Genomic DNA, 57,671 nt, shown 5'->3' with positions numbered 1-57,671 from the left:
TAAGCTGCTGCTTGGCATCGGACAAGGGGTTGGGGGCCTGTACCAGTACCGCCTTGGAGCGGTAGATCACCTCTACTTCTTTCAGGCCATTGGCTTCCAGGGTTGCACCGGTGGAGACCAGATCGCAGATGGCATCGGCGAGACCCGCGCGGGGCGCCACTTCCACCGAACCGCCCAGCATCACGCTCTTGAAATTGAGCCCTTTTTCGTCAAAGAAGCGCTTGAGCAGCCCGGGATAGGAGGTGGCGATGCGTTTGCCGGCAAGGCTCTCTGGCCCTGTGTAGGTTACATCTTCCGGCACCGCCAGCGAGAGGCGGCAGCCGCCAAAATCGAGCTGCTTGAGAGTCTTGACCGCAAAGGGCTGACCCTGAGAAGCGCGGATCAGCTGCACCTCTTCCAGCACGTTCTCGCCGATGATGCCAAGATCGACCACCCCTTCCATTACCAGCCCCGGGATGTCGTCATCGCGCACCCGCAGGATATCGATGGGCATGTTCTCGACATGGGCGATAAGGCGCTGCTCGCGCAGGTTGATTTTCAGGCCACAGCTCTTGAACAGAGCTTGGGAGTCCTGGCTCAGACGACCGGACTTTTGCATGGCGATACGCAGACGTTGTGTTTCCATTGCTCGATTTCCTTCTAGTCAAAAACGAAAAAACCCTCGGAAGTGGGTGCTTCCGAGGGTTTATGAATCTTGCGGTCCTTTTGGAAGTCACCAGTTAAGTGTCTTCCAGCAGTCAACCTCCTGAAAGACTAGTCGGGATGATGATGGTGGTGATGAGTCTTCAGGGTGGTGAACTTCATGTAATCAATCCTTTACAAAATAATATGTCGTAATTGACGCCTGATTTACACTACCTGCCTTGACAGAAAATGCAACCCGAAATTGTGATTTGATCGATTAAAGTGGCGAAAACGGTTTTCTGGCCGATAACTAGACAATAACCCCTTGCAGGAGTCGCCATCATGCCCAGCCAGGACCTGTTGTTTCCCATTTTGCCCAGGGCACCCGCTGCGCCCGGCAGCGAAGAGATCAAGCGGGAAGTGAACCAGATCAGCAAAAAGCACCAGCTGCGCAAGACCGGCACTGACAACAGTGACTCCCAGCAGCGCCAGCAGGCGTATAGCACGCCCGCCAAGCGTGATCAGCCCAAGGCGGAGGAGGGCGATCACAAGCCGGACCACGAGCATCAGATCGATCTGTTCGTCTAGGCAGATTATCTGTCCCGCTTTTGCCGCGCTTTTGGCATAATGGCCGCTTTTGCTGCGGGACGCCCTTTTGACCATCCAGACCCTGTTCAAGCCAGATGGCCCTCTGGCCAGCCATATCGACGGTTTCAAAGCCCGCGCACCCCAACTGGAGATGGCCGAAGCGGTCGCGCGCGCCATCAAGAGTGGTGGCCGTCTGCTGGTTGAGGCAGGAACCGGTACCGGCAAGACCTACGCCTATCTGGTCCCTGCGCTGGAATCCGGCAAGCGGGTGGTGATCAGCACCGGCTCCAAAAATCTGCAGGAACAGCTCTTCTATCGGGATCTCCCGACCATTACCGGCGCGCTCTCCTACACCCCGCCGGTGGCCTTGCTCAAGGGGCGCAGCAACTATCTCTGCATCGAGCGGATGAACCGGCTCTTGAGCGAATCCCATCTGCAAAAGCCTGAAATCCTGAACGATCTGGTGAAGGTCAAATCCTGGTCCACTGCTACCGATAACGGCGATGTGGGGGATATTCCGGGATTGCAGGAGAACGCCGAGATCCTCGCCCACGTCACCAGCACCAACGACAACTGCCTCGGTCGCGACTGCCCCTATTACGACGACTGCCATCTGGTGGTGGCCCGACGCCGCGCCATGGATGCCCAGGTGGTGGTGATCAACCACCACCTCTTCTTCGCCGATATGGCGGTGAAAGACACCGGATTTGGTGAGTTGGTGCCGGAGGCGCAAGTCTACGTTTTTGACGAGGCGCACCAGCTGCCGGAGATCGCCACCAACTACTTCGGCAAGTCGGTAGGCAGCCGAACGATTCAGGATCTGGCGCAGGATATCCAGCTGGCCTATCGGGCAGAGGCCCACGATATGGCCCAGCTCGGCAAGGCGGCGGACCGGCTCGCTATCGCCAGTCAGGATCTGCGTCTCGCCTTCGGGGTGGATGGCGGTCGCGGTAATACCCGCGACATGTTGCGCCAGCCGCTTTGGGGGCAGGCTTTGGCTCGTCTTAACGATGCCATTGGGCTCTGCTACGAGGTGCTCAAACTGGCTCTTGGCCGGGGCGAGCAGCTGGATCACGCCTTCGAGCGCATCAGTGAACTGCGCGCCCGCCTGGGTGAAGTGCTGGCGGTCAACCAGACCGGTTTCTCCTACTGGTACGACTGCTCACGGCTTCATTTCACCCTCAATCTGACGCCGCTGTCGGTGGCCGAGCGATTCAGTGCCGAGGTGCAAAGACCGGAAGTGGCCTGGGTCTTCACCTCCGCCACCCTGACGGTGGATATGCGTTTTGACCACTTCAAGGCCGAGTTGGGGCTGGCGGGCAGCGCCGAGCTGATCCTCGACAGTCCGTTCGACTATGGCGAGCAGGCGCGGCTCTGTGTGCCCCGCTATCTGCCGGAGCCCAACGCCTTTGGTCGTGGCGAGCAACTGGCTAATCTGATGATCCCCCTCATCAACAAGACGCCGGGGGGCTGTTTCTTCCTCTGCACCAGCCATCAGGTGATGCGTCAGGTAGCCGAGGTGCTGCGCCGGGAGATTGGCCGTACCGTCTTGTTGCAGGGGGAGGACAACAAGCAGCGGCTGCTCAAGGAGTTTGTCGAGAATGGCCGCGCCGTGCTGGTGGCGACCAGCAGTTTCTGGGAGGGGATCGACGTGCGAGGGGCGGCGTTGTCGTGTGTTATCATCGACAAACTGCCGTTTGCCAGCCCCGATGATCCGCTGCTCAAGGCGCGGGTGGATGATTGCAAGCTCAAGGGGGGGGATCCCTTCGCCGAGCTGCAGTTGCCCAAGGCGGTGATTGCCCTTAAGCAGGGGGTGGGGCGGCTTATTCGTGATCGCAGTGATCACGGGGTACTGGTGATCTGTGATCCACGCATGGTCAACAAGCCTTACGGTGCCACCTTTATCAAGAGTCTGCCCGCCATCCCTCGCACTCGGGAGTTGGGAACGCTGGGGAGTTTTTTCGATCGAACTGAACGCGGTGAATAAATGTGTCGCCAGCTAACAGATTTGAACAACGGGTGAGCATATCTCGCTTGCCGGTTATGTAATTGACTGATTTTATAGAGATTGGAAAGCATGAACGAGTTGAAGATCCTGGCCGTTGATACCGCCACCGAAGCCTGCTCCGCCGCCTTGCTGGTGGGTGACAAGCTGTTCTCCCGCTGGGAGGAGGCGCCACGGGATCACACCCGAAAAATCCTGCCCATGGTTCAGGCTGTGTTAGAGGATGCCGGGATAAGTTTGAGTGACCTCGATGCCATCGCGTTCGGTCGCGGCCCGGGCTCCTTTACCGGCGTGCGGATCGGCATCAGTGTGGCGCAAGGTCTGGCGTTTGGTGCGGGTGTCCCGCTGATCGGTATCTCGACGCTGGCCGCCATGGCGCAAGGCGCCTATCGACTGGATGGCGCCCTGCAGGTGCTGACCGCCATAGATGCGCGGATGAACGAGGTCTATTTCGGCCGCTATGAGCTAATTGATGGCCGCATGCAGCTGGTGGGTGACGAGGTGGTGAGCGATCCCGCGGCGCTGGTTGACTCCCGTGGCAAGCTGGCGGGTAGGGTGACCTGCGTCGGCACCGGTTTTGAAACCTATGGCGAGACCCTGAGTGGTCTGGCCGATGAGCTGGCGGTGAGCCAGGTGCGTTTCCCGGCGGCAGAGGACATGCTGCCGCTGGCCCGCGCTGCTTGGCTGGCGGGGGAGGCGGTACCGGTTGAACAAGCAACGCCGGTCTATTTACGTGACAAGGTGACCTGGAAAAAACTGCCGGGTCGCGAATAAGGGCAGGAGCACTGACAGCATGTCGCTCTTGCCGCTCATCAGCTGCAACACAAGCGGATGGCCAGACGGGCCACGCCGGCAACAGGAGAGTGACATGATGCGTAATAGCAGAAGCGACATGATGAAACGCGGGATGGTGGTCGGGGTGCTGGCTCTGTTGCTCGGGGCCTGCAGTTCGGTCCCCAAGGAGCTAGCCTATGAGCCAGAAAACCAGCTGGTGGCCTATCAGCCCGCCCTTGGCGGAATGGAGGGCAAACCGGCCCGCTGGAGCGGCGTTATCTCGGCGGTGCACAACAAGGCGGATAAGAGCGTTATTGAAGTGGTTTATCTGCCGCTTAAATCCAACGGTGTGCCGGAGCAGACCGAGCAGAGCCCGGGCCGTTTTCTGGCCATCATGAAGGGATTTGTCGACCCGACCCTCTACGCCAAGGGGCGTAGCCTGACGGTGCTTGGCACCATAGGCAAACCGGTTGATAGCCAGATTGGCGAGCACAAGTACCGCTTCTCTGTGCTCAATGTGACGGGCAGCAAGCTGTGGCCGCCAGTCAAGGAGGTGGAGGTGCGCTATATGGACCCCTACTTCTACGACCCCTTCTATGATCCTTTCTGGCCGAGACGGCCGCTGCGTCGCTAAGGCTTGCCATGATTAACGCTATGATGAGCACCACACACGAGCGGCTGCTGACCCTGGCGGATGGGCGGCGGGTAGCCCTGCTGGATAACCAGTCTGCGGAGCATGATCAGCAGGGCAAACCCCTGCTGATTGCCCTGCACGGCTGGCTCGACAACAGTGCCAGCTTCTTGCCGCTGGCGCCGCATCTGGGGGATTTTCACCTCATCTGTGTCGATCTGCCGGGACATGGTCACTCCGATCACAAAACCACCCCTTATGTCTTTGTCGACTGGCTGGACGATCTCTACCAGATCGTGCAGGCGGCAGGGTGGTCGAGTTTCACTCTGCTCGGTCACTCCCTCGGGGCGTTGATCGCCTCCGCCTATGCCGGGGTGTTCCCCGAACAGGTGGAGCGGTTGATCATGCTGGAGGGGCTGGGGCCGCTGAGCCAGCCCGATGAGGAGGCTCCTACCCAGCTGCGACGTGCAATTTTAAACCGCAGTCGCACTCGGGAACGCAGTGCCAACGGCTTTGCCTCCATCGATGAGGCTGTCGCCGCTCGTTGCAAAGTGGCGGATATCACGCCGCAGTCGGCGCGTCTTATCTGTGAGCGGCAGCTTGAGATGAGGGCAGGACGCTGGCATTGGCGCAGCGATCCCCGTTTGCGGGATCTTTCACCCCTGAGAATGAGCGAAGGGCAAGCCCGGGCGCTGATGGCGGCTATCCGCTGTCCTGTGCTGTTGATTCAGGGGGAGCAGGGCTTTGCTGCGCTTGAAGCCCAATGGCAGGCCCGTCAGGATGCCTTCCAGCAGATCGAACGGGTCATATTGGGTGGAAACCACCATTTTCATATGGAAAATTCGGTTGATACGGCCGTTTGTATCGTAAAGTTTTGTCAAGTTCGGTAGAATCGCCAGCTTTCAATAATTCCAGGTTTGTTTTCTCCCTCACATTTTTCTGTTGTTAATTTGCTGTTAATTGATGTTGCGCTGTGTAAATATGTGCGGCATTAGAGCATCAGCTTAAAACAACCGATTAAAATGGATGTGAACCGGGACGGAGGCAACACAGTGAGCGCACAGGTGCTAGTTATGCAGGAGAAGTTTGTGGAAAAAGTCTGGCTGAAACGTTATCCGGAAGGGGTCCCCGCCGAGATCAATCCAGACCAATACAGCTCCCTGGTCGAGATGTTCGAATCCTCGGTGACCCAGTTTGCCGATCAGCCCGCCTTCGTCAACATGGGCCAAACCATCACCTACCGCCGTCTGGAAGAGCAGTCCCGCGCCTTTGCTGCCTACCTGCAAAACGAGCTGAAGCTGGAGAAAGGGGATCGGGTTGCGGTGATGATGCCTAACCTGCTGCAATACCCCATCGCCGTGTTCGGCATCCTGCGCGCCGGCATGATCGTGGTCAACGTCAACCCGCTCTATACCCCGCGCGAGCTGGAGCATCAGCTCAAAGATTCCGGTGCCAAAGCCATCGTCATCGTCTCCAACTTCGCCCATACCCTGGAAAAGGTGGTCTACGACACCCCGATCAAGCACGTTATCCTGACCCGGATGGGGGATAACCTGGGGCTGGCCAAGGGTACCCTGGTCAACTTCGTGGTCAAGTACGTCAAGAAGCTGGTGCCGAAATACAATCTGCCTCACGCCACCACCATGCGCCAGGCCCTCTCCAAGGGGCGTTTCCTGCAGTACATCAAGCCGGAGATCACCAACGACGATCTCGCCTTCCTGCAGTACACCGGTGGCACCACCGGCCTCTCCAAAGGGGCCATGCTGACTCATCGCAACATGATTGCCAACGTCGAGCAGTGCCTCGGCGTCTACGGCCCCATGCTGGAGCGTGGCAAGGAGTTCGTGGTCACCGCGCTGCCGCTCTACCACGTCTTTGCCCTGACCGTGAACTGCCTGCTCTTTATGCGTATCGGCGGTTACAACCTGCTGATCAGCAACCCGCGCGACATCCCGGGTTTTGTCAAAGAGATCAAGAAGTACCCCTTCACCTGCATTACCGGGGTCAACACCCTGTTCAATGCGCTGGTCAACAATGAAGAGTTTCAGGGGATCGCCTTTGACAAGCTCAAGCTGACCATCGGTGGCGGCATGGCGGTGCAGCGCGCGGTCGCGGAGAAGTGGAAGACGCTGACCGATACCCCGCTGCTGGAAGGCTATGGCCTGACCGAGTGTTCGCCACTGGTGAGCGTCTGTCCCTACGACCTCACTGATTACAACGGCTCTATCGGTCTGCCGGTCTGCTCTACCGAGATCCGTCTGGTAGATGACAACGGTCAGGTGATCCACGCCCTCGGCACCCCCGGCGAAATGCAGGTTCGTGGCCCGCAGGTGATGGTGGGCTACTGGCAGCGTCCCGAGGCGACCGCCGAAGTGATGCAGGATGGCTGGCTCTGTACCGGTGATATCGCCGTGTGCGACGAACAGGGCTTCTTCAAGATCGTTGACCGCAAGAAGGACATGATCCTGGTCTCCGGTTTCAACGTCTATCCGAACGAGATCGAAGATGTCGTTGCCCTGCACCCGAAAGTGCTGGAAGTGGCCGCGGTCGGTGTGCCACACAAGGTCTCCGGCGAGCTGGTGAAGATCTTTGTGGTCAAGAAAGATGCAAAATTGCAGGAGGACGAGATTATTGCCCACTGCCGCAAACATCTGACTGCCTATAAGGTGCCGAAACTGGTAGAATTTCGTGACGAACTTCCCAAGACCAATGTGGGCAAGATCCTGCGCCGCGTACTGCGCGACGAGGAGATTGCCAAGCAATAACCGGACTGCGGCTGCAGAATCTTCTGCGAACCAGCACCGTCGTTATGCAAAACCGTGGGTCATCCCACGGTTTTTTCTTTTTGGCCCTGATCAACCGCGCAGGCACAGATGCACTATCAACTTATCACTCAGCAAGACGAACTTGAGCAGTATCTCGCTTCTCTGGCCGACGTTCCCCTGGCTATCGATACTGAATTCGTTCGCACCCGTACCTACTACCCCCAGCTTGGCCTGTTCCAGATCTATGACGGCGAGCATCTGGCGCTGCTGGATCCGCTGACCCTGGATCTCTCCGCCCTCTGGCAGCGACTGGGCAGGGAAGGGCAGATCGCCATCCTGCACGCCTCTGGCGAAGATCTGGAGCTTATCCAGCATCAGGCTGGCCACCTGCCCAACCAAATGCACGACACCCAGCTGGCTACCGCCTTTCTCGGTTACGGCGTCTCGGTCGGTTTTGGTGCGCTGGTGAATGAATTCCTCGGGGTCGAGCTGGAAAAAGATCAGGCGCGCACCGACTGGCTGGCCCGCCCGCTTACACCGCGTCAGCTCGAATACGCGGCGGCGGATGTCTTCTACCTGATGCCGCTCTACGAGAAGGTGATGGCCAAACTGCGGGAAAGCGGCAAGTTTGCCTGGTTCGAGCAGGAGTGCCACAGCCACTCCGCCCGCAAGACTCAGGGCAGCGATCCCCGTCAGGCCTATCTCGATATCGTCAACGCTTGGCAACTGGGGCGCCGCGAGCTGGCCATCCTGCGTGAACTGGCCGCCTGGCGCCAGCAGGAGGCGGTGCGCCGCGATCTGGCTCTGAACTTTGTGGTCAAAGAGCTGCACCTGTTCAAGGTAGCGGAGCGCCGTGCCGCTTCCCTGCGCGATCTCAACGAGCTCGGCCTCTCTCCCATTGAGATCAAGATCCACGGCAAGCGGATGCTCGATATCGTTACCAAGGCGCAGCAGAGCGATCCCGACAGCTGGCCCGAGCCCATTCGCCGGCTGGTGGACTATCCCCAGTACAAGGGCGAGCTCAAGCGGATCAAGGCGCTGGTGGAGGAGAAGGCCAAAGCGAGCAACATTCCGCCCGAGCTGATTGCCAGCAAGAAGATCATCCACCAGTACTTCACCTGGAGCTGGCGGATGGGAGATGTGGAGCGTGCTCGTGCCGACAAACCCATGCTGCTGCAAGGGTGGCGCCATGAGCTGGTCGGTCACCTTTTGGAACAATAAGAGTGCTTATTGTTGCACCTATGAATCAATCCTCACCCTCGGGTGGGGATTTTTTATTGGACGACATTCAGAGAGAGGCAATGATGGGGTGGCCGATCTGGCCAAGCGATCAATTTGGCATGTATCAGCGGGAATAGGGGAAGAGTGAAAAAGGCAGCGGAAACCGCTGCCTTTTTTGATCACCAGATAGGCTGGGTCAGGTAGGGGTTGCTCGCCTTCTCTCGGCCGAAGGTGGAGCTGGGGCCATGGCCCGGGATAAAGACGATCTCATCGCCAAGGGGCAGCAGGGTTTCGGTGATCGACTTAATCAGGGTCGCGTGATCGCCACGGGGGAAGTCGGTGCGGCCGATGCTGCCGGCAAAGAGCACGTCGCCCACCCAGGCGAGCTGCTCGGCTTGGGAGAGCAGCACGATATGGCCCGGGGTGTGGCCGGGGCAGAAGTAGACATCCAGCTCGCACTGGCCAAGCTGCACCTTGTCACCCTGCTCAAGCCAGCGATCCGGCGTGAACGCGGGGGTATGGGCGAAGCCGAACATCTGGCTCTGCTGGGGCAGCATGTCGAGCCAGAAGGCGTCCTCCTTATGGGGGCCGGTGATGGCAACGCCGGTTTTTTCCCGCAGCTCGGCGGCGGCACCCACATGATCCAGATGACCGTGGGTCAGCAGGATGTGGGTCAGGGTCAGGCCGCGCTTGGCGATGGCGGCCAGCAGTTTGTCCGCTTCGCCGCCCGGATCGATCAGGGCCGCCTGATGGGTCTCGTCACACCAGATGAGGGAGCAGTTCTGGGCGAACTGGGTGACCGGGATCACCTCGAATTTCAACATGGAGTTCCTCTCTTGGGATGGGTCAGCCGCGCAGTGCGCTGGCATGCTGCTCGGCGAAATAGTCGAGGCAGGCCTGCTTGTCACCGCGAAACACGATGCGCTCCTGCTTGTTGCCAAGCTGGTAGAGATACATGGGGTCGTAGTAGCGGGTCAGCAGCAAGGTGATCCAGGCCAGATGCCGCGCGGTATCGCCGCTCTTTTCCTGCTCGGTGAGGGCGGTTTGCATCAGGGCATCCAGCTCTCGGTGGGCCTGATCGCCAAGACGGCGCTTGAGGCGGGCCAGCGCATCGGTGAGGTAGGCAGCAAACAGTGGCCATCCCTCTTCTTGGCCATACATGGCTTGATAGCGCAGCCAGAGATCGTGCACGTAATCTTCACGGATCTGCTCGGCCCGATCGATTTGCGGTACATCCACCACCACCAGCGGTGCCTGACTCATGGCCTCATGGAGGGAGAGGGGCAGGCAGCAGCGGCCGATCAGGCGGCTCTCGTCCTCGACCACAAAGGCATGCTCGCCACGATGGCGGCGTTTGAGCAGCTCGATGGCGAGGTTGTTTTCAAAATTGATGTTGCTGGGCTGGCCGCCGGGCAGCTGACCGAAGGAGGAGCCCCTGTGATGGGCATGCCCCTCCAGATCCACCGCCTGGGTCACCTGATCGAGCATGTGGGTCTTGCCGGAGCCGGTCATGCCGGTCAGCACGCTCCAGTGACACTCGGCAGAGGCCTTGTCCTGGGTGTCGATCAGAAAACGGCGCAGCTCCTTGTAGCCACCGGCGACGCGGGGGCGAGTCACTCCCGCTTCAGCCAGCCACTGTTGCACGGTTTGCGAGCGCAGGCCGCCGCGAAAGCAGTAGAGCACGGCATCGGGCTGCTGGCGCAACTGCGCCAGCCAGCCTTCGAGTCGCTCGGCACGTACTGCTCCCCCCACCAGCTTGTGTCCAAGCTCAATGGCGGCGGCCTGACCCTGCTTCTTGAAGCAGGTCCCCACCTGGGCGCGCTCATCGTCTGTCATCAAGGGCAGATTGGTCGAGCAGGGGAAGGCCCCCTCCTTGAACTCGATGGGGGCGCGCACATCAATCAACGGCACATCGTCCAAAAAGAGTTGGGCGTAGTCCGTGGCCAGTGGCAATTCACTCATTGGACAATCTCGATAAAGCGGGAGCCCTCAAGGGGCTTGATCTGGCCGATGGGCGAGAGCGCAAGGCCAGCTTCGCGCGCGATGGCGAGCAGCTCGGCTTCGCTCTCTTTCCCCACTGCGACCAGCAGGCCGCCGCTGGTTTGCGGGTCGCACATGATGTTGCGGGTGCGATCGTCCATGGTATCGAGCTTGTGGCCGTAGGAGTCGTGATTGCGTAGGGTACCGCCCGGGACGCAGCCCTCGGCGAGGTAGTAATCCACCTCGTCCAGCAGCGGCAGCGCCTTGAAGTCGAGGCGGGCGCTGACATTGGATCCCTCGCACATCTCCAGCAGATGGCCCGCCAGACCAAAACCGGTGACGTCGGTCATGGCGTGGACACCCGGTAGCTCGGCAAAGCGCTGGCCAATCTTGTTGAGAGTGCACATGGCGTTGGGGGCCAGTTGCTCGTGTTCAGGCTTCAGCTTGCCCTTCTTCTGGGCGGTGGTGAGGATACCGATACCGAGGGGCTTGGTCAGATAGAGGGTGTCACCCACTTTGGCGGTGTCGTTCTGCTTGATGGCGTCAAGGGGCACGATACCGGTGACTGCGAGGCCGAAGATGGGCTCGGGGGCATCGATACTGTGACCACCGGCCAGCGAAATCCCCGCTTCGTGGCACACCTGACGGCCGCCGTCGATCACCTGCTGGGCCACTTCCGGCGCCAGGGTATTGATGGGCCAGCCGAGGATGGCGATGGCAACGATGGGCTTGCCGCCCATGGCGTAGATATCGCTGATGGCATTGGTGGCGGCGATGCGGCCAAAGGTGAAGGGGTCATCGACGATGGGCATGAAGAAGTCGGTGGTGGAGACAATGCCCTGACCGTTGCCGATATCGACCACGGCCGCGTCATCCTTGCTGCTGTTGCCAACGATCAGGGTCGGGTCGTTGAAGCCCGGGATCTGGCTCTTGAGAATGGTGTCGAGCACCTTGGGAGAGATTTTGCAGCCACAGCCAGCGCCGTGGCTGTATTGGGTCAGACGAATGGAAGACATACTTACCCCTTGTTTGTGCACCGTGTGCAGAGGCTCTGCGGGAGCCATCTTGGTCAATGCGCGGCCATCTACCGTCATGTAAAGAGCCGCAAAAATAGGTGGCCTTGGCTGCTTCTGGAAGCAGTGATGTCAGGCAGTCACGCAGGGCTGCCGGGTAGGACGGGGAAGAAGAGGCGACAGATGCGCCAACACAGCCCCGCCAAGGGCCACAGGACAGGGCATTATGCCACAAATGCCCCTTCCGGTTCGAACAGGAATTCACACAAAGCGAAGGGGATTGGCGGGTGGAGGGTTAGGGAGGAGGGCGCTGGCGTGAGCCGCTCAGTTATCGGCAGGGGTGAAGAGAACTCGTGGAGTTGCCCCGCTGAGGTCGGTTTAACCTCAGCGGGGTTATCAGTTGGCGAAAACGGGTTAGCCGGCTTGCTCCAGCACCGGCTGGCGAGCCTTGCCCCAGCGGCGCAGGCGCCGTTGCAGTGGCCGCTCCAGCAGGTTGTAGCTCAACGCCGAGAGCCCGATCAGCACCGCCAGCATCAGCAAGGTGGCCACTACCCCCAGCAGCGGGTTGGTTTGGCCATACCACCATTCGGTGATCCCCGGCGCCAGATAGTGGATGAGCTCGCAACCGGTGAGCAGCACCAGCGCATGGAGCAGGTAGATAGAGTAGGAGAGATCCCCCAGCCAGTTGGTGAAGCGGTTATCCAGGAGGCGCAGCAGCGGGCTTTGGCGATCGCCTTGGCAGGCGGCAATCCAGATCAGCAGCACGTAGGAGGCGATCAGCAGCAGTGTCAGCTGCGGCGTCATGGTGAACTGCATCAGCGCAAAGGGCAGCACAAAGGCGACCAGCAGCGGCAGATCTCGCTGCATCATGGGCAAGCCTTTTGCGGCCTTGACCCTCGGCAGCAGCCAGAGGCCGAGCACAAATTCACTCACCCCGCGCCCCACCGCCAGCGCGCCGCTGGTGACATCCAGGGTGCCGCGACTGTGCACGATAAAGGCCAGCACTGTCAGCGCCAGCAGGGGGGCGAGATGGCTCCAGCGACTGCGGGTGACCGCCAGCGGAATCAGCAGCGGGAACAGCAGGTAGCTGATCCACTCCACGCTGAGCGACCAGGCTGCGAAGTTCCAGGTCAGCCCGTGATCGGTCGCCACCTGCAGCAGCAGGAAGGCGCTCGGCAACGCCTCGGCCGGGGTGAAGGGGGAGCCGAAGGGGGGCATCCCTTCCCACTCCCACATCTTGAACAAGGGGCCGGCATAGAAGCCCACCCCGTGCTGCGCCTTGTAAAGCTCCCAGCCGACCAGCAGCAGCAGGGTCACCAGATAGAGGGGGTAGACGCGGGTCAGCCGCAGCCAGAGAAAACGGCCATAGCTCACGCTGCGGGGCGTATGGGTGAAGGCCTCGCCATAGACATGGGCCAGCACCACGCCGCTCAAAATAAAGAACAGATCGACCCAGAGGTAGCCATTCTCGATGAGTTGGGTGTGGCCTGCGATCGACTCCATCCACTGGGGAAAGAGCAGCAAGCGGGCATGGAACAGCACCACCATCAGGGCAGCGATGCCCCGCAGCGGCGTTAACAGCGGCAATGATTGATTCATAACGGGATCCCTTGTGATGTTCAGCTTGGCCTGACATCGATTTTTGTTGTTGTACCGTCCATCAATCCTGATGGGACGGTTGCCCCGGCTTGGCTGCCGCAGGCGGGATCACACTACGGAAAAGAGAGTCATACGGGTGTGACTTAAATCATAAATGTGCAGTTATTGTGCAAAAAAATTTAAACAGATAAAGACGTGGGACACAGGCAGGGAAAGAGGAGGAGAGAGAACACCCATAAAGCAGAGAGGGTGGTCAACGGGGCGAGGGGCAGGTCTGTAGGCGTAAAGCAAAACAATCAGGCCCGCAAGGGGCCTGATTGATCACAAGGGGAGGGTGGTTGCCGATCAGCGAGCGCGTACCACCAGACCCTTGAGGTAGAAGCCTTCCGGATAGGCGGTACCGATGGGATGATCAGAAGCCTGGGAGAGCAGCTCCAGGATCTGGGCATCGCGACCGGCATCGAGCGCTGCATCGGCAACGATCTTCTGGAACAGGCTCTGCTCCATCAGGCCGGAGCAGGAGTAGGTCAAGAGCACGCCACCCGGCGCCAACAGCTGGAACGCCAGCATGTTGATGTCCTTGTAGCCACGGCAGGCACCCAGCAGCTGGGCCTTGCTCTCGGCAAATTTAGGCGGATCCAGCACGATGACATCGAACTTCTCGCCTTTCTCGCGATATTCACGCAGCAGCTTGAACACGTCGTGACGGACAAACTGGGTGTTGCTGGTATCCAGCCCATTCAGCTCGGCATTCTGGCGGGCGATATCCAGCGCATTCTGGGAGAGATCGACGTTGACCACTTCCTTGGCGCCGCCCTTGAGGGCATAAACGCCAAAACCGCCGGTGTAGCAGAAGCAGTTGAGCACCCGCTTGCCTTCGGTGTACTTGGCGGCAGCCTGACGGTTATCCCGCTGATCCAGATAGAAACCGGTTTTGTGGCCGTTGCGAATATCCACCAGGATCTTGACGCCACCGTTCTCTTCGATGACTACCGGTTCGTTCGGGGTTTCGCCATAAATGACGCCAGTGCGCTCTTTCAGCCCTTCCTTCTTGCGTACCGCCACATCGGAGCGCTCATAGATGCTGCACTCTGGATAGAGGGTACGCAGTGCTTGCGTTATCAGCTCACGCTGGAATTCGGCACCGGCGGAGAGAATTTGGCACACCAGAAAATCGGCGTAGCGGTCGATGGTCAGACCCGGCAGACCATCGGATTCGGCGGCGCAGAGGCGGTAACCGGTGAGGCCCTGACGCTTGATGAGCCCGTCACGGGACTCTTGCGCATATTTGAGACGACGGATGAAGAAGTCGAGATCGACGGTCTCATCCTTGTCGAAGGTCCAGACCCGGGCACGGATTTGGGAACTGCCCGACCAGGCGCCACGAGCGAGCCATTTGCCGTCATGGGTAAGGATCTCGACGGTATCGCCGTCAATGGGGTTGCCCTGAACCCGCTCGATCCCCTTGGAGAAGATCCAGGGATGGCGACGCAGCAGGGATTTTTCGCGGCCTTTGACGAGATAGATGGAAGCGCTCATGGATGTTTGCCAGATGGTCAAAAGAAAAGGGGCCACATTCTATGTGCAATAGTGCGGCTAAGCCAGCCTTTGCTGGTATATGGCAGAGTGACGAATTGTACGTCTGGACAACGCCCGAGTGTTGCATATTCAAGATTTGCAGAATCTCAATGTTGGCGTTTCACGCTGTTTATCTTATATGTCACAGTTGGTTGTGCTTGTTTTTTGTTCAGCGCTGGTCGCTATGTGTGCACAATGTAGTCAATAAAGCGTTTTAACCTTACTTTATAGTGATTTTCGCTAAAGAGTCATTTGATGATGTCGATAGTGGGGAAGACCATTTTGAATCTTTCCTGTATCGAGCTGTCCATGTCCCTCTCCATCGCTACCAATATTTCTGCCCTCAATGCTTCTCGCCATCTTGGTCAATCATCCAACATGCTGGATTCGGTATATCGACGACTCTCATCCGGCTTGCGCATCAACAGTGCCGCTGATGATGCAGCAGGCTTGCAGATTAGTAATCGCCTCACCAGTGAAGTGAACGGGACCAACACCGCTATTCGCAACGCCAATGATGGGATCTCGGTGATCAACGTCGCCGATGGGGCGCTTGATGAGTCGGTGAACCTGATGCAGCGGATGCGCACCCTGGCACTGCAGTCGGGAAGCGGTGCCAATACGGCAGAGGATCGCGTAGCTCTGAATGCTGAGTTCAAGCAACTGCAGTTGGAGATGGACCGGATTGCCACAGGTACCCGGTTTGCCGGACAGGATCTGCTGGCGGGGAGTTACGAAGGTATCTTCTTGGTCGGTGCCTATGCAGGACAGAATACCGTCATTACCGATCTCAATGCCCAGACCAAAAATCTGGGGGAGATGGAGTGGCGAGCGCGCAGTCCGGCAGGAAGCAAGCCAGGGGCGTATGACATTGCTGATCTCAAGCTTTCATCTCAGCCTATCACCCTTAATGGCGTCACTTTTGACAAGGACTATTCAACTCTGGAAGCGTTCGTGGCAGATATTAATGGCACCACCTTTCCCAATAATCAGGGGCCGGTACAAGCGCAACAACTGCCATTTTCAGTCGCCTCCGCGGTCGATTTATCCGCATTACCCTCCTATATCGATGTGGCGGGTCACTCTGTGGATTTGACCACAGGCATTGATATGACCGGATGGGATCCGGTCAATCCGACAGCAAAAAATAGTGCCATCATGGCAACCGTGGTTCAACGCATCAACAGTACTGCGCAATCGGCAGGTCTGGGTTTTTATGTGAGTGCCTCCAACAACAGTAATCCCGCCAGCAATTCATTGACCATGCATAGCGCTCAGGGGAACAGCCTTGCGCTGGCGAATGGCACAACCCCCCCTCCGCAGCCAGCACCACCGGCGCCTCCGGTGATCAGTAGTTCCTCTCTGAGCTCTCTGTTACCCGATGTTACATCGACGACGTATATCGGTCAGATGGAGCTGCGCTCATCAGGCGACAAGTATTCCAATATTGATATGCAGGGATCCAGCATGCATGCGCTTGGCTTTTATCAAGAGGACAAGAAGAAATATACCGTTGATAATATGGATGTTCTTAGTGAAGACAACGCCAGCAGGGCCATCAAAACCCTGGATGTGGGTATGAAACAGCTGGGTGTTCAGCGCGCTCGGCTCGGTGCCCAAGCCAACGCGCTGGATTCACGGGTACGCAATCTGGCCAATGCCAATGAGAACCTCAGCGCTGCCCGCTCAAGGATCCGGGATGCCGACATGGCTGTGGAATCGGCTCGCTTGGTCAGCACCCAAATCTTGCAGCAGGCGAGTGCTTCGATTTTGAGTCAGGCAAACAGTCGCCCCAATGCGGCCCTGAGTTTGCTGCAATCCTGAGCGGGACTGCCAGCTGGCATAGCAATTGGTCGCTATCATTCATGGTCACTATCCATAAAGACAAAGAGGCCACCCAATGGGTGGCCTCTTTTCTTATTGCTTCTTGTTGCCGGATGCTATTCGGCAGCGTCAGAGAGTGATCCCCTTGAGTGCCTGGGCCAGTTCGCTGGCGGTGGCTTTAAGCCCCTGCGTACCGGCTACCGAGGCGCTGGCAGACTCTTCCACCTGGGCCGCTTCATGGCGTACCTGATCCAGATTGTGGGTGATCTCGGCGGCGACCGAGCTTTGCTCTTCGCTGGAGGTGGCTATCTGGGTACTCATCTCTAGCACCGCATCGCTGTGGTTGCTCAGCTTCTCGATATCGAGCCCCACCTCGCTGATGAGCTGCTGGCTGCTGGCGGCACGCCCCACGGTTTTCTCCATGATCTCGTTCAGCGCGCCGGTACCGGTCTGCAGCTCTTCGATCATCTGCTGGATCTCCACCGTCGCCTGCTGGGTACGGCTGGCGAGGGTACGCACCTCATCCGCTACCACCGCAAAGCCGCGACCCTGCTCACCGGCACGGGCCGCCTCGATGGCGGCGTTGAGGGCAAGCAAGTTGGTCTGCTGGGAGATGGCGTTGATGACGTTGACCACCTCGTTGATCCGGTTGGCGTTGTGGGTCAGGCGCTCGACCGCGCCGGAGGCGTTGCCAATCTCGTCGGCCAGGGTGCGGATCGCCTCGATGGTGCGGGCTACCCGGTTGGCGCCATTGGCTGCCTCTTCGCTCGACTGGCGGGTCTGCTGCAGGGTGTCGTTGGCATTGCGCGCCACTTCGCGGATCGCTGCCGACATCTGTTCCATGGCGGTGGCCAGTGAATCCATGTGCTGGCGCTGGGACCGCGCCATGCTTTCGCCTTCGCGGGCATGGTCACGAAACTCATCGGCTGCCATGGTCAACGCTTCTGCAGACTCCTCCACCAGTTTGACGATCTGGTGCTGGCGGTCGGTAAAGCGGTCGATGCTGCCCGCCAGGGTGGAGAACTCGTCCCGCACTGGAAAGAAGTTGAGACGGAAGGTGAGATCCCCATCCGCCACGGTTTGCAGCGCCTTGTTGGTGGAGTACAGGGCGCCGGAGACAAAGGTCATCATGTAGTGGATCACCAGCGCCATCAGGGCGGCCAGCGCGCCGATGAGGAGCAGGGTCGAGCCCTGACCCTCCCACATGGAGAGGTTGCCGGTATCGAGATCACCGGTGACGTAGCCTGCCTGACCCGCTGGCGCTGTAAAGAGGTAGTGATCTCCTTGCTGCTGCAACCCGCTGCTGCCTTGCCGGGTCAGACGCAGATTAGCAGGCAACACCAAAGTGGGCTGCTGGCTGACCAGTTGCGCCGTGGTCTCGACCCGTTGCTGCAACTGCGCTACCCGCAGGGAGATCTCCTGCTGATGGCTGGCCGCCAGCATATACCAGCTGAGAAAGGCGATGATGAAGAGAGGTAACCAGAACGCGATATGGAATTTTTCACTGATGGTGAGGTGAATGAGATAGCGGTCAACCCACCGGAATTTAACTTCTTTCATAATGGAGCTGCATCCTGCAGAGATAGAGTGTCGGGCACATTATCGTCTCGGGAAATTTTTTCTTAAGCGGAAGGTGTGAGAAATGGGAGAGCAATCGTTTGTCATTCGGGTGTGGGGGCAGGTGCAGGGGGTGGGATTTCGCTATTTCACCCGTGAGCGGGCGCTGCAACTGGGTTTGCGGGGCCATGCCTACAACCTAGAGGATGGCTCGGTGGAGATCCTGATCAGCGGCCCCGCACAGGGGGTGCAGATGATGCTGGGGTGGCTGGAGCATGGCCCGCGCACCGCTAGGGTGACCCGGATGGAGTATGAAGAGGCGCTGCCGCCCACCGGTCAGGGCTTTCACACCAACTGAAGGGGCGGAGACGAGATGGACGCTGACAAGGAAGGTCTGTTGCTGACTCAGGCAACAAGCTGGGTCGCCCGTTATCAGGAGGCGGCGCGAGCGGTGCGCGAAGAGGCCAGCGAACCGGCCGTGCATGGCTACCGTATCGCGGCGCGCCGCTTGCTGGCACTGCTCGCCCTGTGGCGACCACTCACCTATCATCCCGAGCTGGAGCGGCGTCTGCTGCGCTCGGTCGGGCGGCTCTCTGCACTACGGGATGCTCAGGTCTACGCCGAGCGTTTTGGCAAGCTGCCTGCCAGCACTGGCAATACCCACAAATCGGCCTGTCGCGTGCCCCTGTTGTCGCGGCGATTGGCCCGCTGGCTTGCGGTGGTGGCGCAGGTGCAGGATGCGCGGGCATTGGCGTTCCTCTATCTGCAGCATCTGGCCCTGCGCCTTGATGAGGCGCAGAGCGCTCTCGATGAACCTATTCCCTGCGTTGGGAAATCTGTCAGCTCCCGTCAGCAACAGTTGCGCCGCTGGCATCGGCTGCGCCTCGAGATCAAGCAGGCCCGTTATGGCGTGGAACTGTTGCTGGATCTGGGGAGTGGAGATCCCGGCTGGTTGAGTACCCTGACTCACTGGCAGGAACGACTCGGCCAGTTGCAGGATTGGCGTCAATGGCGGCGGAGGTTGCGAGCAGAGCAGGGGGGCACCCACAAGCAGACGAAACTGCGGCAGCAGTTGAAGCAAAAGATCACTGTCCGTTTGCGTCAACTGGACTGCCAGCAGGCGGAGCTGGTAGCGCTCAAACTGGCGATGCAGGCAGGTCACAACATGGAAGACATGGCAAGTCGGCTGGTCAGGTATTCAGAACAAAATGTATCGTCCACCAAGTCAAGCGGTAGATAGCCTCGAGGCCGCAATCTACGAAAGTAATCCGCGACCAGCATCTACAAAAACTAACCAAGCCAAACAGGTGAGACAAAAAAAGAGAGACCGTTTGGCCTCTCTTCTCTATCTGGCTGTGATCACAGTCAGCGATGTGCTTACTTGACGCGCATCCCTGGCTGGGCGCCTTCCTGCGGCTCCAGGATCCAGAGATCCTTGCCGCCCGGGCCTGCGGCCAGCACCATCCCTTCGGACATGCCGAAACGCATCTTGCGCGGAGCCAGGTTGGCCACCATCACGGTCAGCTTGCCTTCCAGATCTTCCGGGTTGTAGGCGGACTTGATACCGGCAAACACCTGACGGGTTTCACCGCCGATATCCAGTTGCAGCTTGAGCAGCTTCTCGGCTTCCGGTACCGCTTCGGCCTTCTTGATCAGCGCGACGCGCAGGTCAATCTTGACAAAATCGTCATAGGTGATGGTTTCGCTGATGGGGTCATCAGCCAGCGGACCGCTCACTTTCGGCGCCTGCTCCTTGGCCAGGTCTTCCTTGGAGGCCTCGATCATGGCTTCAATCTTCGCCGGCTCGATGCGGGAGAAGAGGGCCTTGAACGGTGCAACGGTATGATCGACCAGCGGCATTTCGATGCCATCCCAGCTGAGGGTTTCGGCCAGGAAGGCTTCGGCACGCTCGGCCAGCAGCGGCATGACGGGCTTGAGGTAGGCCATCAGCACGCGGAACAGGTTGATGCCAACAGAGCAAACCGCCTGCAGCTCGGCGTCAGCCCCTTCCTGCTTGGCGATAACCCAAGGAGCCTTGTCGTCCACATAGCGGTTGGCCTTGTCGGCCAGCGCCATGATTTCGCGGATGGCGCGGCTGAACTCGCGGCTCTCATACGCTTCAGCAATGGCGGTGCGGGCGTTGGCGAATTCGGCGTAGAGCTCGGGTTCGGCGCAGGTTGCCGCCAGCTTGCCGCCAAAGCGCTTGGCAATAAAGCCGGCGTTGCGGGAGGCGAGGTTGACCAGCTTGTTGACCACGTCAGCGTTGACGCGCTGCACGAAATCTTCGAGGTTCAGGTCCAGATCGTCGATGCGGCTGTTGAGCTTGGCGGCGTAGTAGTAACGCAGGCACTCCGGATCCAGGTGGTTCAGGTAGGTGGATGCCTTGATGAAGGTGCCCTTGGACTTGGACATCTTGGCGCCGTTGACGGTCACGTAACCGTGCACGTTGACCTTGGTCGGCTTGCGGAAGTTGGCACCTTCCAGCATGGACGGCCAGAACAGGCAGTGGAAGTAGGCGATGTCCTTGCCGATGAAGTGGTAGAGCTCGGCGTCGGAGTCCGCTTTCCAGTAGCTGTCAAAGTCGATGTCACCGCGCTTGTTGCACAGGTTCTTGAAGGAAGCCATGTAACCGATGGGCGCATCCAGCCAGACGTAGAAGTACTTGCCCGGGGCACCGGGAATTTCGAAACCGAAGTAGGGGGCGTCACGGGTGATGTCCCACTGCTGCAGGCCGCTCTCGAACCACTCCTGCATCTTGTTGGCCATCTCTTCCTGAATGGCGCCGGAGCCGCGTACCCACTCAGAGAGCCATTTTTCAAACTGCGGCAGGTCGAAGAAGAAGTGTTCGGAGTCCTTCATTACCGGAGTGGCGCCGGAGACGGCGGATTTCGGATCGATCAGCTCGGTCGGGCTGTAGGTGGCGCCGCAGCTGTCACAGTTGTCGCCATACTGCTCCGGAGACTTGCACTTGGGGCAGGTGCCCTTGACGAAACGATCCGGCAGGAACATGGATTTTTCCGGATCGAACAGCTGGGAGATGGTGCGGCTCTTGATAAAGCCACCATTTTTCAGGCGGCCATAGATCAGCTCCGCCAGCTCGCGGTTCTCGTCGCTGTGGGTGGAGTGATAGTTGTCAAAGCTGATGTTGAACCCGGCGAAATCGGCCTGGTGCTCCTTGGAGACCGCAGCAATCATCTCTTCCGGGGTGATCCCCATCTGCTGTGCCTTGAGCATGATCGGGGTGCCGTGGGCATCATCGGCACAGATGAAGTGCACCTGATGACCGCGCATTCGCTGATAACGAACCCAGATATCGGCCTGGATATGTTCCAGCATGTGGCCAAGGTGAATGGAGCCATTGGCATAGGGGAGGGCGCAGGTTACCAGCATTTTACGAGGATCAGTTGCCATATTACGTTCTTGATGTGCTTGTTGGGATGATAGAGTGCCGTGCATGTTACCCGAATTGGGGGTAGCCTGCCTAGGGTTGTGGCTATGCCAACCTTGGCAGCACCTGCTGTTACGATGGCAGGCAAGCCACTGATTTGTGTGCGGTAACCGTTCACCTCAAGATAATGACAAGATAATGAGGAGTTAATGGTGATTGATTCAGTAAAACAGATCCTCGCCGAATTTAAGCCAGCAGGCTGGCACAAGGATCTGGTGGATGCCGGATTCGTTCGCGAGATCATCAATCAGAGTCAGGGGCTTACTATCCGGCTGGTATTGCCGTTTGCCGGTCTCTCGCTGCTCGATCAGCTTAAAGAGAACTACGATGCCAGACTGCGCAGCGCCACCGGCGCCTCCCGCATCGACTGGGCACTGGAGATTGACGTCGCCAGCATGCCGCGGGCGCAGGGCCTCAATGCCGTGCAGGGCATTCGCAACATCATCGTGGTCGCTTCCGGCAAGGGCGGGGTAGGCAAGTCTACCACCGCGGTCAATCTGGCGCTGGCCCTGCAAAAAGAGGGTGTGCGGGTCGCTATTCTCGATGCCGATATCTATGGCCCTTCCATTCCTACCATGATGGGCACCCTCACAGAGCGCCCGGTCAGCCATGACGGCAAGCTGATGGAGCCGGTGATGGCCTGCGGCCTCAAGAGCAACAGCATCGGCTATCTGGTCTCCGAGCAGGATGCCACCATCTGGCGTGGCCCGATGGCGAGCAAGGCGCTGGCGCAGATCCTCCATGAGACCCGCTGGGGCGAGGTGGATTATCTGGTGGTAGACATGCCGCCGGGCACTGGCGACATCCAGCTCACCATGGCCCAGCAGGTGCCGACGTCGGCGGCAGTGATCGTCACCACCCCGCAAGATGTGGCGCTGGCCGATGCCCGCAAGGGGATCGCTATGTTCAACAAGGTCAATGTGCCGGTGCTCGGTATTATCGAGAACATGAGCTACCACGTCTGCAGCGCCTGCGGTCATCATGAGCCGCTGTTCGGTACCGGTGGCGGCCAGAAGATGGCTGAGCAGTATCAAGTGGCGCTGCTTGGCCAGTTGCCGCTGCACATCGACATCCGCCAACACATGGATGATGGCTGCCCGACGGTGTTCGGCGCACCGGAAGGGAGCCTGGCTCAGGCCTATTTGAAGCTGGCGCGCAGGGTAGGGGCTGAACTCTTTTTCAGCGCAAAACCGATTGCGACCCCCCTCTATGCCATGGCGCTGGATGAATAATCGGCGGTCGGTCACTTGAAAGGGAATTGAGGGTGGGCATGACCCACCCTTTTTTATATAATGGATCGGTTTAAACCATCCCCACTGCTCTTCTCTTTTAGGTATTTGTCATGTCTGATACTCAACATTCGTGTGTGATCATCGGTATTGCGGGCGCATCTGCGTCTGGCAAAAGTCTTATAGCCCAGACCATTTATGAAGAGCTGGTGGCCGAACTGGGCGCAGGTCAGATTGGTGTGATCACCGAAGATTGCTACTACCGTGATCAGACCCACCTGACCATGGAAGAGCGGGTCAAGACCAACTATGACCACCCCAACGCGCTGGATCACGACCTGCTGGTACAGCACCTTAGCCAGCTGGTCAAAGGTGACGCGGTTGCCATTCCCCAGTACTCCTACACCGAACACACCCGGATGAGCGAAGTGACCCCGTTTGCGCCGCGCCGAGTGATCATTCTGGAAGGGATTCTGCTGCTGACCGACAGCCGTCTGCGGGATCTGATGGATGCCTCCATCTTTATGGATACCCCGCTCGATATCTGCCTGCTGCGCCGTCTGGTGCGTGATGTGCAGGAGCGGGGCCGTACCATGGACTCCGTGCTCAAGCAGTACCAGAAGACGGTGCGTCCGATGTTCCTGCAGTTTATCGAGCCGTCCAAACAGTATGCCGATGTGATCGTGCCCCGTGGTGGCAAGAACCGCATCGCCATCGACATGCTCAAAGCGCGTATCCGCCACATGTTGATTGGTTAAGATGAAACAAGCCGGGTGATGCCCGGCTTTTTTAAAAGCACAATTTGTCAGGAGAGTTGCCCAATGCGTCTGTGTGATACCGATATTGAACGCCATCTGGATGAAGGCAAGATCGTCATTGAGCCACGGCCCGGGGTAGAGCGGATCAGTGGTGTCAGTGTCGATGTGCTGCTGGGTAACGAGTTTCGGGTGTTTCGCGATCATACCGCGCCCTATATCGACCTGAGCGGCCCGAGCAGCGAGATGGCCGATGCCATCGATCGGGTGATGAGTGACGAGATCCACATCCCCGATGGCGAAGCCTTCTACCTTCACCCGGGTCAGCTGGCGCTGGCAGTGACCTATGAATCCGTCACCCTGCCTGCCGATATCGTCGGCTGGCTGGATGGCCGCTCTTCATTGGCGCGCCTGGGTTTGATGGTGCACGTGACGGCGCACCGGATCGATCCGGGTTGGTCCGGTCGCATCGTGCTGGAGTTCTACAACGGCGGTAAACTGCCGCTGGCACTGCGCCCGAAGATGAAAATTGGCGCCTTGAACTTCGAGATGCTCTCCGGCGTCGCGGCCCGTCCCTACAACAAGCGGGAAAATGCCAAGTACAAGAGCCAGCAGGGCGCCGTTGCCAGCCGTATCAATCAGGACTGATAACTGGCAACACGGCAACGATTCAAGGGAGCACAAGGTGCTCCCTTTTTGCATCTGGAATCAAACGGATATGGGGCTGATGGTGCTGGTCGGATGAGATTGGCGGGGCAGGGACGTTTTATCACCACTTTCGCCCGTTTTTCTGTCATAAAAACGTCATAAAAATGAAATTATTGGCTTAATTGTCAGCTATTTTTGCCCTTTCCCGCAATCATTGGCGGCTTTAATTAATCGATGGCAAGCCGCATGATGACTGGCTCTAGGATATTTTTTTCCAAAAAGCTCTTTTTTTTTATGGCTGAAATATTTCAATGGTGGCTATGGTGTTGGCCGCCATCTGGCATAATCCGCCGCAACTCATAAACAGGCTTTTTTTTATGTTTGAAATGTTTAGTGGTTTGGGTTTGTGGTGGTCAATCGGTTTGGTATTGGCCGTTTTTTTTGTGCTTGCCTATGAATTTATCAACGGCTTTCACGATACCGCCAACGCGGTAGCAACGGTTATCTATACCAAGGCGATGCCAGCTCACCTAGCGGTCGTTGCATCGGGGATCTTCAACTTTTTCGGCGTCATGTTTGGTGGACTGGGTGTGGCCTATGCCATTGTCCATCTGCTGCCTATCGACCTGCTGCTTGGGATGGACTCCACCCAAGGGTTGATCATGGTCTTCTCCTTGCTGTTTTCCGCCATCGTGTGGAACCTGGGCACCTGGTTCTTCGGGATCCCGGCCTCCAGTTCACATACCTTGATCGGTTCCATTCTGGGGGTAGGCGGCGCCTATGCCTGGATCACCCATAAACCGGTGACAGAAGGGATCAACGTGGGCAAAGCGATCGACATCATGCTTTCCCTCATCATCTCTCCCACCATAGGTTTCATCATCGCGGCGCTGCTGCTGCTGGCAATGAAACGCATCTGGACCAGCAACAAGATCCACAAAACACCGGAAGAGCGTCAGCTGGTGGATGGCAAGAAGCACCCGCCGTTTTGGGCGCGTCTGACCCTGGTGGCATCGGCCATGGGCGTCAGCTTCGTGCACGGCTCCAACGATGGCCAGAAGGGTATCGGTCTGGTGATGCTGGTGCTGATCTGCATGGCACCCGCCTATTTCGCGCTGGACATGAACAGCCGCTCTTATGACCTGGATCGGACCCAGGATGCCAACCAGCGCATCATGGAGATCTACCAGCGCAACCAGTCCGCCCTCTCTGGTGTTATCAACTTCTCTGCACCGGCAACGGCTCAGGAAGAGCTGATGACTCACTGCTCCGCCGATGGCGTGCTGCAGGCGATGGCCACCCTGGATGCCCGTCTGGGGGCTGTGCGTACTTATGATCAGATGAGCCTGACCGACCGTCGCGAAGTGCGTCGTCTGCTGCTCTGTATCGATGACACTGCCCGCAAGGTTGCCAAGCTGCCGCTGCCCGCCAAGGAGCTGACCGACCTGGCCAAATGGCGCAAGGATCTGACCGCCACCGCTGAATACGCACCGACCTGGGTGATCGTCTCCATCGCACTGGCGCTTGGTTGCGGTACCATGGTGGGCTGGCGTCGTATCGTTCATACCGTGGGCGAGAAGATCGGCACCACCGGCATGACCTACAGCCAGGGCATTGCGGCCCAGATCACGGCTGCAACCTCCATCGGGGTCGCCAGTCTGACCGGTATGCCGGTGTCCACCACCCACATCCTCTCTTCTGCGGTGGCGGGTACCATGATTGCCAACAAATCCGGCCTGCAGAGCCAGACCATCAAGACCATCCTGATGGCCTGGGTATTGACTCTGCCGCTGACCATGTTGCTCTCCGGCGGCCTGTTCATCGTCAGCCACCATCTGTTTGGTTGATCTGCCGCGCTCATAACGCGCATCAGAATAACAATGCCGCCCGGTCGAAAGATCGGGCGGCATTTTTTATATGCTGGATAGGTCGTATCTCGTGAGCGCAGGAATATGGCTTGCAGGGATGTTAGGAGCGGGTCAGAAATCCCAGCCAGATTGCGGTATTGGTTCGGATTGATCGCCTTTGCGAGCCTTGCGCCGCGCAGCCTCGACCCGGCGTTTGCGATCCCGGCACAGGCGCATCACCTCTTGTTGCTGGGCAGGGGTCATGGTGAGCCAGTTGAAACGCTCTTCGCGATTGCGCAGGCACCCCTTGCAGTAGCCTTTGTTGTTCACTTCGCAGACCCCGATGCAGGGGCTCTGCAGCGGGAATATTTCGAGCTGTTCCATTTATCACCTCGCACATCCTGTCACCTTGTTATAACCCAGCGGATCCCCTTTGGAGAAATCCTGCTTCAAGTGATTGATGTCGTTTGCTTTCCCCCTGCAAATTTGGCATCTTCCCCGCCGAGCATGGCTCTTGGCGTTATATGAGGACATATGAACAAACACGCGTACTGGCTGACCGCCGCAGTGCTGGGACTAGCCGGTTGTGCGGGCAACTCTGACAAAGCAGAAATGCCCAAAAAGCAGACCGACAACAGATGCTTTCTTAACTGCGAGGTGCCGGAAAATCTGGGCAAGCAGTATCTGGACGGGACCCTGCCAGAGGATCTGGTGAGGGTGGAGCGGGTCAATAGCCGTGCGCGTGCCGACTACAGCAAATTTGGCCCGCAAAGCAGACTGGTATTGGAGCGCTCCGGCAAGATGACCCGCCGTTATGGCGAGCTCTATCATCAGCTCTCCCGCTGGGTGGCGGGCGGTGGCAATCCTGCCGATATTACCCGTTACGGTATCAGCCTGGCTCAGCTGGGCGGTGCCGATCGCATGGGCAACGTGCTCTTTACCGGTTACTACTCGCCGGTGCTGGAAGTGCGCCACCGCCCGGATGCCAAGTACAAATATCCCATCTATGCCATGCCCAAATGTGGTGGCCGTTGTCCTACCCGGGCCGAGATCCATCAGGGAGCGCTGGCCAACCGAGGGCTGGAGCTGGGTTACAGCAAATCCCTTATCGACAACTTCCTGATGGATGTGCAGGGCTCGGGCTTTGTCCATTACGGGGATGACGATCGGCTGCAATATCTGGGCTACAGCGGCAAGAACGGTCACGGTTACGTGAGTATCGGCCGAGTGTTAATCGATCGCGGTGAAGTGCCCAAAGAGCAGATGTCGATGAAGGCCATCAAGGAGTGGGCCAACCGTCAACCGGAGGAGAGCGTCAAGGAGCTGGTGGAGCAGAACCCCTCCTATGTCTTCTTCGAGCGTCGACCCACCAATGATGTGATCGGCGCCGCCGGTATCCCGCTGCTGCCGTTGGCGGCCGTCGCTGCCGACAAGACCCTGCTGCCGATGGGGACCCCGATCCTCGCTGAAGTCCCCTTGCTCGACACAGAGGGCAACTGGACCGGCAAGCACCAGCTGCGGCTGTTGATTGCGCTGGATGTGGGAGGGGCGGTGAAGAAGGGCCACCTCGATCTCTACCACGGCATGGGCGAGAAGGCTGGCGTCGCAGCCGGTCACTACAAGCACTTTGGCCGGGTCTGGAAGCTGGGTTTGCACCACGGGCCGACTGCCGCCCCCTGGTTGTAATCCTCTGATGGGTTGGGCGTCTGTCATCGGGCGCCCGAGCAATGTGAAGAGACAAAAAAAGCCGCCGGATTGCTCCGGCGGCTTTCTATTTTGTGCGAGTTGCCAGTCTGTGGCTGCGTCAGCTCTTCTGGATATCCAGCCGGATAGCGCCGACCGGTTTGCAGCAGCAGGGGAGGCACTCCCCCTGGGCGACGAATGCCAGCGGCACATTGGGGTAGTGCACCTTGCCAGCCATCAGCGGAGTGCGGCAGGCGCCGCAATAGCCGCTGCGACACTGGAATTCCACATGATGACCGTGGCGCTCCAGGGTCTCCAACACGCTTTCGCCGGGATGGGCGTGCAGCACGGCACCATCCCGGGTATGCACCCGTGGTGCCACGTCCGCATGCTGTTCGGCAGGCGCGTGCGGGGCAGGGGTCAGCGTGTTGGTGGCGTCACTCACAGCTCGAAATCACCCAGGTCGTCGGCATTGACCTCGCTGTCGATCTGACCGACCAGATAGGAGCTGACCTCTACCTCTTGCGGGGCGACCTGCACGTTGTCGGATGACAGCCAGGTGTTGATCCAGGGGATCGGGTTTTGCTTGGTGCCGGCAAAGGCTGGCTGCAGGCCGACTGCGCTCATGCGCAGGTTGGTGATGTACTCCACATACTGGCAGAGGATGTCCTTGTTCAAGCCGATCATGGAGCCGTCCTGGAACAGGTACTCGGCCCACTCTTTCTCCTGAATGGCCGCTTCTTTGAAGATCTCGAAGCAGGCCTGTTCGCACTCGGCGGCGATCTCGGCCATCTCCGGGTCATCCTGGCCGGTGCGCATCAGGTTCAGCATGTGCTGGGTGCCGGTGAGGTGCAGCGCTTCGTCGCGGGCGATCATCTTGATGATCTTGGCGTTGCCTTCCATCAGTTCACGCTCGGCGAAGGCAAAGGAGCAGGCGAAGCTGACGTAGAAACGGATTGCCTCCAGCGCGTTGACGCTCATCAGGCACAGATAGAGCTTCTTCTTGAGCTCGCGCAATGTGATGGTCACTTCGCGGCCCGCGACGGTGTGGGTCCCTTCACCATGCAGGTTGTAGAGGGCGGTCGCTTCGATCAGGTCGTCGTAGAAGTGGCTGATGGAGCCGGCGCGCTTCAAGATCTGCTCATTGGTCACGATGTCGTCGAACACCTGGGCGGGGGTGTTGACGATATTGCGGATGATGTGGGTGTAGGAGCGAGAGTGGATGGTCTCGGAGAAGGCCCAAGTCTCAATCCAGGTTTCCAGCTCCGGAATGGAGACCAGCGGCAGCAGGGCCACGTTGGGGCTGCGGCCCTGAATGGAGTCCAGCAGGGTCTGGTACTTCAGGTTGGAGATGAAAATGTGCTGCTCGTGGGGCGGCAGGGCCTGATAGTCGATGCGATCACGGGAGACATCCACCTCTTCCGGGCGCCAGAAGAAGGAGAGCTGCTTCTCGATCAGCCGCTCGAACACTTCGTGCTTTTGTTGATCATAACGGGCTACGTTGACCGATTGGCCAAAAAACATCGGCTCTTTGAGCTGGTCGTTTTGGGTTTGGCAGAAAGTTGAATAGGCCATGGTTACCAGAATATGTGAATAGAGAAAACAGGAGAGCGGGAGCTTCATGCTCCCGCCCGGTTATCAGTTCTTGCCGTGACTTAGATTTTGCAAGCCCCGCCAGCGCAACCGTCATCTTGCAGATCGGTCTGGGCATCGTCTGCACCATCACGGGTGTTGTGATAGTACAGGGTCTTGAGGCCGTATTTGTAGGCGGTCAGCAAGTCCTTGAGCAGCTGTTTCATCGGCACCTTGTTGCCTTCGAAACGGGCAGGGTCGTAGTTGGTGTTGGCGGAGATCGCCTGATCCACAAACTTCTGCATGATACCGACCAGCTGCAGGTAGCCGTCAACGCTCGGTTGCTTCCAGAGCAATTCGTATTGATCTTTCAGGCGATCATACTCGGGCACCACCTGTTTGAGAATGCCGTCTTTGGAGGCCTTGACCGAGACCAGGCCGCGTGGCGGCTCGATGCCGTTGGTGGCGTTGGAGATCTGGCTGGAGGTCTCGCTCGGCATCAGGGCTGTCAGGGTGGAGTTGCGCAAGCCCACTGACTTGATCTCTTCACGCAGACTTTCCCAATCCAGATGCAGCGGCTCGTTGCACAGCGCATCCAGATCCTTCTTGTAGGTGTCGATGGGCAGGATGCCCTGGGCATAGGTGGTCTCGCCAAACAGCGGGCAGGGGCCGAACTCGCGGGCCAGCTGCACGGAGGCTTTCAGCAGATAGTACTGAATGGCCTCAAAGGTACGGTGAGTCAGGGCCAGACCGGAGCCGTCGGAGTAACGGGCACCGTTTTTGGCCAGGTAGTAGGCGTAGTTGATGACGCCGATCCCCAAGGTACGACGACCCATGCTGCCCTTCTTGGCGGCGGCAATCGGGTAGTCCTGATAGTCGAGCAGGGCATCGAGGGCCCGCACGGCCAGATCGGCCATCTCTTCCAGATCTTCCAGCTTCTCGATGGCTCCGAGGTTGAAGGCGGAGAGGGTGCACAGGGCGATTTCGCCACTCTCGTCGTCGATGTTGTTGAGCGGCTTGGTCGGCAGCGCAATCTCGAGGCAGAGGTTGGACTGGCGTACCGGCGCCACGCTCGGGTCGAACGGGCTGTGGGTGTTGCAGTGATCCACGTTCTGGATGTAGATGCGACCGGTACCGGCACGCTCCTGCATCATCAGGGAGAAGAGGTCTACCGCTTTCAGGGTCTTCTTGCGAATGGCCGGATCCTGCTCGTACTTGACGTAGAGCTCTTCGAACTTGTCCTGATCGGCAAAGAAGGCGTCGTACAGACCCGGCGCATCGGACGGGGAGAACAGGGTGATGTCACCGCCCTTGATCAGGCGCTGGTACATCAGCTTGTTGATCTGCACGCCGTAGTCCATGTGACGAACACGGTTCTCTTCCACGCCGCGGTTGTTCTTCAGCACCAGCAGGCTTTCCACTTCGGTGTGCCACAGCGGGTAGAACAGGGTGGCCGCACCGCCGCGCACGCCGCCCTGGGAGCAGCACTTCACGGCAGTCTGGAAGTATTTGTAGAAGGGGATGCAACCAGTGTGGAACGCTTCGCCGCCACGGATGGGGCTGCCCAGACCGCGGATGCGACCAGCGTTGATGCCGATACCGGCGCGCTGGGAAACATAACGCACGATGGAGCTGGCGGTGGCGTTGATGGAGTCCAGGCTGTCGTCGCACTCGATCAGTACGCAGGAGCTGAACTGACGGGTCGGGGTGCGCACGCCGCTCATGATCGGGGTCGGCAGGGAGATCTTGAAGGTCGAGACCGCATCATAGAAGCGCTTGATGTAGTCCAGACGGGTATCTTTCGGGTACTTGGAGAAGAGGCATGCCGCAACCAGGATGTAGAGGAACTGCGGGCTTTCGTAGATCTCGCCGGTGACGCGGTTTTGTACCAGATACTTGCCTTCCAGCTGTTTGACTGCCGCGTAGGAGAAATCCATGTCGCGCCAGTGATCCATGTGCGCGTTCAGCTCTTCGAATTCAGCCTGGGTGTAGTCTTCCAGCAGGTGTTTGTCGTACTTGCCCATGTCGACCAGACGAGCCACGTGCTGGTAGAGGTGGGGCGGTTCGAACTGGCCGTAGGCCTTCTTGCGCAGGTGGAAGATGGCCAGACGGGCTGCCATGTACTGGTAGTCCGGGGTCTGCTCGGAGATGAGGTCAGCCGTCGCCTTGATGATGGTTTCGTGAATGTCGGCGGTACGGATACCGTCATAGAACTGGATGTGGGATTTGAGCTCTACCTGGGAAACCGACACGTTGTCGAGACCCTCGGCGGCCCAGTCCAGCACGCGGTGAATTTTATCCAGATCGATGGGTTCTTTGTGTCCGTTACGCTTCGTCACAAACAAGTTCATTGGCTGATGACCTTCAGTTGATTCCCGAAAAACCATCGCACAATGGCGCACCCAGGCTCCGGCGGTATGCGGGAGTTGGGTAGAGATTGTGCGATGAATCACAAGATGTAGTGTTATTTTAAGTTCGAGCTACAAGATAGTGAGGTCGGCCCGCCATTGCAATGTGTGGATAAGTGACGAGCTGTGGATAAATTGTGAGTCTTGCCCCATCAGTTAGTGACCGCTCACAGTGAGCGGGTTTTCATTCGTCCGCTCCGCTAAAAGCAAGTCTCCCGATCGAAGATGGAAAATTTAAATAACTTTTTTTGCTTGCGAAACGGGGGGCTTTTTACTAGCAAACGGCGGCTGATTATCCCTTATGCAACAAGGGTCAAAAGCTGTCCAGTTGTCGCAGCCGCGGGCTCAGCGTGGCAAGGGCTTTGCATCAGATGACGGTGGTTTGTGGCCGCTTTGTGACGGCTGCGAGCTTGTCAAATGGGTATCCAACAGGCAGAAAGATGCCTTTATTATCCATGAATAGACGAGTGATGGTGGCGCAGGACGCAGGAGCGCAAAGGAAGAGATGCAAGGGGCGAAGAGTCTCTTCGCCCCGTTATCGCATGTCAAGCCGGTAAGGCTGTGCGTTACACCTTGGCCGTCAACTCGTAGCGCAGCCAGTGGTGCAGGGCCTGCACGGTATCAAACTGCAGATCGGCGCCCCACTGGGCGGGATCTTCCTCATTATTGAGATAGCCCCAGCCTGCGACGGCGGTGCGCATGCCAGCATTGCGGCCCGCTTCGATATCCCGCACATGATCCCCCACATAGAGGCAGTGAGCCGCCTCGACCCCCAGCTTCTCGCATGCAAAGAACATGGGGGCGGGGTCGGGCTTGCGTACTGGCAGGGTATCGGCACTGACGGTGACGCCGCAGCTGGCGAGCTGTGGCAGGGCCGCCAGCAGCGGCTCGGTGAGAAAGCCCGGCTTGTTGGTGACGATGCCCCAAGGGAGCTGTTTCTCGTCGAGCCACTCGATAAGATCCACCATTCCTTCATAGGGGCGGGTACCGACGCAGAGATTGGCCGCGTAGTAGTCGAGCAGGGCATTGCGCAGGCGCGTGGCCCCCAGCTCTTCAAGCAGTTCATCGCCGAGGCCCGCTTTCAGCAGCCCGAGCGCTCCGTGGGAGGTGGTCTGACGAATGATGTCGTCAGAGAGCGGCGCAAAGCCTTCGCTGATCAGCACGTGGTTGACGGCGGCACCCAGATCCGGGGCTGTGTCGAGCAGGGTGCCATCCAGATCGAACAGCACACCGCGCAGGGGAAGAGGGTGAGAGGCACTCATCAACCGTGCTCCGGGCGGACAAACTCCACCATATAGTTGACGTCGACATTTTTGCCGAGCTTGAACTGGTTGGTGAGGGGGGCGTAGTGGACGCCGCTCATGTCCCGTACCAGCAGGCCAGCTGCTTCCCCCATGCGACACAGTTCGGCCGGGGTGATGAATTTTTTGTGATCGTGGGTACCCTTGGGCACCATCTTCATCAGGTATTCGGCCCCGATGATCATCATCAGATAGGATTTGGGGTTGCGGTTGATGGTGGAGACAAACACCCGGCCGCCCGGGCGCACCAGGGTAGCGATGGCGCGCAGCACGGAGGCGGGGTCCGGCACATGCTCCAGCATCTCCATGCAGGTGACCACGTCATACTGGCCCGGCACTTCGGCGGCATGGGCTTCGGCGGTGATCTGGCGGTACTCGAGCTCGACACCCTGTTCCAGGGCGTGCAAGCGGGCGACGCCGAGGGGCTCCTTGCCCATGTCGATGCCGGTGACCTTGGCGCCACGGCGGGCCATGCTCTCGGAGAGAATACCGCCACCACATCCGATATCGAGCATGCGCTTGCCAAACAGACCGCCACTTTTGTCGGTGATCCAGTCAAGGCGTACCGGATTGATTTGATGCAGGGGTTTGAATTCACCTTCCATGTCCCACCAGCGGGAGGCGATGGCTTCAAACTTGGCGATTTCTGTCAGATCGACATTGGCATCACTGTTCATTTTTCGAAGATCCTGTGGCAGGGCGCCCGCTTCTGAGTCATGGGCGCAATCTATTGTCCTGGCGGGCATTATAACGGACGGACTTTGTCACACCAGCCCGATCTGATACCCGATTTGTGGCTTAAGGTATTTGGCTCAGTGTGTTACCATGTCGCGCTGTTTAAGCCAAAGAACAACTAATTAGGGATAAGGCTTTCTATGAGCGATCTGGCCAGAGAGATCACGCCGGTCAACATCGAAGAAGAGCTCAAGAGTTCCTATCTTGATTACGCCATGAGCGTGATCGTAGGACGAGCTCTGCCGGATGTGCGTGATGGCTTGAAACCGGTTCACCGCCGCGTTCTGTTTGCAATGAACGAGTTGGGGAACGACTGGAACAAGCCCTATAAAAAATCGGCCCGTGTGGTCGGTGACGTAATCGGTAAATATCACCCGCACGGCGATAGCGCTGTGTATGACACCATTGTCCGGATGGCGCAGGATTTCTCCATGCGTTACATGCTGGTCGATGGTCAGGGCAACTTCGGTTCAGTCGACGGCGACAGCGCCGCGGCGATGCGTTATACCGAAGTGCGGATGGCCCGCATCTCCCACGAGCTGCTGGCTGATCTGGACAAAGAGACCGTGGACTGGGTGCCGAACTATGACGGCACCGAGATGATCCCGGCTGTCATGCCTACCAAGGTTCCCAACCTGCTGGTCAACGGCTCCTCCGGTATCGCGGTGGGCATGGCGACCAACATTCCGCCTCACAACCTCACCGAGATTGTCAATGGCTGTCTGGCGCTGATCGAAAATGGCGACCTCACCATTGACGAGCTGATGACCTACATCACCGGCCCGGATTTCCCCACCGGCGGCATTATCAACGGTCGTTCCGGCATCGTGCAGGCGTACCGTACCGGTCGTGGCTCCATCTATGTGCGGGCCAAAGCTGAAGTGGAAGTGGACGAGAAGACCAGTCGCGAGACCATCATCGTTCACGAGATCCCCTATCAGGTGAACAAGGCTCGACTGATCGAGAAGATCGCCGAGCTGGTCAAAGAGAAGAAGATCGAGGGCATCAGTGCCCTGCGCGATGAGTCTGACAAAGACGGCATGCGCATCGTTATCGAGATCAAGCGCGGCGAGTCCGGCGAGATTGTGCTGAACAATCTCTACAAGCACACCCAGATGCAGACCACGTTCGGCATCAACATGGTGGCGCTCGATAACAACCAGCCCAAGGTGATGAACCTTAAAGAGATCCTGGATGCGTTCCTGCTGCACCGCCGTGAAGTGGTGACTCGCCGGACCGTGTTCGAACTGCGCAAAGCGCGGGATCGGGCACACATTTTGGAAGGTCTGGCGGTTGCGCTGGCCAACATCGATCCCATCATCGAGCTGATCCGCCACAGCGCGACCCCGGCCGACGCGAAAGCGGGCCTGGTTGCCAAGGGCTGGGAACTCGGCAACGTGGCCGCCATGCTGGAAAAAGCGGGCGACGACGCGGCACGGCCAGAGTGGCTGGAGCCCGAGTTCGGTATCCGTGAAGGTCAATACTTCCTGACCGAACAGCAAGCCCAGGCCATCCTTGACCTGCGCCTGCACAAGCTGACCGGCCTCGAGCACGAGAAGATCCTGGAAGAGTACCAATCTCTGCTGGATCTGATCGCCGAGCTGCTGCACATCCTGGCGAGCCCGGCTCGTCTGATGGAAGTGATCCGCGATGAACTGCTGGCCGTGCGTGAGCAGTATGGCGACGAGCGTCGCACCGAGATCAGCATGTCCAGTGCCGAGATCAACATCGAAGATCTGATCACCCCGGAAGACGTGGTGGTTACCCTGTCTCACCAGGGCTATGTGAAGTATCAGCCGCTCTCCGACTACGAGGCCCAGCGCCGCGGTGGTCGTGGCAAGTCGGCCACCCGGATCAAGGAAGAGGACTTTGTGGAGCGTCTGCTGGTGGCCAACACCCACGACACCATTCTGTGCTTCTCCACCCGTGGCAAGGTCTACTGGCTCAAGGTTTACCAGCTGCCGGAAGCCTCCCGTGGCGCCCGTGGTCGTCCGATCATCAACCTGCTGCCGCTGGAAGAGGGTGAGCGTATCACCGCTATCCTGCCGGTGAAGGAATATGACGCCGAGAAGTATGTGTTCTTCGCCACCGCCAACGGTACCGTGAAGAAGACCAGCCTCTCTGACTTCAGCCGTCCGCTCTCCTCCGGTATCCGCGCCATCAATCTCAAAGAGGGCGATGAGCTGATCGGGGTGGATATCACCGACGGCAGCAACGAGATCATGCTCTTCTCCGACGCGGGCAAAGTCGTTCGCTTCGCCGAAGGCAGCGGTCGCGCCGATGCGGATGTCAGCGATGACGTTGAAACCGACGACGATGCCGGCAATGACGATGATGGCAGCGACAACGGCGAAGGCACCGAAAGCAAGGGTACCTTCAAGGGCGTTCGTCCCATGGGTCGTACCGCAGCCGGTGTGCGCGGCATCAAGCTGGGCGCCGGTGACAAGGTGGTTTCCCTCATCGTTCCGCGCGGCGAAGGTGCCATCCTCACCGCCACCGAGAACGGTTACGGCAAGCGGACTGCGTTGGCCGAATACCCGACCAAGAGCCGTGGTACCCAGGGCGTTATCTCCATCAAGGTGGATGAGCGCAACGGCAAGGTGATCGATGCGATCCAGGTCGAAGATACCGACCAGATCATGCTGATCACCAACGGCGGTACCCTGGTGCGTACCCGTGTTGCCGAGGTGAGCGTCATTGGCCGTAACACCGGCGGTGTCCGTCTGATCCGTACCGGTGAAGACGAGACCGTGGTTGGCCTGCAGCGTATCGCCGAGAGCGACGAAGACGAGAACGACGCTTTGGCCGTTGACGGTGAGGTATCTGAAGGTACCGATACCACGACCGGCACTGATGCGGTCGATGCTGGGGAAGCGGGCGACGAGTAATCGTCACCAGTTACCCGAGCAACGTCTCTGAGCAAAAAGAGCGACCCTGGTGGTCGCTCTTTTTATTTGTCTGCTTTTTATGACAGGTAGCTGAAAGTCGGGCCGGGTGCTGGCCTGATCACTCCTGCAGCCACATTCTGGCGCTGCGGGCGGGAATGGCGACCCGTACCCACTGGCTCTGCACGTTGACCACGGCGCCTTGGTCGAGCACGTCACGATAGTTGCGATACCAGTTCATCTCGAATTTGGCGGTATCGAGCCAATACTCCTGCTCATAGTCGCACTTGTTGATGCCGACCAGCCCCTGTTTGCCCCGTTTGAATAGCACGAAGCAGTCATCGCTGCCGATCAACTGCATGGGTTGACCCTGCACCGCATTGTGGAAGCGGATCATCCCCTTGAGATCGGCGCGCTGGTAGTAATCCTGCCAGCGCAGTCCATCCTTGGCCTGGGTCTCGCCGTGATCCGAATAGACCAGTGGCGAGCCACCATCGCGCCCAAGCAGATAGGCATAGGCCAGCTTCTCGTCAGTCTGGCTTAAGATCTGATAGCGGAAGCCGTCGTTGGTGGGGATGTCGTGGGTGACCGCGAAGGTGACGGCGCGACTGCCCGGTAGTGCCTGACCGTAGGCGCCCGGATCCGCCAGCAGGTTCATGCTGCCACCGTAACTGAAGGCACCGCGCAGGGAGGCAAACAGCGGAAAGTCATAGGCTCCCTGGCCGCTGCTATCGAGGTAGGGTTTGAGGAAGCGCTCGTAATCGGTACTGCCAGCACCCCCTGTGGTGATCACCTCGCCAAACACGTGCATCCCCTGTTTGATTTCGGGGGTGAACACGGCATTGATCTGGTAATCGCTCATGTGCTTGACCGCATCGACCCGAAAACCCTTGATCCCCATCCCCTTGAGCGCCTTGAGGTAGGCCTGTTGCTGGCTCACCACCCAGTTGTTGGGATCCAAGTCCGGCAGCCCCTTGTCACCGGCACCGCCACAGAGACGCCAATACTGGACATGACCCGGGTCGCTCCAGTCGCTGATGCACCCTTCCGGATGAAAATCCTGACCGGAGAGGAAGTTTTGCCCCAGATCGCCAAACAGTTTCTGGCGCTCGAAATAGGCCGGGTTGCTGGCGTAGCTTTGCAGCAGCTCGTTGCCGGGATAGTTGAGGTCCTGGCGTTTCCAGCTTTCGTTGGCCATGTGGTTGAGCACCACATCGGCATAGACGGCGATGCCTCGCGCTTTCATGGCAGCGATCAGCTGCTCGAGATCCTGCTTGTTGCCAAGAGGGGAGTCGACAAGACGCAGATCCTGCGGCTGGTAACGAGCCCACCACTCGTTGCCTGATGACTTGAGAGGCGGCGAGATGAGTACCTGTTTGTAACCGGCCGACTTGATAAGGTCGGCTTTGGCGGTCACTTCACTGTACTTCCAGTTGAAGGCGTGCAGTATGACGTCGGCGTGCGCCAAGGGGGCGATCAGCATGCCTGCGATCGCCCATATTCCCGCTGTGTGTTTCATTATTGTGTCCCTGTTTTTATAGATGCCTGAATGGGCAACCCAGCTTTGGCGGGAACAGAGTGAGCTGCAATCCACAACCTGCAGATTTGTGACCGCTTTCAGAGTGATTTCGCCGAATATGTGAACTGTTTCGGCTTTTCCTCCCTACCGCCAGTTGCCTTTTTACAAGTGATTTTTTTGTCATTTCCCTGTCATTCCCAGTCGCTATCCTGCCGGGCGAGTGGTGCGTTGTTGCCATCATCTTCACCGTCAGGAGTTGCGTATGACCAGTTGGATCACATGGGAAATTTGGTGGAGCCGAGTATGGGGCGAGTCAGAGGTGCTGCTGTATGAAGAGGATGAGCACGAAGTGGCTCATGAACCCTCGCGACTACCGGTTGAAATGGTGCAACAGGGTCGGGATCAGCGCGCAGGCTAAGGCGTTAGCCCTCTCTCTAGCGGGTAGCGCTTTCTTGTCGCGACATGGCTACTTCGTTGGAAAATTCTGAAAAGCGGGTTTTCCACAGGATGTGTTGCGGCAGGCCTTCCTCTCAACCTCTTGGCACGCCTGATGTGTGAAGGGCGTGAGCAGGGGGATTAGAAGAGCGACAGCTGCTCCCCGGGGCGGATAAACCCATCCAGCCTGAGCTGAATATGGCGTTTGCCCAGATCAAGTCGTTTGCTGATAAGGCGAAAGCGCTGGGCCAGCAGATCGGCAAAGTGCCCCTCACCGCGCATGCGGGTACCGAAGGCGGTACTGTTGAGCCCGCCACCGCGGCTGGCTCGCAACTGATTTAAAATAGCCTCCTTCTGGCCCGGATAGTGGGTATCGAGCCAGTCCCCAAATAGCGGCGCCAACTCGTGGGGCAGCCGCAGCAGGATGTAATCGGCGCAACTGGCGCCTGCCTCGGCCGCCGATTTGATGATCTGCTCCAGCTCCGGCTCATTGAGCCGCGGGATCATGGGGGCGGCCAGTACCCCCACCTGCACGCCAGCGTTGGCCAGCTTCTCGATCACTTTCAAGCGGCCTGCGCCCGTACTGGCGCGGGGCTCCAGCTGTCGGCGCAGGGTTTCGTTCAAGGTCGTCACCGACACCATCACCTGACAGAGTCCCTCCCTGGCCAGCTCGGTCAACAGATCGAGGTCGCGCAAGATCATGGCGCTCTTGGTAATGAGGCCGACCGGGTGGCGGTGGGCCAACATCACCTCCAGCAACTGCCGGGTGAGGCGATAGCGCTGCTCGATGGGTTGATAGGGGTCGGTGTTGGCGCCAATGACGATGGTCTGTGGCTGATAGGCCGGTTTGGCAAACTCCCGGCGCAGCAGATCGGCCCCATTGCGTTTGGCAAACAGTTTGCTCTCGAAATCGAGGCCGGGGGAGAGCTCCAGATAGGCGTGGCTGGGCCTGGCATAGCAGTAAATGCAACCATGCTCGCACCCCTGATAGGGGTTGATGGAGCGACCAAAGGGGACATCCGGCGAGCTGTTGTAGCTGATGATGCTGCGTGCATCGATCTCCCGCACCTCGGTGCCAGGCACAGAGGGGGTGAAGGCGGCATCCCACTCGGACGATTGCCAGCCATCATCGACCGCTTCGACAAGGGGGCCGCTAAAACGGTGATCGATATTGTTGGGGCTGCCTCGTCCTGCCATGGTGTGCACCGACACTGTTTATACATACAGTTATTTTGCAGGTACCCCGGATAAATGACAACAACTGCTGATCGACCGGGTGCAAAAAGGGTTGTCGTAGGGATCTCTTGCTTGATCGCAACGCTACATTTCGTTTACATAGACGAAATGAGAACTGGATCACGGAAATCATCATGAGCCCCACCACTTCCCGTTGGCTGTTTATCGGTCTGTTTGCGCTGGTTATCTGGCGTCTGCTTCCGCTCTCCACCGAGCAGGAGATGGTTGCTGCCAACCGTGCCTGGCGTACCGGTCACTTCGATGAGGCGACCCGGATCTGGTCGCCACTGGCGGCGCAAGGGCAACCTAGGGCGCAAGCCTTGATGGGCTGGAGCCATGAAGTGGGGCAGGGGAGCGAGCAGGATATCCATCAGGCCATCAGCCTCTATCGCCAGTCGGCGCAGGCAGGGGATCCCTTCGGCCAATATCGGCTGGCAGAGCTCTATCTGCGCGGTGTCGGGGTCAAGCGAGATCTGCGCCAAGCCTTTCACTGGATGGATCAGGCAGCCCGTAATGGTGACGTCCCGGCCATGCTGAAAGTCGGTGTTCTTCATCTGATGGGGGTCAGCGGCAGGGTCGATCTGCCTCAGGCAAAACAGTGGCTCTATCAGGCGGCACAAAAGGGCAACAAGCTGGCGCTTCAGGTGCTGAAAGAGCTGGCGTTGGCAGAGGAGGGGAGCAGTGACTTTGACTTCAACTGGCAATCCCTGCTTGGCGAATAGTCGGCAGGCGACTCATTTGACTGTAGAAAATATCTGCAAATCCGATACAGCACGCCCGACTTCTGGTAGCATGGGGCCGTTTTGGCTTGGTTTGTCACGTTAGACATGTGGTTTACGTGTCAGGCCGTCTTCGCAAAGTGCTGTGGAGAACCAGAACATCACCTTTTTGAATCTCTTTTCCATCCCGCATGTGACCTTTGGTAGGGGTCACCACTGTATAAGGAAACACATAATGCCAATCATTACTCTGCCTGACGGCAGCCAACGTCAATTTGCCCACTCTGTTTCCGTCATGGATGTGGCTGCGGACATCGGTCCCGGTCTCGCCAAGGCGTGCATTGCCGGTCGGGTAAACGGTGAACTGGTGGATGCGTGCGAGCTGATCGAAGCCGATGCAGCGCTGGCCATCATCACCGCTAAAGACGAAGAAGGTCTGGACATCCTGCGCCACTCCTGCGCCCACTTGCTGGGTCATGCTATCAAGCAACTCTGGCCCCAGACCAAGATGGCCATCGGTCCTGTCATCGACAACGGCTTCTACTATGACGTTGATCTTGACCGTACCCTGACCGATGAAGATCTGGCTGCCCTGGAAGAGCGCATGCTGGCGCTGGTAGCCAAGGATTACGACGTCATCAAGAAGAAAGTCTCCTGGCAAGAAGCGCGCGATGTATTCGAGGCGCGCGGCGAGTCTTACAAAGTCGAAATCCTGGATCAGAACATTGCCCGTGATGACCAGCCAGGTCTCTATCATCACGAAGAGTACATCGACATGTGTCGCGGCCCGCACGTGCCCAACATGCGCCACTGCCACCACTTCAAGTTGCTGAAGATGTCCGGCGCCTACTGGCGTGGCGACTCCAACAACAAGATGCTGCAGCGTATCTACGGTACCGCCTGGGCTGACAAGAAGCAGCTAAAGGCCTATCTGCAGCGCCTGGAAGAGGCCGCCAAGCGTGACCACCGCAAGATCGGCAAGCAGCTCGACCTGTATCACATGCAGGAAGAAGCACCCGGTATGGTGTTCTGGCACAACGATGGCTGGACCATCTTCCGTGAGCTGGAAACCTTTATCCGCGGCAAGCTCAAAGAGTACGACTATCAGGAAGTGAAAGGTCCGTTCATGATGGACCGCGTCCTGTGGGAGCGTTCAGGTCACTGGGAGAAGTATGCCCAGGCCATGTTCACCACCCAGTCCGAAAATCGCGAGTACGCCATCAAGCCGATGAACTGCCCGGGTCACGTCCAGATCTTCAACCAGGGTCTGAAGTCCTACCGTGATTTGCCGCTGCGTATGGCCGAGTTTGGTTCCTGTCACCGCAACGAGCCGTCTGGTTCCCTGCACGGTCTGATGCGGGTGCGCGGTTTCACTCAGGATGACGCTCACATCTTCTGTACCGAAGAGCAGATCATGGAAGAGGTCTCCGGCTGTATTCGTATGGTCTATGACGTCTACGGTACCTTTGGCTTCGAGAACATCGTGGTCAAGCTCTCCACTCGTCCCGAGCAGCGTATCGGCTCCGACGAGATGTGGGATCGCGCCGAGAAAGCCCTAGCCGAAGCGCTGGAGCTCAACGGTCTGAAGTACGATCTGCAGCCGGGTGAAGGGGCGTTCTACGGTCCCAAAATTGAATTTACCCTGCACGATTGCCTTGATCGTGCGTGGCAATGTGGTACCGTGCAGCTCGACTTTGCCCTGCCTGGTCGTCTGGGTGCCACTTATGTGGGCGAAAACAACGATCGCCACGTACCTGTGATGATCCACCGGGCCATCCTGGGTTCTATCGAGCGCTTCATCGGTATTCTGACTGAAGAGTACGCCGGTCTGTTCCCGACCTGGTTGGCACCGACTCAGGCTGTGGTCATGAATATCACGGACAATCAGGCCGATTATGCGGTGAAAGTAGCCAAAGCATTGAATGATGCGGGCCTTCGCGCAAAAGCGGACTTGAGAAATGAGAAGATTGGCTTTAAAATCCGCGAGCATACTTTGAAGCGAGTACCTTTCATGCTGGTCTGCGGCGATAAAGAAGTTGAAGCCGGTAAGATTGCAGTACGGACTCGTAAAGGGGCTGACCTGGGCACTTATCCTGTTGAAGAGTTCATCGCTCTGTTGACCCAGGAAGTTCAGACCCGCGGACAAAAGAAAGTGGAGGAATAAGCTATAAAAGGCGGAAAAAAACTGGGCAAGCAACCGCAAGCCCGCGCTCACCGGATCAATGAAGAGATCCGTCTGAAAGAAGTTCGTCTGACTGGTCTGGATGGTGAAGCCATTGGCATCACATCCATTCAGGATGCTCTGAACTTGGCCGCAGAGGCCGGAGTTGATCTGGTAGAGATCAGTCCAAATGCTGAGCCGCCCGTTTGCCGGATCATGGATTACGGCAAATTCCTCTACGAAAAGAGCAAAACAACCAAAGAACAGAAGAAAAAGCAGAAAGTCGTCCAGGTCAAGGAAATCAAATTCCGTCCTGGCACTGACGAAGGCGACTATCAGGTAAAACTACGCAACCTGGTTCGCTTTCTGGAAGACGGGGACAAGGCTAAGGTCACCCTGCGCTTCCGTGGTCGTGAAATGGCCCACCAGGATCTTGGTATCAAGGTTCTGGAGCGCGTCAAGAACGATCTGGAAGAGTTGGCCGTAGTCGAGTCGTTCCCGAAAGTCGAAGGCCGTCAAGCTGTGATGGTCCTCGCACCTAAGAAGAAATCTTAAGGCCCACAAGAAATTGACTCATGGGGCTCGCCCCATGAGTTGGTTCGCCTTGCGATTTTGTTGTCACTCACAATGCGGAGTATGAAATGCCGAAGATGAAAACCAACCGGGGTGCTGCAAAGCGCTTCAAAAAGACTGGCTCGGGTCGCTTCAAGTGCAAGCACAACCACCTGCGTCACATCCTGACCAAGAAGAGCAGCAAGCGTAAGCGTCAGCTGGGGCCGAAATTCATGGTTTCTGCTGCCGACCACAAACGTGTTGTCGCTTGTCTGCCGTACGCATAAGGGGGGATGTGAAAAATGCCAAGAGTTAAACGTGGTGTGACTGCTCGAGCTCGTCACAAGAAAGTAATGAAAGCCGCCAAAGGTTACTACGGCGCCCGTTCCCGTGTTTACCGCGTAGCGGTACAAGCGGTAACCAAAGCTGGTCAGTATGCCTACCGTGACCGTCGCCAGAAAAAGCGTCAGTTCCGTCAGCTGTGGATTGCGCGTATCAACGCTGCAGCCCGTCAGAACGGTCTGTCCTACAGCCGCCTGATCAACGGTCTGAAGAAGGCTTCTATCGAGATCGATCGCAAGATCCTGTCCGATATCGCCGTTCACGACAAAATGGCTTTCACCGCCCTGGTTGAAAAAGCTAAAGCAGCTCTGGTTTAATCCAGTTCTGTTATAAACGCTAAAAGGAGGCTCAGGCCTCCTTTTTTGTATCTATAACTCTCTGTTTTACATTACTTTTTCCTTTCTCCCGCCCATATTCTGTCCACTGTTTTACACGAGCTGCATATTTCTCCACACAAGGTGATATGTGCGAGATGACCTGTTCTACAAATAGCTTATATGCCAACAAACTAGATGTTTGTTCCATTATTTCAGGAGTTACGGTGAACCGATAAGACTCGCTTGATATAACAAAATGATTTGTAGGGAGAAAAGCCCACCTTAACTATGGTCAGCGAAGGGGCTTTTTTTGTATTATTCCCCTCTTGACCTTATTTAGCCTAAAGGCTCCTGTACCGGGAGTGGTGACGAGGAAGACATGCAACAGCTTGAAGAAGTAGTCGGCCAAGCCAGAGCCGAAATTGAGGGCGTGAGCGATATCGCTACCCTCGACGAAATCCGGGTCAAATATCTGGGTAAAAAGGGCTTTTTTACCGAGCAGATGAAGGGCCTGGGTGCCTTGTCTGCCGAAGAGCGTCCCGCCGCGGGCGCCGTGATCAACCAGGCCAAACAGCAGGTTCAGGATGCGCTGAACGAGCGTCGTGAAGCGCTCGAAGTCGCCGTGCTGAACCAGAAGCTGGCTGCCGAGACCATCGATGTCAGCCTGCCGGGCCGCCGCATCGAGAATGGCGGTCTGCATCCGGTAACCCGCACCATAGAGCGCATCGAGCGCCTGTTTGGCGAGATGGGCTTCAAGGTTGCCCGTGGTCCCGAGATTGAAGATGGCTTTCACAACTTCGATGCGCTGAATATTCCGGCTCATCACCCGGCGCGTACCGATCACGATACCTTCTACTTCAATCCTGATCTGATGCTGCGTACCCACACCTCCGGTGTGCAGATCCGCACCATGGAGCATCAGCAGCCGCCGATCCGCATCATTGCACCGGGCCGCGTCTATCGTAACGACTACGACATGACCCACACCCCGATGTTCCATCAGGTTGAAGGCCTGCTGGTTGACGAGCATGCCAGCTTTACCGAGCTGAAGGGCATTCTGCACGACTTCCTGCGCAACTACTTCGAGGAAGACCTGACCATTCGCTTCCGTCCTTCCTATTTCCCGTTTACCGAGCCGAGCGCTGAAGTGGACGTGATGGGCAAGAACGGCAAGTGGCTGGAAGTGCTGGGCTGCGGCATGGTGCACCCGAACGTACTGCGTTCGGTCGGCATCGATCCGGAAAAATACTCGGGCTTTGCCTTCGGCATGGGCGTTGAGCGCCTGACCATGCTGCGTTACGGGGTCAACGACCTGCGTGCCTTCTTCGAAAACGACCTGCGCTTCCTCAAGCAGTTCAAGTAAGGGCGAGAGAACATGAAATTCAGTAAATCCTGGGTGATGGAGTGGGTCCGCACCGAGTTGAGTGACAACGCGTTGGCCGAGCAGATCACCATGGCCGGTCTGGAAGTGGACGCCGTGGAAGCGGTGGCTGGCCAGTTCAACAATGTGGTCGTGGGTGAAGTGGTCGAGTGCGCCCAACATCCTGACGCCGACAAGCTGCGGGTGACCAAGGTCAACGTGGGTGAAGCCGAGCTGCTGGACATCGTCTGCGGCGCGCCAAACTGCCGTCAGGGCCTGAAAGTGTGTGTGGCCAAAGTAGGGGCGACCCTGCCGGGTGATTTCACCATCAAGAAAGCCAAGCTGCGTGGCCAGCCGTCCCATGGCATGCTCTGCTCTTTCAGTGAGCTGGGTATCGACGTTGAAGCCGACGGCATCATCGAGCTGCCGGCCGATGCCCCCATCGGTACCGATATTCGTGACTACCTCAATCTGAACGACGTCTCCATCGACGTAGATCTGACTCCGAACCGTGCCGATTGCCTCGGTATCGCCGGTCTGGCCCGTGAAATTGGCGTGCTCAACAGCGTGGACGTGGTCGAGCCGACCTGGACACCAGCCGTTGCCACCATTGATGCAACTTTTCCGATCCGGGTTGAAGCAACCGCCGATTGCCCCCGTTATCTGGGGCGCGTCATCAAGGGGCTGAACCTGCAGGCCCAGAGCCCGCTCTGGATGCAAGAGAAGCTGCGCCGTGGCGGCATTCGCTCCATCGACGCCATCGTCGATATCACCAACTACCTGCTGCTGGAATTCGGTCAGCCGATGCACGCCTTCGATCTGGCTACCCTGGAAGGGGAACTGGTGGTACGTCGCGCCCACGCTGACGAGCCGATGACGCTGCTCGACGGCAACGAAGTGAAGCTCAAAGAGACCACCTTGGTGATTGCCGATGCCAAAGGTCCTGCCTGTATGGCCGGGATCTTCGGCGGCAACCGCACCGGTGTATCCGAGACCACTACCGACATCCTGCTGGAGTGTGCCTTCTTCGCGCCGCTCTCCATCACCGGCCGTGCCCGTGCCTACGGTCTGCACACCGACTCTTCCCATCGCTTCGAGCGGGGGGTGGATCCGGAGCTGCAAGCCAAGGTGATGGACAGAGCCACCCGTCTGCTGCTGGATATCTGCGGCGGCGAAGCGGGTCCGGTCATCGAGGTCAAATCCGATGCCCATCTGCCGAAAGCGGCACCCATCAAGCTGCGTCGCAGCAAGCTCGACAAGGTGATCGGTATCAGCGTGGCGGATGCTCAGGTGGTCGAGATCCTGACTCGCCTTGGCATGCAGGTTACTGTGGATGCTGACGGTTGGACTGCGCTGGCACCCTCCTGGCGTTTCGATATCGCCATCGAGGAAGACCTCATTGAGGAAGTGGCTCGCATCTACGGCTACAACAACATCCCGAACCTGAAACCGGCCGCCTCTCTGGCGATGGTTGAGCAGGCAGAAGGGCAGGTGACCTTGAAGCGCGTACGCGACCTGCTGGTTGACCGCGGTTTCCAGGAAGCGATCACCTACAGCTTCGTCGATCCCAAGACCCAGCAAACCCTGTTCCCGCAGAGCGATGCAATCGTACTGCCGAACCCGATCTCGGTCGAGATGTCCGCCATGCGCGTCTCTCTGTTCCCGGGTCTGGTGCAGGCCGTTGTTTACAATCAGAACCGTCAGCAGCCGCGTGTGCGTCTGTTTGAGCAGGGTCTGCGTTTCATCAAGGATGAAAGCGCCGAGAATGGCATCCGTCAGGAGCCGATGCTGGCCGGTATCATCACTGGCAACCAGAGCGACGAGCACTGGGACATCAAAACCCGCGCAGCCGACTTCTTTGATTTGAAAGGGGATCTGGAAGCGGTGCTGGACTTGACCGCCGAAGGGGCCACCTTTACCTTCGAGCGCACCGAGCACAGCGCCCTGCACCCGGGCCAGAGCGCAGCCATTCTGCGTAATGGCGAGATCATCGGCCACATCGGCGTGATCCACCCGAGCCTCGAGAAGAAGCTGGGCCTCAAGAGCCGCGCGGTGATGTTTGAGCTGGAGCTGGACAAGCTGACCCCGGCCAAGGTGCCTGTGGCTGCCGAAGTTTCCAAGTTCCCGGCGAACCGTCGCGACATCGCCGTCGTGGTCGATCGTCAGGTTCTGGCAGGTGATGTGCTTGCGGTAATTAAAAAAGTTGGCGGAAATCAGGTAGTTGGAATAAACTTGTTTGACGTATACCAGGGTGCTGGTATGGCAGAGGACAAGAAGAGCCTGGCCATTAGTCTTGTATTGCAAGACACCCAGCGCACCCTGGAGGAGAAAGAGATTGCCGAGACCGTAGACAATGTCGTGCGGGCCCTTGGTGAAGAGTTGAATGCATCCTTGAGGGATTGATCTATGGCGCTTACCAAAGCCGACATTGCAGAGCACCTGTTCACCCAGCTCGGGATGAGCAAGCGTGAAGCCAAAGATATGGTGGAAGCCTTCTTTGAGGAAATCCGACAGGCGCTTGAGCGTGGTGAACAAGTCAAGATTTCAGGCTTCGGTAACTTTGACCTTCGTGAGAAGAATCAGCGTCCCGGACGCAACCCCAAGACGGGCGAGGATATTCCTATCAGCGCCCGCCGCGTGGTGACCTTCCGGCCTGGCCAGAAGCTCAAGGCCAGGGTAGAAAATGTTGAACCCAACGAGTGATAAAAAGCCAGGCAGATGCCTGGCTTTTGTTTTCAGATGACCAAATTCCCCGTTTTTCTTCTGGGTGCCGTGCTGGCACTGCCATTGCACGCCAAGTCTTTGCAGACCACAGTGCTGCCGTTGGCGCCGGCGACCCAAGCTTATATAAATTCACTGAGTCAGCTTTCGCTCTGCTATCCTGCGACGCTTCCTCCACCATACCTGATGGCCGAGGGGGGACTGCTCAAGGATCGCCTCGCCCGGTTGCAGGAGCTGTTCCCGATTCCGCTGGAACTCAAAGAGCTGCCCGATTGGCAGACATTGCGCAACGGGCTCGCAGAGGGGGAATGCGACATCATTCCCTATGTCGGAACCCGCAAGAAGGCCGTGGAGGGCATGCGGTTAAGTCGTCCGATGATGGAGACAGATGCCGCCATCCTCTACAAGGGTGAAAATCTCAAACAGGCCCGCTTTCTGGTCTACTCGGTGGCAGACTCTGCCCGCCTGCTGCACGAGCTCTATCCTCAGGCACGCATTATTTCCCTAAAAAGCGGAGAGAAGGTCTACGATGCGCTGCAGAGTGGCAAGGGTGATGCCTATCTGGGGGACTATCTGCAACTGCGCTATCTGATGCGCGAGTTTCCTGCCGATGGTTTGCGCCTGCGCCGCCTGTTTGGTGAGGATCGGATCATCAGCTATCGCCTGATGATGCGTGATCAGCCCGAGTTGGCCAATCTGGTGGACACCCTGATCCGTCATATGCCCGCCGGTACTATCTATACCGATCTGGCCCGTTATCTCGATCAGGGGTCGCTCTACGTCAACCAGCCCCACTTCAGCGATACCGAACAGGCCTGGTTATCCGGCCGCGGGCACACCATTCGCCTGGTGGTCAATCCCGAGTTGATGCCCTATAGCGGTGTCAATGATCTGGGAGAGGCGAAGGGATGGAGCGCGGATGTGTTGCGCTGGGTCACCCAGGAGACCGGCCTGAAATACAAGCTGGTGCCTGCCGCCAGCAAGGCGGAGGCCGTAGAAAAGCTGCGCCGTGGTGAGGCGGATATGATGGCCGGCTTGCCGGAATCCCCGGCATTGACGGATCAGTTCATTTTCAGTCGGACGATCTCCACCAACCGGTTTGCCTTGATCAGCAAGCGCAAGCTGGCTGCCGATCGCATCACCCAACTCAAGCGGCAGCGTATTCTGGTGCCGGAGTCCCTCTACGATCCCTCCTTGCTCGCCCTGCTCGGTGATCAGGAGTGGGTTCGCACCGACGGCCTCGAGCAGGGGCTTGCCGCGATCAAACAGGGCAAAGCTGACGCTATGCTGAGCGAGCTATATCAGCTGCAATATCCCCAGCGTACCAACTTGCTGGAAGGGCTCGATATCGAGGAGCTGGAAGATCGCTTCAGTCTTGGCTTTGCCATCAACAAGAGTCAGACCGAACTGGCCGGGGTGATGGATCGCAACCTGATGGCGCTGACCAGCACCCAGATCGACGAACTTAACCAGCGCTGGCGCCGCTTGCTCGTCGTGCAGCAGCCCGGCGTGAGCTACGCCGCCTGGTTTGGCTCCATTGCCATGGCACTGCTGATCAGCGGCATTGTCATCGGCGGGATCTGGCGCTCTCGCCAGCAACTGGCACGGGAAGTCGCCCAGCGTCACGCCGCCGAGAAGGCGCTGGCCATCGAGAGCGAGCTGCGGGAAACCATGTTTCAGGCGTTGCCGGTGCCCGTCTATCTGCGCAATAGCCAGGGCAAGGTGATCAAATCCAATAAACAGGGGCGACGTCTGGCACTGCGCTATTCGCAGCAGTTGATGCTGCCGCCGGTACAGCCGCAAAAGAGCGAAGGGGAGCTGGTGCTGGGGGATCAGGTCTTCGCCTATGCCCAGCATCCGCTGCGGCTGGACAAGCAGGCACCTGCCACCGATCTTATCGCCCTGTCGGATATCAGTGTGCTGCGTGAGCAGGCCCGTTTTCTGCGTCAGGCAGAGCGCCGCCTGCGCGCCCTGACCAATACCGTGCCCGGCGTGGTGCTGCAGTTTATGTTCGAGCGGGGACGGGTAGGGGGTATCGAGTTTATCAGCCGGGGCTGTTACGAGCTGCTGGGGCTGGCGAGCCAGCAGATCCGTCGTGAGCCCAAACGGGTGCTCATTATGCTGGAGCGCGAGGATCGCCGCCGGGTAAGCCGTGAGATGTTCGCCATGTTGCAGGCTGGCAAACCCTTCGCGTTCACCATGCGCTATTACCATCCGACCAAGGGTCTGCGCTGGTTGCAGCTCTATGGCCGTGGCCGCAGTCAGCCGCAGGGGTGGCGGATCTATGCGGTGATGCAGGATGCCACTGCCCGGGTCGAGCAGGATCAGGCATTGCAGCACTCCCATGAGCAGGCGCAACAGGCCGTGCTGGCCAAGGGGCGCTTTCTGGCCGCCATCAGCCACGAGATCCGCACGCCGATGAACGCCATGCTCGGCTTGCTGGAGTGGCTGGCCAGCACCCCTTTGTCGAGAGAGCAAGACTCTGCGCTGGCGCGGGTGCGTCAGGCGGGGGATGAGCTGCTCGGCCTGCTCAACGATGTGCTCGACTTTAGCCGCAACGAAAACAGCAAACTCTCCCTCTCGCCGCAACCCACCGATTTTGCCGAGCTGTGTGAGCACGTGGCGGCGGTGCACTGGACCAAGGCGCGGGCCAAGGGGTTGCAACTGCGCCTTAAGTTGGCCCCGGCTCTGCCAGCCCTGCAGATCCTCGACCCTCACCGGGTACGGCAAGTGCTCCACAACCTGCTCTCCAATGCCATCAAGTTCAGCCTGCGTGGGGAAGTGGTGCTGTGGGCCGAGGTGGTCGCATCGACCTTGCGCTTTGGTGTGGATGATCAGGGACCGGGGATCACCGCCAAGATGCGCACCACGCTCTTTATGCCGTTCGAGCAGATGGGTGGTCTTATCGATGTCGAAGGGCGCGTCGGTGGCGGTAGCCGCTTCTATTGCGAGTTGCCGCTGAAGCGGGTGCAGCAGGAGCCGGACTGGCAGCCCAATGTGCGTCAGCTGGCACTCTCTTTACCCCACGATGAGGCGCAAGCGCTGTCGCCCTGGCTTAGTCGATTGGGGATCGTCACCGTCAGCAACGCCGTTGATACGCTGCAAGCGGAGGTGGACGAGAAGGGGCTCTACTATTGGGCCTGGCAAGGGGAGTCCTGGGTTCCCGGGACCATCATCACCCTGCTGCAGCCACGGTTGACCCCGGATCAACCGGTGGCCGGCACCCAGCCAGGGCTCGGTATGCGGGTACTGCTGGTTGAAGATCACGATGTCAATCGCGAGCTGATCAGCCTGCAACTGGGGCAACTTGGTGCCAGCGTTATCACTGCCGCCAACGGGCAGCTGGCGCTGGAGATGCTGGCGCAGCAGGAGGTGGATTTTGTGCTGACCGATCTGCAGATGCCGGTGATGAACGGGGCCGAGCTGTGCAGGCAATTGCGCCAATCCGCCCGTTGGGCCCGTCTGCCGGTCTATGTGATCACCGCAGATCTCAGTGATCAGGCGGCAAGGGAGCTGCAATCCTGCGGTTGCGATGGCCATCTGGACAAGCCGGTCGCCCTCAAGGAGCTGGCGACCTTGCTGCGCCATATTGCCAAAGAGGGGAGCAATGCTGTCGTCCCGACACCGGTCGCCTCGCTGCTGACCGATGAACTGGCCGCCCTTTATCTGAAGGCTACCCGTGATGATTTGGCCGAACTTGAGCGCTGCAGCACAGAAGAAGATGAAGTTGGCGTGAATGCTGCTTTACACAAGTTGAAGGGGGCCGCCAGAATGGTAGGGGCGACTGCGTTGGTGGCGGTCATTGAAGAGTGGCAACAGGCGCCCCATCCGATGCTGCAAGTCAGATTGAACCGGGCACTGGATGAGTTCAGCCAGCAGTTTTCAACGAGGGCTCAAGATGATCATCACTGATGAAGAATTACTGGCGTTGCTCGATTCGGAAGAGCATGAGGCGGCAGGATTTTGCCCCATTGTGCTCTATGCCCTCGACAGCACCGCCCATGAGTTGGCCAGCACCATGACATTGCCCTCCTATGTCACGCTGCACCGTACCCGACCAGATGCCTGCTGGCAGTGGGAAGGGCTGTTTGCGGCAGGTGCCATTGCCCTTTACGACCCCGCCGCTCATCAGCAGGCGGACTACTTCCCCCAGTTGCAGCAGCATGAGGGGATTTACGCTATCGGCGAGGATTGGCTGGGGGGGCTTGCCGCCAGTTATCGTGACTGGTGCAACTGGCTGGCCGCTAACAAGGTGCTGCTGCTCGAGGATCACCCGTTTCAGGGGATGCAACTGCAACAGACCATCGCCGGGTTGGGGCTATCCTGTCAGTGGGTACAGGATGAATCGGCCTGTCTTGCGGCATTGTCGGCGGGCGACATCAGCCTGCTGGTGTGCGATCTCAGTCTGGTGGAGCAAGATGCCATCAGTCTGCTGATGAACCAGCCCCAGTTGCAGGAGGCCGGGCTGCCCATTGTGCTGCTTTCGGCCCATGAGCAGACGCTGATCGACGGTGCCCGCCGCCTGCTGCACGATGCCGGTTTCAATATTCTGGCGGCGCTGGCCAAGCCGCTTGATTGCGACGAGCTGCTCAGGTTGCTGCGTCGACTCTATCTGGGCCCGCTGCGTCAGCAGCGCTTGAGCGGCCAGCGCCGCTCCATCCGCCGGTGGCAGGGGGAGGTGCAGGGTCAGCTTGGGCTGCTCTCCAGTCCCGCGACCCCTCATCCGGTCTGGCTGGCGGTAACGGGCTTACCCAGCCGCTGGGAGGCGCTCAAGGAGTGGCTGACTGAGCAGTCGCGCACCCCAGCCGAACTGACCCTGCTGATCCACCGTCGAGACCACCTGCTCGGCAATGCCGATCGCTTCGCGCTGGTGCTGCAAGCCAGCCTGGCGGGGAGCAAGCTTGCGCTGCTGCTCGATAACAGCCAGCATCTGCCATTCGATCTGCTGGAGCGTTTGCCGCTGCAAGCCTTGCTGCTGGGGCAGGGGATCTTGCCGGAGATGGAGTCCTTGACCGGTGACTCCCTGCTGGGACGCTTTATGGCCAGGGTTCGGGAGCTGGGGATCGCCGTCTATCTGGATGATCCTTACAACCTGCTCGACGTCGAGGTGTGGCGAGAGCGCGGTATGACGGGGCGCTGGTAAGCCATGCCGCGCTACCTCTGCTGGCCCATGCACCGGGAGCGCCTTGGAAAAGGGCTGGATGGCTGGCCTCATCCGGTTTCCCGGGCCGCGCTGCCACTGGCGATGCAGGTCTCCGGGGTGTCTTGCCTGCTGCGCGAGCTGCATGGTGTGGCGCCTGCCCGCATGCTGGCTGCTTACGATGCATTGAGTGAAGAGAGCATCTATCTGCGCTTTATGCGTCCGAAACGGACGCCGCCACCGGAACAGGTGGCCCAATTTCTCAATTACCATCCCGAACAACAGATTTCGCTGTTGCTGACCGATCTGGCCGGTGAGCCGCTGGCTCAGGCGCAATCAATCTGCCGCCGCCTTCATCCCGAACGGGCGGAGTTCTCCTGCATCGTGGCTGATCACTTTCAGCACAAGGGGGCGGGGAGGCGCATTCTGCTGGCGCTGGCACTGCTGGCCAGAGCGGACGGGATCCGGGAGTGGACGGCGGAAGTGCTGGCCCAGAACCGGCCCATGCTGACTCTGCTCAAGCGCCTTGGTTTGCCGCTGACCCTGGTGACCGGGCGGGAGATGGTCTTTGTCAGGCTGGATCTGTCGGTACTGGATGCCTGGTTACCCGCATAGCCACCGGCGCCGCTTAAGACCAAGGGCGAATAGTGACACTTTTTTCCCTGTGCTAAGGTCACCTTTATTGTGCGGGGATAGACGGAGCAGCTTATGGCGCAGTCATATAAACATATCGTGATCCTGACCGGCGCGGGGATCTCTGCCGAATCCGGCATCAAGACTTTTCGTGCCTGCGATGGTTTGTGGGAAGAGCACAAGGTCGAGGATGTGGCGACCCCCGAGGGGTATGCCCGGGATCCCGAACTGGTGCTGCGCTTTTACAACTCCCGCCGCAAACAGCTGCAACAGCCTCAGGTTCACCCCAATCCGGCCCACTATGCGCTGGCCCGCCTCGAGCGACTGCTGCCCGGTTCGGTGACGCTGGTCACCCAGAACATCGACAATCTGCACGAGAGCGCTGGCAGCAAGAACCTTATCCATATGCACGGCGAGCTGCTCAAGGCCCGCTGTCCCGAATCCGGTCAGGTGATCGAGTGGCGCGGTGATCTCCATCAGGACGAGCTCTGCTCCTGCTGCCAGTTCCCTCAGCCGATGCGTCCCCATGTGGTCTGGTTTGGCGAAATGCCGCTCGGGCTGGATCGGATCTATAGTGCGCTGGCCCAGTGCGATCTCTTTATCTCCATCGGCACCTCTGGCGCCGTCTATCCGGCCGCCGGGTTTGTCCATGAAGCGGGATTGAACGGGGCGCACACCATCGAGCTCAATCTCGAGCCGAGCGAGGTGGGTAGCCAGTTTGACGAAAAACGCTATGGCCCTGCCTCCCTGCTGGTGCCCGCCTATGTCGATGAGTTGCTGGAGGCGTGCGGCATTCATCAACCGAGGCAAGTCGAGGGGCACAACTGGATGGAGATGCGAGGTCCCTGAGCTACTGTGCGACGGGACAGTTGCAATGGTTCGGTGAAATCGCCACACTGGCAACCATTTAAAAAATGGGACGCAGTTGGCGCAAATTACCATGACCGCAGTCAAGCAATGGATCGCTTTTTTTCTCCTAGTGCTGGCCAGTGCCAGTGCATCGGCCTCCATCCCCCTGATGACCCTGATACTGCCAGATGGCCAGCAGGTGAACCTCGATGAGGCGGCTCTCTCCGCCTTGCCACAGACCGAATTCACCACCACTACCCCCTGGACTCAGGGCGCCCACCACTATCGCGGGCCGACCCTGTCAGCCGTGCTGGCGGCGCAAGGGATCCCGGATGCTCGCAAGATCGCCGTCTCGGCCCTCAACGGCTATCAGCAGGTGGTGGATCTGGCCCTGTTCGACGGTGTGCCGCTAACTCTGGTGCGTCAGGAGGACGGCAAACCGCTGACCCGGCGTAACAAGGGGCCGCTCTGGCTGCTCATCCCGTTCACCACCTATCCCAAGCTGGACGTCCCTGCCATTCACAACTGCATGGTGTGGCAGGTGACCCGCATCGAGATCGTCGATTGATGGGGCTATCCCGCCAAAATCTGCTGTTGGTTGCGGTGTCGCTGCTGTTTCTGCTCTCGTCGGGCAGCAGCCTCTATCTGCAGTATCGGCAGGAGCAGCTGGTCGATACTTTCTACCGCAATGTCCACTGGAACATCAGCCAGGTAATGCTCGAATCCCAGCGTTTCCTCTACGACCTGCAGCTCTATCGGGCTGGCAGATTGTCGATGGAGACCCTGAGCCTCGATTACGATCTGCTGTGGAACCGGCTCGACATCTTCCTCATCAGCAGTGAAACCGCCGAGATGCGCCAGCGGCACGGGCTCGGCAAGGTGCTGGCCACCCTGTTCGAGCAGATCAAGCAGCTCGAACCCCAGATGGAGGCCGGTGCGCTGCGCGAGGGGGCTGAGCTTGCCCGCTTGCAGGAGGCGATCGCCAGCCAGACCCGTCTCGTCGAACAGATAGGGGATCAGATCCTCTCCGGTCAGGAGCGGGAGCATTCGGTCAGCCAGATCCGCAACAGCCTGTTCTGGCTGCAGATCTGGCAACTGATCCTGCTGCTGACCGGTGGCGCTCTGGTCGCTGCCCTCATTCGCGCCAATCTGGCGAACCGTCGGCTTGCCCTGCTCGATCCCCTGACCCTGCTTGGCAACCGCCGTGCCCTGCAGGAGCAGCTCTCTCGCGCTCTGCATGCTGATGATGTGAGCGCCCTGGTGGTGCTCGATCTCAAGCGCTTCAAGCAGGTCAATGATCTGCTGGGTTATCAGGTCGGTGATCGGCTGTTGCAGATGGTGGCCAACAAGCTGCAGCAGGCCCATGGCAGCCACGCTTACCGGCTCGGCGGAGATGAATTTGCCGTGGTGCTGACCAAGGCGAATGATGCGCTGGAAACCACCATTCATGAGCTGGTGGATCTGCTCCATTTCGAGTTCGTGACCCGGGAGTGCAGCTTCGATCTGGCCTGTCGACTCGGGGTCGCCAAGGCGCAGCAACAGGATGCCGCCCGGCTGCTGGATCAGGCCATCCTGGCCCTTAACCAGGCCAAGCGTAGCCAGGAGGGGGCGATCAGCTGGTTTGAGCCTGCCATGCTGCAACAGTTGCAGTTGAGTCAACAGCAGCTTCATCAGCTGCGAGAGTGGCTGGCGGGGCGCGAGCCTGCACCGCTGCGAGTGGCATTGCAGGCGCTGACGGACGGACAGGGCAACGAGATGTGGCAATTGGCGCTTGAGTGGCGTGAGCAGGGAGTCCCATGCCATATGCGCTGGCTGCAGGAGTGCGGCGTACTGGGGCCCGTGTTGGCCCGTGTGCTGCAAACGCACGAGGCGCAGTATGCCGATGGTCGGGCACTGCTGGTCCCGCTCGACAATCAGGCCCAGCTGACCCATCTACTGGCCTATTTGCCGGAGGCTTCCCGCACGCCGCTGGTGTTGCTGGTGCCGATGCTGCAGCAGGATGGTGCCTTGCTGGCGGGATTGCGGCAACAGGGTTGCACTCTGGCGCTCAGAGCGATTGGCAGCACCACCGCGGCGCAGCTGGCAGCAGGCTGGCCCGTTCGCTACTGGCTGCCGCAGGGTGATGAAGATGGCGAGTTGTTGCAGCCTCTGGCCAGACGATTGGGGCTGGTGCCACTGCAAGTGCTGGCAGCCAGGGAGACCCGGTCGCTGGCCTGAGGGCAAAAAGCGGTATTGCACCGGCAAGAGACAAAATGAAACAAGGCGACCTCGGGGTCGCCTTGTTTCATTTATTGCCCCTGAACGTCAGGTGCGAGGGGCGCAGGATTGCCTGATCACTAAATCCGGGTCAACCGTGATCAGGTGGTCTGCAACCGTCTCACCGTTGATGCGGGCCAGCAGGCGGGTGACGGCGAGGCGTCCCAGCTCCTCTTTGGGCTGGTTGACGGTGGTGAGCGGCGGCGACATAAATTCAGCCAGCGCCACATTGTCGTAGCCGACAATGGAGAGGTCGCGCGGGATCACCAGCCCCGCCTGATGGGCGGCACTGATAGCCCCCATCGCCATCATGTCGTTGCAGACAAAGAGGGCGGTGGGGCGCTCGGGCAATGCCAGCAGACGAGTCATCGCCTGATGGCCGCTGGCGCAGTCAAAGTCCCCCTCCTGAATCCAGTCAGGATTGACAGTGAGTCCTGCCTCCTGCAGTGCCTGCTCAAAGCCAGCCTGCCGCTGGTTGGCGGGGGCGCGGCTGTGGGGGCCGGTGATGCAACCGATGGCGGTGTGGCCCAGCTCAATCAGATGGCGGGTCGCCAGATAACCGCCGTGGAAGGAGTTGTCGGCGATAAGATCCACATCCTCGCTGACCAGCCCCCAATCCATCACCACCACCGGCAGGCTCTTGAGCCAGTCGAGCTGGTTGAACACCTCTTGCTGTCCTTCGCTACACATGATGAGCAGGCCATCGACCCGCTTGCGCAGCATCATCTTGAGGTAGGAGAGGGCGGTTTCCGCCTGACCTT

Annotated in this window: 48 protein-coding genes and 1 other annotated feature (2 of these 49 only partly in view); of the genes, 31 read left to right on the top strand and 17 right to left on the bottom strand. The window is 58.8% G+C overall.

Annotation, left to right across the window (positions count from 1 at the left end):
• Nucleotides 1-625, bottom strand: partial view of an ATP phosphoribosyltransferase gene (hisG, locus tag I6L49_RS05790; RefSeq protein WP_156852749.1) — the 5' portion only. It extends 272 nt beyond the left edge of the window; the window shows 625 of its 897 coding nt (coding positions 1-625); its start codon is at nucleotides 623-625; its stop codon lies off the left edge, out of view.
• Nucleotides 626-653: 28 nt separating this feature from the next.
• Nucleotides 654-778 (bottom strand) — a sequence feature (His leader region).
• A gap of 188 nt (nucleotides 779-966) precedes the next feature.
• Here hisG and I6L49_RS05785 point away from each other — a divergent pair.
• The 7 genes from I6L49_RS05785 (at nucleotide 967) to rnd (ending at nucleotide 8,608) form a co-directional block, all read left to right on the top strand.
• Entirely contained in the window at nucleotides 967-1,212 is a 246-nt protein-coding gene (locus I6L49_RS05785) for a hypothetical protein (RefSeq protein ID WP_216950829.1), read from the top strand.
• A 67-nt stretch (nucleotides 1,213-1,279) separates the two neighbouring features.
• Entirely contained in the window at nucleotides 1,280-3,199 is a 1,920-nt protein-coding gene (locus I6L49_RS05780) for an ATP-dependent DNA helicase (RefSeq protein ID WP_216950828.1), read from the top strand.
• Nucleotides 3,200-3,289: 90 nt separating this feature from the next.
• Nucleotides 3,290-3,991, top strand: a complete 702-nt coding sequence (tsaB, locus tag I6L49_RS05775) for a tRNA (adenosine(37)-N6)-threonylcarbamoyltransferase complex dimerization subunit type 1 TsaB (protein ID WP_216950827.1) — start codon at nucleotides 3,290-3,292, stop codon at nucleotides 3,989-3,991.
• A gap of 118 nt (nucleotides 3,992-4,109) precedes the next feature.
• A complete protein-coding gene (locus I6L49_RS05770) occupies nucleotides 4,110-4,625 on the top strand; it encodes a Slp family lipoprotein (protein ID WP_042056024.1) in 516 nt (171 codons plus the stop codon).
• Nucleotides 4,626-4,633: 8 nt separating this feature from the next.
• On the top strand, nucleotides 4,634-5,512 hold the full coding sequence (locus tag I6L49_RS05765; RefSeq protein WP_143182613.1) for an alpha/beta fold hydrolase: 879 nt from the start codon (nucleotides 4,634-4,636) through the stop codon (nucleotides 5,510-5,512).
• Between the two features lie 198 nt (nucleotides 5,513-5,710).
• Complete coding sequence (gene fadD, locus I6L49_RS05760) at nucleotides 5,711-7,387, top strand: long-chain-fatty-acid--CoA ligase FadD (RefSeq protein ID WP_085942148.1); 1,677 nt, start codon at nucleotides 5,711-5,713, stop codon at nucleotides 7,385-7,387.
• Between the two features lie 108 nt (nucleotides 7,388-7,495).
• Nucleotides 7,496-8,608, top strand: coding sequence for a ribonuclease D (gene rnd / locus I6L49_RS05755; protein WP_216950826.1), 1,113 nt, complete (start codon nucleotides 7,496-7,498; stop codon nucleotides 8,606-8,608).
• A 179-nt stretch (nucleotides 8,609-8,787) separates the two neighbouring features.
• Here rnd and I6L49_RS05750 read toward each other — a convergent pair whose 3' ends face one another.
• The 5 genes from I6L49_RS05750 to I6L49_RS05730 form a co-directional block, all read right to left on the bottom strand.
• Nucleotides 8,788-9,432 carry an MBL fold metallo-hydrolase gene (locus tag I6L49_RS05750; protein ID WP_033113646.1) on the bottom strand — a complete coding sequence of 215 codons (645 nt, stop codon included), beginning with the start codon at nucleotides 9,430-9,432 and terminating at the stop codon, nucleotides 8,788-8,790.
• 22 nt (nucleotides 9,433-9,454) lie between these two features.
• Complete coding sequence (gene mnmH, locus I6L49_RS05745; RefSeq protein WP_216950825.1) at nucleotides 9,455-10,570, bottom strand: tRNA 2-selenouridine(34) synthase MnmH; 1,116 nt, start codon at nucleotides 10,568-10,570, stop codon at nucleotides 9,455-9,457.
• The gene (selD, locus tag I6L49_RS05740; RefSeq protein ID WP_216950824.1) at nucleotides 10,567-11,604 is read right to left on the bottom strand and encodes a selenide, water dikinase SelD; all 1,038 of its coding nucleotides are present in this window, start codon (nucleotides 11,602-11,604) and stop codon (nucleotides 10,567-10,569) included. The genes mnmH and selD overlap by 4 nt, the downstream gene beginning before the upstream one ends.
• A gap of 411 nt (nucleotides 11,605-12,015) precedes the next feature.
• The gene (locus I6L49_RS05735; RefSeq protein WP_216950823.1) at nucleotides 12,016-13,200 is read right to left on the bottom strand and encodes an acyltransferase; all 1,185 of its coding nucleotides are present in this window, start codon (nucleotides 13,198-13,200) and stop codon (nucleotides 12,016-12,018) included.
• 345 nt (nucleotides 13,201-13,545) lie between these two features.
• A complete protein-coding gene (locus tag I6L49_RS05730) occupies nucleotides 13,546-14,739 on the bottom strand; it encodes a class I SAM-dependent methyltransferase (RefSeq protein ID WP_025201720.1) in 1,194 nt (397 codons plus the stop codon).
• A 294-nt stretch (nucleotides 14,740-15,033) separates the two neighbouring features.
• On the opposite strand from I6L49_RS05730, the gene I6L49_RS21080 reads away from it, so the two are divergent.
• On the top strand, nucleotides 15,034-16,602 hold the full coding sequence (locus tag I6L49_RS21080) for a flagellin (protein ID WP_216950822.1): 1,569 nt from the start codon (nucleotides 15,034-15,036) through the stop codon (nucleotides 16,600-16,602).
• A gap of 129 nt (nucleotides 16,603-16,731) precedes the next feature.
• Here the strand turns inward: I6L49_RS21080 and I6L49_RS05720 are convergent, their stop codons facing one another.
• Nucleotides 16,732-18,162, bottom strand: a complete 1,431-nt coding sequence (locus I6L49_RS05720; protein WP_216950821.1) for a methyl-accepting chemotaxis protein — start codon at nucleotides 18,160-18,162, stop codon at nucleotides 16,732-16,734.
• Between the two features lie 82 nt (nucleotides 18,163-18,244).
• Here I6L49_RS05720 and I6L49_RS05715 point away from each other — a divergent pair, with 82 nt between their 5' ends.
• Nucleotides 18,245-18,517 carry an acylphosphatase gene (locus tag I6L49_RS05715; protein WP_005345583.1) on the top strand — a complete coding sequence of 91 codons (273 nt, stop codon included), beginning with the start codon at nucleotides 18,245-18,247 and terminating at the stop codon, nucleotides 18,515-18,517.
• A gap of 15 nt (nucleotides 18,518-18,532) precedes the next feature.
• Nucleotides 18,533-19,399, top strand: a complete 867-nt coding sequence (locus tag I6L49_RS05710; RefSeq protein WP_216950820.1) for a CHAD domain-containing protein — start codon at nucleotides 18,533-18,535, stop codon at nucleotides 19,397-19,399.
• Between the two features lie 137 nt (nucleotides 19,400-19,536).
• Here the strand turns inward: I6L49_RS05710 and metG are convergent, their stop codons facing one another.
• Nucleotides 19,537-21,570, bottom strand: coding sequence for a methionine--tRNA ligase (gene metG, locus I6L49_RS05705; protein WP_124929466.1), 2,034 nt, complete (start codon nucleotides 21,568-21,570; stop codon nucleotides 19,537-19,539).
• Between the two features lie 186 nt (nucleotides 21,571-21,756).
• Between metG and apbC the strand changes: the two genes are divergently transcribed.
• From apbC to I6L49_RS05685, 4 genes are all read left to right on the top strand, one after another.
• Nucleotides 21,757-22,839 (top strand): iron-sulfur cluster carrier protein ApbC, encoded by a 1,083-nt coding sequence (gene apbC / locus I6L49_RS05700; protein ID WP_216950819.1) that lies wholly within the window; start codon nucleotides 21,757-21,759, stop codon nucleotides 22,837-22,839.
• A gap of 110 nt (nucleotides 22,840-22,949) precedes the next feature.
• A complete protein-coding gene (gene udk / locus I6L49_RS05695) occupies nucleotides 22,950-23,594 on the top strand; it encodes a uridine kinase (RefSeq protein ID WP_005345570.1) in 645 nt (214 codons plus the stop codon).
• Nucleotides 23,595-23,657: 63 nt separating this feature from the next.
• Nucleotides 23,658-24,239: a dCTP deaminase gene (gene dcd / locus I6L49_RS05690; RefSeq protein ID WP_005336719.1), complete on the top strand. Its 582-nt coding sequence runs from the start codon at nucleotides 23,658-23,660 to the stop codon at nucleotides 24,237-24,239.
• Between the two features lie 377 nt (nucleotides 24,240-24,616).
• Nucleotides 24,617-26,086, top strand: a complete 1,470-nt coding sequence (locus I6L49_RS05685; protein ID WP_216950818.1) for an inorganic phosphate transporter — start codon at nucleotides 24,617-24,619, stop codon at nucleotides 26,084-26,086.
• Between the two features lie 132 nt (nucleotides 26,087-26,218).
• Here the strand turns inward: I6L49_RS05685 and I6L49_RS05680 are convergent, their stop codons facing one another.
• Entirely contained in the window at nucleotides 26,219-26,470 is a 252-nt protein-coding gene (locus tag I6L49_RS05680) for a DUF1289 domain-containing protein (RefSeq protein WP_216950817.1), read from the bottom strand.
• 150 nt (nucleotides 26,471-26,620) lie between these two features.
• Between I6L49_RS05680 and mltA the strand changes: the two genes are divergently transcribed.
• Nucleotides 26,621-27,772: a murein transglycosylase A gene (gene mltA / locus I6L49_RS05675; RefSeq protein WP_216950816.1), complete on the top strand. Its 1,152-nt coding sequence runs from the start codon at nucleotides 26,621-26,623 to the stop codon at nucleotides 27,770-27,772.
• 118 nt (nucleotides 27,773-27,890) lie between these two features.
• Here mltA and yfaE read toward each other — a convergent pair whose 3' ends face one another.
• From yfaE to ubiG, 5 genes are all read right to left on the bottom strand, one after another.
• Nucleotides 27,891-28,214 carry a class I ribonucleotide reductase maintenance protein YfaE gene (gene yfaE / locus I6L49_RS05670; RefSeq protein WP_179903870.1) on the bottom strand — a complete coding sequence of 108 codons (324 nt, stop codon included), beginning with the start codon at nucleotides 28,212-28,214 and terminating at the stop codon, nucleotides 27,891-27,893.
• A complete protein-coding gene (nrdB, locus tag I6L49_RS05665) occupies nucleotides 28,211-29,344 on the bottom strand; it encodes a class Ia ribonucleoside-diphosphate reductase subunit beta (RefSeq protein WP_005336708.1) in 1,134 nt (377 codons plus the stop codon). The genes yfaE and nrdB overlap by 4 nt, the downstream gene beginning before the upstream one ends.
• A gap of 80 nt (nucleotides 29,345-29,424) precedes the next feature.
• Nucleotides 29,425-31,692, bottom strand: coding sequence for a class 1a ribonucleoside-diphosphate reductase subunit alpha (gene nrdA / locus I6L49_RS05660; protein WP_069554819.1), 2,268 nt, complete (start codon nucleotides 31,690-31,692; stop codon nucleotides 29,425-29,427).
• A gap of 623 nt (nucleotides 31,693-32,315) precedes the next feature.
• Nucleotides 32,316-33,011: an HAD family hydrolase gene (locus I6L49_RS05655; RefSeq protein WP_216950815.1), complete on the bottom strand. Its 696-nt coding sequence runs from the start codon at nucleotides 33,009-33,011 to the stop codon at nucleotides 32,316-32,318.
• Nucleotides 33,011-33,727: a bifunctional 2-polyprenyl-6-hydroxyphenol methylase/3-demethylubiquinol 3-O-methyltransferase UbiG gene (gene ubiG, locus I6L49_RS05650; RefSeq protein WP_040065603.1), complete on the bottom strand. Its 717-nt coding sequence runs from the start codon at nucleotides 33,725-33,727 to the stop codon at nucleotides 33,011-33,013. Before ubiG ends, I6L49_RS05655 begins: the two co-directional genes overlap by 1 nt.
• A 198-nt stretch (nucleotides 33,728-33,925) precedes the next feature.
• Here ubiG and gyrA point away from each other — a divergent pair, with 198 nt between their 5' ends.
• The gene (gyrA, locus tag I6L49_RS05645; RefSeq protein WP_123173094.1) at nucleotides 33,926-36,673 is read left to right on the top strand and encodes a DNA topoisomerase (ATP-hydrolyzing) subunit A; all 2,748 of its coding nucleotides are present in this window, start codon (nucleotides 33,926-33,928) and stop codon (nucleotides 36,671-36,673) included.
• Nucleotides 36,674-36,791: 118 nt separating this feature from the next.
• Here gyrA and I6L49_RS05640 read toward each other — a convergent pair whose 3' ends face one another.
• A complete protein-coding gene (locus I6L49_RS05640; RefSeq protein ID WP_026458860.1) occupies nucleotides 36,792-38,189 on the bottom strand; it encodes an alpha-amylase family protein in 1,398 nt (465 codons plus the stop codon).
• Nucleotides 38,190-38,451: 262 nt separating this feature from the next.
• Here I6L49_RS05640 and I6L49_RS05635 point away from each other — a divergent pair, with 262 nt between their 5' ends.
• Nucleotides 38,452-38,607 (top strand): hypothetical protein, encoded by a 156-nt coding sequence (locus tag I6L49_RS05635; RefSeq protein ID WP_019838752.1) that lies wholly within the window; start codon nucleotides 38,452-38,454, stop codon nucleotides 38,605-38,607.
• A 158-nt stretch (nucleotides 38,608-38,765) separates the two neighbouring features.
• Here the strand turns inward: I6L49_RS05635 and I6L49_RS05630 are convergent, their stop codons facing one another.
• Entirely contained in the window at nucleotides 38,766-39,821 is a 1,056-nt protein-coding gene (locus I6L49_RS05630) for a PA0069 family radical SAM protein (protein WP_216950814.1), read from the bottom strand.
• A gap of 173 nt (nucleotides 39,822-39,994) precedes the next feature.
• On the opposite strand from I6L49_RS05630, the gene I6L49_RS05625 reads away from it, so the two are divergent.
• The 14 genes from I6L49_RS05625 to I6L49_RS05560 all read left to right on the top strand — a co-directional run bounded on the left by I6L49_RS05625 (nucleotide 39,995) and on the right by I6L49_RS05560 (nucleotide 56,871).
• A complete protein-coding gene (locus tag I6L49_RS05625; RefSeq protein WP_216950813.1) occupies nucleotides 39,995-40,582 on the top strand; it encodes a tetratricopeptide repeat protein in 588 nt (195 codons plus the stop codon).
• A gap of 232 nt (nucleotides 40,583-40,814) precedes the next feature.
• Entirely contained in the window at nucleotides 40,815-42,743 is a 1,929-nt protein-coding gene (gene thrS, locus I6L49_RS05620; RefSeq protein WP_005336690.1) for a threonine--tRNA ligase, read from the top strand.
• 21 nt (nucleotides 42,744-42,764) lie between these two features.
• The gene (gene infC / locus I6L49_RS05615; RefSeq protein WP_196783562.1) at nucleotides 42,765-43,295 is read left to right on the top strand and encodes a translation initiation factor IF-3; all 531 of its coding nucleotides are present in this window, start codon (nucleotides 42,765-42,767) and stop codon (nucleotides 43,293-43,295) included.
• Nucleotides 43,296-43,381: 86 nt separating this feature from the next.
• Nucleotides 43,382-43,579, top strand: coding sequence for a 50S ribosomal protein L35 (gene rpmI / locus I6L49_RS05610; RefSeq protein ID WP_005336688.1), 198 nt, complete (start codon nucleotides 43,382-43,384; stop codon nucleotides 43,577-43,579).
• Between the two features lie 15 nt (nucleotides 43,580-43,594).
• Nucleotides 43,595-43,951 (top strand): 50S ribosomal protein L20, encoded by a 357-nt coding sequence (gene rplT, locus I6L49_RS05605; protein WP_005336687.1) that lies wholly within the window; start codon nucleotides 43,595-43,597, stop codon nucleotides 43,949-43,951.
• A gap of 379 nt (nucleotides 43,952-44,330) precedes the next feature.
• A complete protein-coding gene (gene pheS, locus I6L49_RS05600; RefSeq protein ID WP_005336686.1) occupies nucleotides 44,331-45,314 on the top strand; it encodes a phenylalanine--tRNA ligase subunit alpha in 984 nt (327 codons plus the stop codon).
• A gap of 12 nt (nucleotides 45,315-45,326) precedes the next feature.
• Nucleotides 45,327-47,714, top strand: coding sequence for a phenylalanine--tRNA ligase subunit beta (gene pheT / locus I6L49_RS05595; RefSeq protein ID WP_216950812.1), 2,388 nt, complete (start codon nucleotides 45,327-45,329; stop codon nucleotides 47,712-47,714).
• Between the two features lie 3 nt (nucleotides 47,715-47,717).
• Complete coding sequence (gene ihfA, locus I6L49_RS05590; protein WP_005300715.1) at nucleotides 47,718-48,014, top strand: integration host factor subunit alpha; 297 nt, start codon at nucleotides 47,718-47,720, stop codon at nucleotides 48,012-48,014.
• Between the two features lie 15 nt (nucleotides 48,015-48,029).
• Nucleotides 48,030-51,944: a transporter substrate-binding domain-containing protein gene (locus I6L49_RS05585; protein ID WP_216950811.1), complete on the top strand. Its 3,915-nt coding sequence runs from the start codon at nucleotides 48,030-48,032 to the stop codon at nucleotides 51,942-51,944.
• The gene (locus I6L49_RS05580; protein ID WP_069554828.1) at nucleotides 51,931-53,175 is read left to right on the top strand and encodes a response regulator; all 1,245 of its coding nucleotides are present in this window, start codon (nucleotides 51,931-51,933) and stop codon (nucleotides 53,173-53,175) included. Before I6L49_RS05585 ends, I6L49_RS05580 begins: the two co-directional genes overlap by 14 nt.
• Before the next feature lie 3 nt (nucleotides 53,176-53,178).
• Entirely contained in the window at nucleotides 53,179-53,787 is a 609-nt protein-coding gene (locus tag I6L49_RS05575; protein ID WP_216950810.1) for a GNAT family N-acetyltransferase, read from the top strand.
• Between the two features lie 93 nt (nucleotides 53,788-53,880).
• Nucleotides 53,881-54,654: a Sir2 family NAD+-dependent deacetylase gene (gene cobB, locus I6L49_RS05570; protein WP_005336680.1), complete on the top strand. Its 774-nt coding sequence runs from the start codon at nucleotides 53,881-53,883 to the stop codon at nucleotides 54,652-54,654.
• 91 nt (nucleotides 54,655-54,745) lie between these two features.
• Nucleotides 54,746-55,222, top strand: coding sequence for a hypothetical protein (locus tag I6L49_RS05565; protein WP_043820367.1), 477 nt, complete (start codon nucleotides 54,746-54,748; stop codon nucleotides 55,220-55,222).
• Complete coding sequence (locus I6L49_RS05560; RefSeq protein WP_216950809.1) at nucleotides 55,222-56,871, top strand: diguanylate cyclase; 1,650 nt, start codon at nucleotides 55,222-55,224, stop codon at nucleotides 56,869-56,871. Before I6L49_RS05565 ends, I6L49_RS05560 begins: the two co-directional genes overlap by 1 nt.
• Nucleotides 56,872-56,958: 87 nt before the next feature.
• Here the strand turns inward: I6L49_RS05560 and I6L49_RS05555 are convergent, their stop codons facing one another.
• A protein-coding gene (locus tag I6L49_RS05555) for a substrate-binding domain-containing protein (protein WP_216950808.1) crosses the window boundary here: on the bottom strand, nucleotides 56,959-57,671 show its 3' portion. 292 nt of this gene lie beyond the right edge of the window; only the last 713 of its 1,005 coding nucleotides appear in the window; the start codon falls outside the window, past its right edge — the gene reads right to left on this strand; it ends in the stop codon at nucleotides 56,959-56,961.

Source organism: Aeromonas sp. FDAARGOS 1419 (genome assembly GCF_019047045.1).
Classification (GTDB): domain Bacteria; phylum Pseudomonadota; class Gammaproteobacteria; order Enterobacterales; family Aeromonadaceae; genus Aeromonas; species Aeromonas veronii.
Note: the sequence above shows the minus strand (reverse complement) of the source record. Positions and strands in the feature narration are given on the sequence as shown.

Excerpts from the sequence above, each read along its gene's own strand:
- I6L49_RS05785 (WP_216950829.1), top strand. The coding sequence starts at position 967 with ATGCCCAGCCAGGACCTGTTGTTTCCCATTTTGCCCAGGGCACCCGCT.
- tsaB (WP_216950827.1), top strand. The coding sequence starts at position 3,290 with ATGAACGAGTTGAAGATCCTGGCCGTTGATACCGCCACCGAAGCCTGC.
- I6L49_RS05770 (WP_042056024.1), top strand. The coding sequence starts at position 4,110 with ATGATGAAACGCGGGATGGTGGTCGGGGTGCTGGCTCTGTTGCTCGGG.
- I6L49_RS05765 (WP_143182613.1), top strand. The coding sequence starts at position 4,634 with ATGATTAACGCTATGATGAGCACCACACACGAGCGGCTGCTGACCCTG.
- rnd (WP_216950826.1), top strand. The coding sequence starts at position 7,496 with ATGCACTATCAACTTATCACTCAGCAAGACGAACTTGAGCAGTATCTC.
- I6L49_RS05750 (WP_033113646.1), bottom strand. The coding sequence starts at position 9,432 with ATGTTGAAATTCGAGGTGATCCCGGTCACCCAGTTCGCCCAGAACTGC.
- mnmH (WP_216950825.1), bottom strand. The coding sequence starts at position 10,570 with ATGAGTGAATTGCCACTGGCCACGGACTACGCCCAACTCTTTTTGGAC.
- selD (WP_216950824.1), bottom strand. The coding sequence starts at position 11,604 with ATGTCTTCCATTCGTCTGACCCAATACAGCCACGGCGCTGGCTGTGGC.
- I6L49_RS05735 (WP_216950823.1), bottom strand. The coding sequence starts at position 13,200 with ATGAATCAATCATTGCCGCTGTTAACGCCGCTGCGGGGCATCGCTGCC.
- I6L49_RS05730 (WP_025201720.1), bottom strand. The coding sequence starts at position 14,739 with ATGAGCGCTTCCATCTATCTCGTCAAAGGCCGCGAAAAATCCCTGCTG.
- I6L49_RS21080 (WP_216950822.1), top strand. The coding sequence starts at position 15,034 with ATGATGTCGATAGTGGGGAAGACCATTTTGAATCTTTCCTGTATCGAG.
- I6L49_RS05720 (WP_216950821.1), bottom strand. The coding sequence starts at position 18,162 with ATGAAAGAAGTTAAATTCCGGTGGGTTGACCGCTATCTCATTCACCTC.
- I6L49_RS05715 (WP_005345583.1), top strand. The coding sequence starts at position 18,245 with ATGGGAGAGCAATCGTTTGTCATTCGGGTGTGGGGGCAGGTGCAGGGG.
- I6L49_RS05710 (WP_216950820.1), top strand. The coding sequence starts at position 18,533 with ATGGACGCTGACAAGGAAGGTCTGTTGCTGACTCAGGCAACAAGCTGG.
- metG (WP_124929466.1), bottom strand. The coding sequence starts at position 21,570 with ATGGCAACTGATCCTCGTAAAATGCTGGTAACCTGCGCCCTCCCCTAT.
- apbC (WP_216950819.1), top strand. The coding sequence starts at position 21,757 with ATGGTGATTGATTCAGTAAAACAGATCCTCGCCGAATTTAAGCCAGCA.
- udk (WP_005345570.1), top strand. The coding sequence starts at position 22,950 with ATGTCTGATACTCAACATTCGTGTGTGATCATCGGTATTGCGGGCGCA.
- dcd (WP_005336719.1), top strand. The coding sequence starts at position 23,658 with ATGCGTCTGTGTGATACCGATATTGAACGCCATCTGGATGAAGGCAAG.
- I6L49_RS05685 (WP_216950818.1), top strand. The coding sequence starts at position 24,617 with ATGTTTGAAATGTTTAGTGGTTTGGGTTTGTGGTGGTCAATCGGTTTG.
- I6L49_RS05680 (WP_216950817.1), bottom strand. The coding sequence starts at position 26,470 with ATGGAACAGCTCGAAATATTCCCGCTGCAGAGCCCCTGCATCGGGGTC.
- mltA (WP_216950816.1), top strand. The coding sequence starts at position 26,621 with ATGAACAAACACGCGTACTGGCTGACCGCCGCAGTGCTGGGACTAGCC.
- nrdB (WP_005336708.1), bottom strand. The coding sequence starts at position 29,344 with ATGGCCTATTCAACTTTCTGCCAAACCCAAAACGACCAGCTCAAAGAG.
- nrdA (WP_069554819.1), bottom strand. The coding sequence starts at position 31,692 with ATGAACTTGTTTGTGACGAAGCGTAACGGACACAAAGAACCCATCGAT.
- I6L49_RS05655 (WP_216950815.1), bottom strand. The coding sequence starts at position 33,011 with ATGAGTGCCTCTCACCCTCTTCCCCTGCGCGGTGTGCTGTTCGATCTG.
- ubiG (WP_040065603.1), bottom strand. The coding sequence starts at position 33,727 with ATGAACAGTGATGCCAATGTCGATCTGACAGAAATCGCCAAGTTTGAA.
- gyrA (WP_123173094.1), top strand. The coding sequence starts at position 33,926 with ATGAGCGATCTGGCCAGAGAGATCACGCCGGTCAACATCGAAGAAGAG.
- I6L49_RS05640 (WP_026458860.1), bottom strand. The coding sequence starts at position 38,189 with ATGAAACACACAGCGGGAATATGGGCGATCGCAGGCATGCTGATCGCC.
- I6L49_RS05635 (WP_019838752.1), top strand. The coding sequence starts at position 38,452 with ATGACCAGTTGGATCACATGGGAAATTTGGTGGAGCCGAGTATGGGGC.
- I6L49_RS05630 (WP_216950814.1), bottom strand. The coding sequence starts at position 39,821 with ATGGCAGGACGAGGCAGCCCCAACAATATCGATCACCGTTTTAGCGGC.
- I6L49_RS05625 (WP_216950813.1), top strand. The coding sequence starts at position 39,995 with ATGAGCCCCACCACTTCCCGTTGGCTGTTTATCGGTCTGTTTGCGCTG.
- thrS (WP_005336690.1), top strand. The coding sequence starts at position 40,815 with ATGCCAATCATTACTCTGCCTGACGGCAGCCAACGTCAATTTGCCCAC.
- rpmI (WP_005336688.1), top strand. The coding sequence starts at position 43,382 with ATGCCGAAGATGAAAACCAACCGGGGTGCTGCAAAGCGCTTCAAAAAG.
- rplT (WP_005336687.1), top strand. The coding sequence starts at position 43,595 with ATGCCAAGAGTTAAACGTGGTGTGACTGCTCGAGCTCGTCACAAGAAA.
- pheS (WP_005336686.1), top strand. The coding sequence starts at position 44,331 with ATGCAACAGCTTGAAGAAGTAGTCGGCCAAGCCAGAGCCGAAATTGAG.
- pheT (WP_216950812.1), top strand. The coding sequence starts at position 45,327 with ATGAAATTCAGTAAATCCTGGGTGATGGAGTGGGTCCGCACCGAGTTG.
- ihfA (WP_005300715.1), top strand. The coding sequence starts at position 47,718 with ATGGCGCTTACCAAAGCCGACATTGCAGAGCACCTGTTCACCCAGCTC.
- I6L49_RS05585 (WP_216950811.1), top strand. The coding sequence starts at position 48,030 with ATGCCTGGCTTTTGTTTTCAGATGACCAAATTCCCCGTTTTTCTTCTG.
- I6L49_RS05580 (WP_069554828.1), top strand. The coding sequence starts at position 51,931 with ATGATCATCACTGATGAAGAATTACTGGCGTTGCTCGATTCGGAAGAG.
- I6L49_RS05575 (WP_216950810.1), top strand. The coding sequence starts at position 53,179 with ATGCCGCGCTACCTCTGCTGGCCCATGCACCGGGAGCGCCTTGGAAAA.
- cobB (WP_005336680.1), top strand. The coding sequence starts at position 53,881 with ATGGCGCAGTCATATAAACATATCGTGATCCTGACCGGCGCGGGGATC.
- I6L49_RS05565 (WP_043820367.1), top strand. The coding sequence starts at position 54,746 with ATGACCGCAGTCAAGCAATGGATCGCTTTTTTTCTCCTAGTGCTGGCC.
- I6L49_RS05560 (WP_216950809.1), top strand. The coding sequence starts at position 55,222 with ATGGGGCTATCCCGCCAAAATCTGCTGTTGGTTGCGGTGTCGCTGCTG.